The organism is Paenibacillus agaridevorans (assembly GCF_003112455.1).
Lineage (GTDB): Bacteria > Bacillota > Bacilli > Paenibacillales > Paenibacillaceae > Pristimantibacillus > Pristimantibacillus agaridevorans.
This window is the reverse complement of the sequence record NZ_BDQX01000192.1, coordinates 22,006-62,742: the sequence shown is the minus strand read 5'-3', so window position 1 is coordinate 62,742 and position 40,737 is coordinate 22,006. Positions and strand designations below refer to the sequence as shown.

At 52.8% G+C, this 40,737-nt stretch carries 34 protein-coding genes and 2 tRNA genes; 32 read left to right on the top strand and 4 right to left on the bottom strand.

From position 1 onward, the window contains the following. The first annotated feature begins 79 nt into the window (after nt 1-79). Nucleotides 80-163 (top strand) — tRNA-Tyr (locus PAT3040_RS18615). A gap of 12 nt (nt 164-175) precedes the next feature. Continuing rightward, a tRNA-Lys gene (locus tag PAT3040_RS18610) sits at nt 176-251 on the top strand. A 334-nt stretch (nt 252-585) separates the two neighbouring features. Here the strand turns inward: PAT3040_RS18610 and ssuE are convergent. After that, on the bottom strand, nt 586-1,146 hold the full coding sequence (ssuE, locus tag PAT3040_RS18605; RefSeq protein ID WP_108993901.1) for an NADPH-dependent FMN reductase: 561 nt from the start codon (nt 1,144-1,146) through the stop codon (nt 586-588). A 167-nt stretch (nt 1,147-1,313) separates the two neighbouring features. On the opposite strand from ssuE, the gene PAT3040_RS18600 reads away from it, so the two are divergent. The 23 genes from PAT3040_RS18600 (at nt 1,314) to PAT3040_RS18490 (ending at nt 24,913) form a co-directional block, all read left to right on the top strand. Next, nucleotides 1,314-2,459: a PucR family transcriptional regulator gene (locus tag PAT3040_RS18600; protein ID WP_108993900.1), complete on the top strand. Its 1,146-nt coding sequence runs from the start codon at nt 1,314-1,316 to the stop codon at nt 2,457-2,459. Nucleotides 2,460-2,549: 90 nt separating this feature from the next. Next, nucleotides 2,550-3,671, top strand: a complete 1,122-nt coding sequence (locus tag PAT3040_RS18595; protein WP_087571738.1) for an ABC transporter ATP-binding protein — start codon at nt 2,550-2,552, stop codon at nt 3,669-3,671. A gap of 141 nt (nt 3,672-3,812) precedes the next feature. Continuing rightward, the gene (locus tag PAT3040_RS18590; protein WP_108993899.1) at nt 3,813-4,370 is read left to right on the top strand and encodes a sigma-70 family RNA polymerase sigma factor; all 558 of its coding nucleotides are present in this window, start codon (nt 3,813-3,815) and stop codon (nt 4,368-4,370) included. Next, nucleotides 4,345-5,817 (top strand): DUF4179 domain-containing protein, encoded by a 1,473-nt coding sequence (locus PAT3040_RS18585; RefSeq protein ID WP_108993898.1) that lies wholly within the window; start codon nt 4,345-4,347, stop codon nt 5,815-5,817. Before PAT3040_RS18590 ends, PAT3040_RS18585 begins: the two co-directional genes overlap by 26 nt. 122 nt (nt 5,818-5,939) lie before the next feature. Then, nucleotides 5,940-6,878, top strand: coding sequence for an HPr(Ser) kinase/phosphatase (gene hprK, locus PAT3040_RS18580; protein WP_087571741.1), 939 nt, complete (start codon nt 5,940-5,942; stop codon nt 6,876-6,878). A 104-nt stretch (nt 6,879-6,982) separates the two neighbouring features. Further along, on the top strand, nt 6,983-8,074 hold the full coding sequence (gene lgt, locus PAT3040_RS18575; RefSeq protein ID WP_087571742.1) for a prolipoprotein diacylglyceryl transferase: 1,092 nt from the start codon (nt 6,983-6,985) through the stop codon (nt 8,072-8,074). A 24-nt stretch (nt 8,075-8,098) separates the two neighbouring features. Beyond that, nucleotides 8,099-8,776, top strand: a complete 678-nt coding sequence (gene ppaX, locus PAT3040_RS18570; protein WP_108993897.1) for a pyrophosphatase PpaX — start codon at nt 8,099-8,101, stop codon at nt 8,774-8,776. After that, nucleotides 8,763-9,284: an acyltransferase gene (locus PAT3040_RS18565; RefSeq protein ID WP_108993896.1), complete on the top strand. Its 522-nt coding sequence runs from the start codon at nt 8,763-8,765 to the stop codon at nt 9,282-9,284. Before ppaX ends, PAT3040_RS18565 begins: the two co-directional genes overlap by 14 nt. A 254-nt stretch (nt 9,285-9,538) precedes the next feature. Beyond that, a complete protein-coding gene (locus PAT3040_RS18560) occupies nt 9,539-10,798 on the top strand; it encodes an ATP phosphoribosyltransferase regulatory subunit (protein WP_108993895.1) in 1,260 nt (419 codons plus the stop codon). Further along, complete coding sequence (gene hisG / locus PAT3040_RS18555; protein WP_108993894.1) at nt 10,799-11,443, top strand: ATP phosphoribosyltransferase; 645 nt, start codon at nt 10,799-10,801, stop codon at nt 11,441-11,443. A 53-nt stretch (nt 11,444-11,496) separates the two neighbouring features. Next, the gene (hisD, locus tag PAT3040_RS18550) at nt 11,497-12,792 is read left to right on the top strand and encodes a histidinol dehydrogenase (protein WP_108993893.1); all 1,296 of its coding nucleotides are present in this window, start codon (nt 11,497-11,499) and stop codon (nt 12,790-12,792) included. A gap of 509 nt (nt 12,793-13,301) precedes the next feature. Next, the gene (gene hisB, locus PAT3040_RS18545; protein WP_108993892.1) at nt 13,302-13,901 is read left to right on the top strand and encodes an imidazoleglycerol-phosphate dehydratase HisB; all 600 of its coding nucleotides are present in this window, start codon (nt 13,302-13,304) and stop codon (nt 13,899-13,901) included. A gap of 1 nt (nt 13,902) precedes the next feature. After that, nucleotides 13,903-14,535, top strand: a complete 633-nt coding sequence (gene hisH, locus PAT3040_RS18540; protein ID WP_087571749.1) for an imidazole glycerol phosphate synthase subunit HisH — start codon at nt 13,903-13,905, stop codon at nt 14,533-14,535. Nucleotides 14,536-14,956: 421 nt separating this feature from the next. Continuing rightward, nucleotides 14,957-15,715 (top strand): imidazole glycerol phosphate synthase subunit HisF, encoded by a 759-nt coding sequence (hisF, locus tag PAT3040_RS18535; RefSeq protein ID WP_108993891.1) that lies wholly within the window; start codon nt 14,957-14,959, stop codon nt 15,713-15,715. An 11-nt stretch (nt 15,716-15,726) separates the two neighbouring features. Then, the gene (gene hisIE / locus PAT3040_RS18530; protein WP_108993905.1) at nt 15,727-16,410 is read left to right on the top strand and encodes a bifunctional phosphoribosyl-AMP cyclohydrolase/phosphoribosyl-ATP diphosphatase HisIE; all 684 of its coding nucleotides are present in this window, start codon (nt 15,727-15,729) and stop codon (nt 16,408-16,410) included. A gap of 147 nt (nt 16,411-16,557) precedes the next feature. Further along, nucleotides 16,558-17,508 carry a ribose-phosphate diphosphokinase gene (locus tag PAT3040_RS18525; RefSeq protein ID WP_087571751.1) on the top strand — a complete coding sequence of 317 codons (951 nt, stop codon included), beginning with the start codon at nt 16,558-16,560 and terminating at the stop codon, nt 17,506-17,508. A gap of 137 nt (nt 17,509-17,645) precedes the next feature. Then, nucleotides 17,646-19,400 (top strand): tetratricopeptide repeat protein, encoded by a 1,755-nt coding sequence (locus PAT3040_RS18520; protein ID WP_087571752.1) that lies wholly within the window; start codon nt 17,646-17,648, stop codon nt 19,398-19,400. 22 nt (nt 19,401-19,422) lie between these two features. Next, on the top strand, nt 19,423-20,370 hold the full coding sequence (trxB, locus tag PAT3040_RS18515) for a thioredoxin-disulfide reductase (protein ID WP_087571753.1): 948 nt from the start codon (nt 19,423-19,425) through the stop codon (nt 20,368-20,370). 280 nt (nt 20,371-20,650) lie between these two features. Beyond that, entirely contained in the window at nt 20,651-21,601 is a 951-nt protein-coding gene (locus PAT3040_RS18510) for an ROK family glucokinase (RefSeq protein WP_087571792.1), read from the top strand. Nucleotides 21,602-21,612: 11 nt separating this feature from the next. After that, nucleotides 21,613-22,500: an RNase adapter RapZ gene (gene rapZ / locus PAT3040_RS18505; RefSeq protein ID WP_087571754.1), complete on the top strand. Its 888-nt coding sequence runs from the start codon at nt 21,613-21,615 to the stop codon at nt 22,498-22,500. 14 nt (nt 22,501-22,514) lie between these two features. Then, nucleotides 22,515-23,501 carry a gluconeogenesis morphogenetic factor MgfK gene (gene mgfK / locus PAT3040_RS18500; RefSeq protein ID WP_087571793.1) on the top strand — a complete coding sequence of 329 codons (987 nt, stop codon included), beginning with the start codon at nt 22,515-22,517 and terminating at the stop codon, nt 23,499-23,501. 6 nt (nt 23,502-23,507) lie between these two features. After that, the gene (gene whiA / locus PAT3040_RS18495; RefSeq protein ID WP_087571755.1) at nt 23,508-24,449 is read left to right on the top strand and encodes a DNA-binding protein WhiA; all 942 of its coding nucleotides are present in this window, start codon (nt 23,508-23,510) and stop codon (nt 24,447-24,449) included. A gap of 194 nt (nt 24,450-24,643) precedes the next feature. Then, nucleotides 24,644-24,913 (top strand): HPr family phosphocarrier protein, encoded by a 270-nt coding sequence (locus PAT3040_RS18490; protein ID WP_068678916.1) that lies wholly within the window; start codon nt 24,644-24,646, stop codon nt 24,911-24,913. A 222-nt stretch (nt 24,914-25,135) separates the two neighbouring features. On the opposite strand, the gene PAT3040_RS18485 is transcribed toward PAT3040_RS18490, so the two are convergent. The 3 genes from PAT3040_RS18485 to clpP form a co-directional block, all read right to left on the bottom strand. After that, entirely contained in the window at nt 25,136-26,050 is a 915-nt protein-coding gene (locus PAT3040_RS18485) for an L-lactate dehydrogenase (protein WP_108993890.1), read from the bottom strand. A 56-nt stretch (nt 26,051-26,106) separates the two neighbouring features. Further along, nucleotides 26,107-26,883 (bottom strand): formate/nitrite transporter family protein, encoded by a 777-nt coding sequence (locus tag PAT3040_RS18480; RefSeq protein ID WP_108993889.1) that lies wholly within the window; start codon nt 26,881-26,883, stop codon nt 26,107-26,109. A 184-nt stretch (nt 26,884-27,067) separates the two neighbouring features. Next, on the bottom strand, nt 27,068-27,649 hold the full coding sequence (clpP, locus tag PAT3040_RS18475; RefSeq protein ID WP_108993888.1) for an ATP-dependent Clp endopeptidase proteolytic subunit ClpP: 582 nt from the start codon (nt 27,647-27,649) through the stop codon (nt 27,068-27,070). 483 nt (nt 27,650-28,132) lie between these two features. Between clpP and PAT3040_RS18470 the strand changes: the two genes are divergently transcribed. The 7 genes from PAT3040_RS18470 to PAT3040_RS18440 all read left to right on the top strand — a co-directional run. Beyond that, nucleotides 28,133-30,766: a glucosidase family protein gene (locus PAT3040_RS18470; protein ID WP_108993887.1), complete on the top strand. Its 2,634-nt coding sequence runs from the start codon at nt 28,133-28,135 to the stop codon at nt 30,764-30,766. Between the two features lie 22 nt (nt 30,767-30,788). Next, a complete protein-coding gene (locus PAT3040_RS18465; RefSeq protein ID WP_181376708.1) occupies nt 30,789-32,648 on the top strand; it encodes a sensor histidine kinase in 1,860 nt (619 codons plus the stop codon). A gap of 11 nt (nt 32,649-32,659) precedes the next feature. Continuing rightward, a complete protein-coding gene (locus PAT3040_RS18460; protein ID WP_181376707.1) occupies nt 32,660-34,282 on the top strand; it encodes a response regulator in 1,623 nt (540 codons plus the stop codon). 198 nt (nt 34,283-34,480) lie between these two features. Beyond that, nucleotides 34,481-35,386 (top strand): ABC transporter permease, encoded by a 906-nt coding sequence (locus PAT3040_RS18455; RefSeq protein ID WP_179215904.1) that lies wholly within the window; start codon nt 34,481-34,483, stop codon nt 35,384-35,386. Between the two features lie 16 nt (nt 35,387-35,402). Continuing rightward, the gene (locus tag PAT3040_RS18450; protein ID WP_108993884.1) at nt 35,403-36,281 is read left to right on the top strand and encodes a carbohydrate ABC transporter permease; all 879 of its coding nucleotides are present in this window, start codon (nt 35,403-35,405) and stop codon (nt 36,279-36,281) included. A gap of 65 nt (nt 36,282-36,346) precedes the next feature. Beyond that, nucleotides 36,347-38,074 (top strand): type 2 periplasmic-binding domain-containing protein, encoded by a 1,728-nt coding sequence (locus PAT3040_RS18445; protein ID WP_108993883.1) that lies wholly within the window; start codon nt 36,347-36,349, stop codon nt 38,072-38,074. Between the two features lie 98 nt (nt 38,075-38,172). Next, a partial coding sequence (locus PAT3040_RS18440) for a discoidin domain-containing protein (RefSeq protein ID WP_146200459.1) occupies nt 38,173-40,737 on the top strand: 2,565 nt, incomplete at its 3' end.

Genomic DNA, 40,737 nt, shown 5'->3' with positions numbered 1-40,737 from the left:
AGTCGGTAGAGCAGAGGACTGAAAATCCTCGTGTCGGCGGTTCGATTCCGTCCCGAGCCACCATTAGGATTTATAACGTGGAGGATTAGCGAAGTGGCCAAACGCGGGAGACTGTAAATCTCTTCCTTCGGGTTCGGTGGTTCGAATCCATCATCCTCCACCAGTTCCTTAACAGGAGCCATTAGCTCAGTTGGTAGAGCACCTGACTTTTAATCAGGGTGTCGAAGGTTCGAGTCCTTCATGGCTCACCAGTTTTTATTACTAATTAACCAGACAAGAGGCGATGCCTCTTTTTTTTGTTGTATGGAAATGACGCAATATGGCGATTTTCACACGCAGCTTATATGGCTTATAAATATAACGGACATCAACGACGTTATGTGCCCGAGTTACTCACAATGAATGAATCGACAGCCTCAGGAGAAAAGCTATTTGTTCATAATGAAGCTAACTGGCGCCGGGATGATGCCAATAGTGTTTCCTATGTCCGTTAGGCGGTGAGTGACGGATGTCTACACGGATTTTCTTACTTGAAAAGGGCCGACGCATTTCATCATGCGTCGGCCCTTTTATTATTGCCACGTACTATTTATTAAACGCCGCTCTCATACGCAATTCTGCATCGAGCTCCTTTACCGTCTCTTGAAGACGTCCTTGCAGATCGGCGCCGAGCTCGAATTTGGTTTCGACTGAGCCGTCTTGAATGCGTGTCACCAGTTCGTCTGTCGCATAGACGCCGCGAACGAAATGTCTTGCACCCATGGAAGACAGGACCGGTTTTAATGAATAATCGATGCTCAATAAGTGAGCAAGCGTTCCGCCGATGAAGAGAGGGGCAACAAGCTTGCCTTCCAGCCCTTTCTGCGGGAGCAGGTCGATATAAGCTTTCAATACGCCAGTGTAGGAAGCTTTGTATACTGGGCTGGCAATGATGACGGCATCCGCCTCTTCGACGATCCGGTTGGCCTCTACAATAGAGGCGCTGCCGAATCTGGCATGGACAAGATCATCAGCAGGCAGAGATACTACGGTTATCGTATTAGTCGTGTGACCAAGGGATTCTATTTCCTTACGGGCGTAATCGATGATGCCGTTGAGACGGGAAGTTGCATTGGGACTACCGGAAATGATTGCGATTGTGGACATAGAACAGTTCTCCTTCGTGGCTGGGGCATATATTGCCCCCAGGAATCGTTTGGCAGTAGAGTATCATGAATCGGGAGTAGGGTCAAACGGATGCTAATTAATATTCATCGCAGGGTTATGGTACAATGATAAAAAAGCGTCTATTCATGGAGAGTGGAGATTAAGTAATGAGCAAGACAGACTGGTTGATGCCGCTGCAGCACATTCTGAATAGCCCTATTCAATTGAAAACGAGAACGGTCCAGGAATGGGAAACGTTCGTACAAGAAGCCGATGCCAAGTGGCAGCCCGATAAGAGCGAAGCACTTGCCCCCGGTACAAGAATCGAAAAGGCAGAGTCGTCGACCTGGTTTATTGCAGGAAGGCAGAAACAGGAGCTGTCCGTGCTTGAAATCGCGGACACTTCGTTGACGACGAAGGAAAAGGATCTGATCAGTTGGACGCTTTACATGACGGTGCGCAACCCGCCCGCGAAGCCGAATGCTAACATTAGCGATTCGGAACGGTTCGCTGAGCGGTTAAGCGAATGGCTCCAGCAGCAGCTGGACTCCGATGAACCGGCTTATTCCTTGCCCGATCATCTCACAGTGGGCAGCCGATTGTATTACGACATGATTCCTTTCCTTCTAATAACGGAGCAGACAACGACCACGAAGGCGGCGGCTTACACCGAGCTTGAGAAGCTTCTCAAGTCGTTTCTGTCGGAGGATATTCTGCTTATTCCGCTCAAGAGTCAGGAATGGTTGATCTGGGGACCGATGGCATTGCTCAGAGATGAGGATGCCGAACCTTATGATGCGACAGAAGAGGAATCGATGGAGGATAGTCTTGCTTCCATTACATCCGGTCTGCATGAGATGTTGGCAAGCGAGTGGCTGGGCGAGTGTCATCTGGCCGTCGGGCTTCCAGTAACACCGTCCAAAGGAATGGTAGAGGTGACGATGCTGCTGCGCGAAACGATCAATCTCGGACGGAAATTCCATGTGGGGACGAATATTCATCTTCCATGGATGCTGCAGCTCGAAAGGCTGTTGAACACGATTCCGGAGAGCTATCGCGCGAAGTACCTGGAGCAATCGCTGAAGCGTGCCGATCTATTTGTGGAGCCGGAGATGCTGGCTACGCTGGAGACGTTTTTCTCATTGGATTGCAATGTCAGCGAGACGGCGAAGAGGCTTTATATTCACCGGAACACGCTTTTATATCGGCTGGACAAGCTCAAGCAGGAGACGGGGCTTGATGTTCGGCAGTTTAGAGATGCCGTGCTTGTTAAGATCATTTTGCTATTGTACAAAGTTACGAAAAGGAATTAGTTTTTTTGTAAAGTATGTGCATAGTCATCTGCCCATCTGTGGGATAAGATAGATGCATATCGAAATTCTTTTCTTAGGGGGAAATTGATCATGGCAGGCGTACGCTTAGAAGGCATTTACAAAAAATATCCGGGTTCCGATAAAGCATCTGTAACCGACGTAAATCTTGATATCAAGGACAAAGAATTCTTGGTATTGGTAGGACCATCCGGTTGCGGTAAATCGACGACGCTTCGTATGATCGCAGGTCTTGAAGAAATCTCGGAAGGTAAATTGTTCATCGGCGACCGTCTCGTGAACGACGTAGCTCCTAAAGATCGCGACATCGCGATGGTATTCCAATCCTACGCCTTGTACCCGCATATGAACGTGTACCAAAATATGGCGTTCGGTCTGAAACTTCGTAAATTCAAAAAAGCAGACATCGACAAACGCGTTCGTGAAGCTGCTAAAATTCTTGATATCGAGCATTTGCTCGACCGTAAACCAAAAGCTCTCTCCGGCGGTCAACGTCAGCGTGTTGCCTTGGGCCGCGCAATCGTTCGTGAACCGCAAGTATTCTTGATGGATGAGCCGCTCTCCAACTTGGACGCCAAACTTCGTGGCCAAATGCGCGCGGAGATCAGCAAGCTGACTAAACGTCTGGAAACAACAACGATCTACGTAACGCATGACCAGATCGAAGCCATGACAATGGGCGATCGCATCGTCGTTATGAAAGACGGCTTCATTCAACAAACGGCTTCCCCAGAGGAACTGTACAATCATCCGGTTAACATCTTCGTTGCAGGTTTCATCGGAGCTCCTTCCATGAACTTCGTAACGGGCTCGCTGAGCGAGCAAGGCGGCGCAGTTAAGTTCAAAGCTTCCGGCGTTGACGTGGTTGTACCAGAAGGCAAAGCGGCAACGCTTCGTTCCAAAGGCTACATCGGCAAAGAAGTCATCCTCGGCATTCGTCCTGAGGACATCCACGAAGAGCCTGTGTTCCTGGAAGCTTCCCCTGGCACGATCGTAAACGCGAACGTAGAGGTAGCCGAGAACCTTGGTCACGAAATGTATCTGTACCTGAACGGTATCGGCAACGACACGGTAATCGCTCGTGTAGACGGCCGTTCTGCAATCCGTGATGGTGCAAGCGTAAAGCTGGCCCTGGACATGAACAAAGTTCACCTCTTCGACAAAGAGTCCGAACTGAACATCTTCGAAAGCTAATTCTAATCCCCCTTATAATAGAGAACCTTAGGCATAAGCCTGAGGTTCTTTTATTTTTTCGGAGGGGAAAACCGTTTGCTTTCCTAAAGAGTCTAATACTTAACGGGAAAGAGACGAGACAGGTTGTCGAGGAGGGATGTCGTGCAAGAGAATGAGGATTCAACGCATGTCCAAGGGCTGAAGAATTGGAGCCAAGAAACGCTGCTGGCACGAATTCAGTCGGAAAAGGACAAAATGTACGGCATTGCTTTTGCATACTTGCGTAATGAGGATGACGCGCTGGAAGCCATACAGGAAACGGTGTGCCGCGTTTGGAGCAAAAGAAAAAGCTTGAAAGACAGTAGATATTTCACAACTTGGATGATTCGAATTTTAATAAACGTCTGTATGGACGAAAGGAAAAAAAGAAAGCGGGAAATGCCTTCGGATTCGGCACTAAAAGATATTGCAGGCCCTGGTCAAGAATCGATCGAACGTCTCGGTATAGAGGAGCAGTTGGCAAAGCTGCTTCCCCATTACAAAATGGTGATTGTATTAAAGTATTACAGGGACATGACCATTACGCAAATCGCAGAAATGATGGAGAAGCCGGATGGGACAATACGTACGTGGCTTCACAAAGCACTGAAGCAATTAAGAGCGGAAATCGGCGAAAGGGAGGGGGGGATTCGGCATGAGCGATTGGCTGAAGAAGGATAGAGCGTCGGAAGAGGAAGAGTGCCCGGATGATACTGGAATCGATGAAAGGGATATAGAACAAGCAGACGGAGAGGTGGTTGCCGTCTTATTAAAAGATGCGGATCTGGTGAGACAGAGCATCCAATTAAGCGAGGAGTCTTTGTTAACTTCAAAGCTGCATCAAGCATTGGCTGATGGAATGGAAAAAGGGCGCAAGAGAAGTGCACGGCAGCGCGGCAAGCGAATGAGCCTTCAGCTAAGCGCTGCAGTCCTTGCGATGTTGTTTGTATTAACGGCTTTTGTACGAATCTCTCCTGGCTTCGCTGCTATTGTCAAAGATATACCTGGTTTCGCCGGATTTGTGGAGTTGGTAAGCTACGATGGCTCCTTGCAATCGGCGATCGACAACGAATACATTCAGGTCGTGGGCAAGTCCGACGAACGAAATGGTTATACATTTACGGTGAACGGCGTTATAGCGGATGCACAGCGGGTTGTGTTGTTGTATACGGCTGAAGGGCCGGGGATTAGTGAGGAGGATACACCGTCTCTGTCCTATGAGCTCAAAAATGAGAACGGCGGAAATGTGGTGGCCTCAATCGGCTCTGCTCATTATTTTCGGGAAAAGGATAATAAGGACAGTGTTGTACAGGATTATCTGGACATTATGATGGCGCCTGGCGAACCCGTGCCGCACGAAATACAGTTTAAGCTGGAGTTAGGCAGCGAATGGCTGGAGGTGCAGGTTCCGATCGACCATAGCCGATTCGATGAGATGACCGAAGTCATTGACTTGAATCAGACGATCGAGGTTGAGGGGCAGCGGATCGAGATCAAGAAAGCCGTTATAACGCCGCTGCAGGTGTCGATTACGTTTAAAAGTGCATCCGGGAATGAGAAAAGGCTGAACGACTTTATTGATCTGGAGCTTGTGGACGAACGAGGAAGAAGCTACCAGACGAAATCGGGAATGGGGGATCTCGACACGGAGATCGTCCGTCATTTCCAAAGCTCGTACTTCCAGAAGCCGGAGACTTTAACGTTGAAGGCGAAAGGATTGCTGATGTCCGATCGCGGAATGAAGGTTGTAATCGATACGGAGCAAGGGAAGCTGCTAGAGGCGCCTGATGGACGGTTGAAGCTTGGCGAGGCAAGGCAGTCAGGTGAAGCGATAGATCTGTCGTTTGAATTGTCGCAGGCGGATGATCCACAGACGGTTATGAGAGATATTCTTTTATTTGGTTTTAACGGCGTTGTGCGAGATGCCGAAGGAACTGCCTATTCGATCACACGAGGAACAAGCTATGGCACCAACGGTACGACGGTTTCACGGTTCGGAGCAGGTGACAGGCATCGAGTAACCTATTATTATAATATCCCGAACGAAGAGTATGTTCAGCCTTTGACTATCGAGATCGAACAATATCTCGGTCATGCTTTTAAGGAAATTGCGATTCCCATCAAATAAGAAGAAGACGCCACGCGGCGGAAACGTTGCGTTTGGCGTCTTTTTGCATTACGATGAAGACATTGGAAATACACATACATAACGCCCTATCACATAGCTGCTTTAAGAAGGAGGCCGAACCATTGGCTAAGAAAGTGAAAGTATCCGAGCTGGTCCGCCATTTCCAGATGGAAATATTGGCGGGCGAAGACGGTTTGAAGCGCAACATTACAGTGGATGATCTGTATCGACCAGGGCTTGAGATGGCCGGCTACTTCCATTATCATCCCGTGGAGCGCGTGCAGCTGCTTGGCAAGACTGAAATTTCGTTCCTTAGCATGCTCGACAGTGAGGAACGCAAGAACAGAATGATTCGGTTATGTAATGAAGAGACGCCATGTATTATTCTGACCAGGGGATTGGATGCGCCGCAGGAGCTGATTGACCAGTCGAATGAAACGAATATCCCCGTGCTGCGCAGCAATATCGCCACAACGATTCTGACAAGCCGCATTACGGATTTCCTTGAGCGCAAACTTGCTCCGACAGCCACGATTCATGGCGTTTTGGTAGATGTGTATGGCGTAGGCATGCTGATTACTGGCGGCAGCGGAATCGGCAAGAGCGAGACGGCGCTTGAGCTGGTGAAACGCAGTCATCGCCTTGTCGCGGATGATGCGGTCGAGATCCGACAAACTTCGGACGGTCAGCTGCATGGATCAGCGCCTGAGCTCATTAGACATTTGTTAGAGATTCGTGGTCTTGGCATTATTAACGTCATGACGTTGTTTGGAGCGGGTGCCGTTCGTTCGCAGAAGCGGATCGGCCTGGTTATCAAGCTGGAGAACTGGCAACAGGACAAACAATACGATAGGCTGGGGTTGGACGAGGAGACGACACGGATTATCGACACCGACGTAACTCTAGTGACGATACCGGTTCGTCCGGGGCGTAACCTTGCCGTTATTATCGAAGTGGCAGCCATGAACTTCCGACTGAAACGGATGGGCTACAACGCCGCGCTGCAATTCACGAACAAGCTGACAGAGACAATCGCCGACGACATGGACGACTATGATTGATTGAAGGAGGGCGCTGGCGCTTCCCCAACGGGACCGTCAGCGCTTTCGGGAAGGCAAGGCGGCAATTCAATTCACTAAAGGTAGAAAAGGGGAAATTGAAAACGATGAGCATGCTTGCGATTGATCCTGTCGTATTCACACTCGGGCCGCTGTCGGTTCGCTGGTACGGCATTATTTTGGGACTAGCTGCATTGGCGGGGCTTCTGCTCGCGGTGCGCGAGGGCAAACGGTTCGGCATCAAGCCGGATTTCTTTATGGACTTGCTGTTGATTGGCGCTCCGTCGGCTATAATTGCAGCGAGAATTTATTATGTGGCGTTTATGTGGGAAGATTATAAGGATAACCCGCTCGATATTTTCAAAATTTGGGAGGGCGGCATCGCTATTTACGGCGCGATTATCGGCGCCTTTATTTGCGGCATTATTTACTCCAGGTACAAGGGCTACAGCTTCTGGCGCATCGTTGATATTTGCGTACCGGCTCTGTTAATTGGCCAGATGATCGGCCGCTGGGGCAACTTTATGAACCAAGAAGCTTACGGGGGACCGGTCAGCGAGGAATTTCTGCGCAACACGCTGCACATTCCTTCCTTCATCGTAAACCATATGTTCATTGTGGATTCCGCTATTCCGGAAGGCGCATTCCGCCATCCCGCATTTTTGTACGAATCGCTGTGGAGTTTGGTGGGACTGGGTATTCTGTTCATCCTGCGCCGTCAGAAGTTCCTGCGGGCCGGCGAGCTTATGGCCGCTTACTTTATCTGGTATTCCATCGGCCGTTTCTTTATTGAAGCGCTTCGCATAGACAGTCTGGCATTTATCGGACCGAAGTGGGTCGCAGACTTCATTAATGCACTATGGACGCCAATGACTGGAGTGTTCGATCAGGGGTATCTGGATCCGGCTTACGGCAATATTAGAATTTCGCAAATGTTGGCGCTGCTGTTGATCGTCGCTGCGATCGCCTTCATTATTATTAGACGTGCAACGGGCAATGCAACTGTCAGATACCTTGATCCGATCGTCACGACCAAGCCTGAACGCAACGGTCTGATCGAAGGTGCTGGCGCTGATTCCGATAACAACGAAATCGCTGCTAAGAAAGACAAGTCGAGTGTAGTAGCCGAGCAGGCTGACCAGCAAGATGATTCAGAGAGCCCCATTATAACACCGGACGATACCCGCAAAGATAGTTAACAGACAGCAGGAGGTAAACAAAGCATGGAGGTAAGGAACGATATTCGCACGATGCTGTTCGATCTGGACGGTACTATTTTGGATACGAACGAATTGATTATTACTTCGTTTCTGGAGGCGCTCAAGGGATCTGTGCCCGAAGGGTTCTGCCGGGACCATATTATACCGAGCATGGGGGCGCCGCTGGTCGATCAGATGAGGCGTTTCTCCGGACTAGAGGATGTCAATCATCTCGTGGATGCCTATCGCGAAGTTAATCTTAGGCTGCATGACGATTACGTGAAGCCGTTCGAAGCCGTGAAGGAAGTACTCGAGAGGCTTAAAGCGAATGGCGTCAAGCTGGGTGTCGTGACGACAAAGATGAGACTGACAACGGAGCGGGGACTTAAGTTCGTCGGCATCCATTCTTACATGGACGTCGTTATCACGATCGATGATGTTGCGAATGCAAAGCCGCATCCCGAGCCGGTGCTCAAAGCGTTGGAGTTGCTCGGAGCCGATCCGGCGACAGCGTTGATGCTTGGAGACAGCACGGTTGACATGGAGGCGGCTTCGGCGGCCGGTGTTCTTCCGGTTGGTGTGGCATGGTCGATGAAAGGCGGTCAAATTCTGCGCGATGCCGGAGCCGCTTATGTCATCGACGACATGCGGGAGCTGTACGCCTTCGCCGGATTGGAGCGGGAGATCCTTGCGGAACGTTGATCGGCATTCCGTGGACGGCCCTAACGCGCTGTGGCAGGTATATAAAACGGTCAGCCGCGTGAAAGCCGTCCGCAATTTTATCGCGATCCAGTTGGCTCGTTATTGCCCTGAATTATCGTGGAAAAATTGGATTTACCGCAAGGTGCTCGGGATGAAGGTAGGCGATCATACCGCCTTCGCGCTCATGGTGATGGTGGATGTATTCTTTCCCGAACGGATTACAGTCGGACGCAACTCGATTATCGGCTACAACACGACGATATTGACTCATGAATATCTCATCAACGAATACCGGATCGGAGACGTCGTCATTGGCGATCACGTCATGATCGGAGCGAATTGCACCATTTTGCCCGGCGTGAGAATCGGCGATCATGCGATTGTGTCCGCCGGTACGCTCGTACATAAGGACGTACCCGCATCCGCCTTCGTAGGAGGCAATCCGATGCGCCTCATCGAATCAAAACCATCGTCAGCCAGCAACATGGCTGGAGATGGCGAAAGCTAGACGTCCAGCAGGCTGCGCCGATTTCCGTCCGGGAGCGGGAGCAGCCAGATGGGACGTCTATTTTTTGCGCGGTTAGCTTGACGAGAGGCCGATGTGCATGCTAAGATCGATTGAAATTCTTTATTTTATTAGCAAGGTACCATATTAGCGATTTAACGCATTAAAGTGATTAGGATGATTGATTGAGATAAATGCGAGAAAACCTTTAAAGAAGCTCCTCAAAGACAATACAGCAAACCGAAGGAGACCCGGATATGTCTAAGCCAAAAATGTTCGAAAAGCCAATCGGTGTCAAGGATTATTTGCCAGATGCAGTCAAAAAGCTGCGTCATATCGAGCGCGAGGCGCTCGCATGCATGGAGAAGTGGGGCTACGAACAAATCATGACTCCAACGATGGAGTTCTATGATACGGTTGGTGTTGCAAGCTCTACATCCGATCAGAAACTATATAAGTTGCTTAACAATAGAGGCACGACGCTGGTGCTGAGATCCGAGATGACCGCGCCGATCGCCCGCGTTGTATCGTCGCTTCTCAAGGAGTCCAGCTTCCCGCTGCGACTGTCTTATCATTCCAATGTATTCCGTTCCATCGAGGAGGAAGCCGGCAGGGAGGCGGAGTTTTTCCAGACGGGCGTGGAGCTCGTCGGCGATTCGTCGGCGGAGGCGGACGCCGAGGTGGTCGCGCTGGCGATTGCGTCGCTGAAGGCTCAGGGCGTGGAGCGCTTTAAGATTGCAATCGGCCATGTAGGTTTCCTCAATGGCTTGCTCGGCGAAGCGCTGCAAAATCGCAAGGAGGAGCAGGAACTGCTGAAGGCTTGCTTGCTTGGCAGAGATCATGTCGGGTATCGCGAGCAGCTTGGCAAGCTGTCGCTGGAGGAACCGGTTCGACGCGAACTGGAAAGTATTTTGAGATTGCGAGGCGGAGCCGAAATTTGCGAACAGGCGATGCAATTGCATGGAGGAGAGACCGCCAAGGACGCGATCAATCATCTATGCGAGACATGGGAAGTGCTCAAGGCGTACGACGTATGCGATCATGTTCTGATCGATCTGACGATGATCGGCGACTTCTCTTATTATACGGGCATGACGTTCGAGGGTTATGCGGCGGATCTTGGATTCCCTGTCGTTAGCGGAGGGCGCTACGACAATCTGTTATCGCAGTTCGGCCGCCCGGCGCCGGCGACAGGCTTCGCGCTAAAGACTACGCGTATCCTGGAGCTGCTGGGAGCAGAGGATAATGTTGCCGAAGAGCGTACGCTGATCGTTTACAACACGGCAGGACGCAAGGAAGCGTTGGCGGAAGCCCAGCGGCTTCGCGGTCAGGGAGCAGCTGTCGTGACGGAGCGGGCAGAGAGTCTGGATCGCGAGTTGACTGACGTAGTCGCGGTCAAACAAGCCGAGGTTATGGGGGATGCGGACAACGGCACAGGGGCAGCGGCATTTTCGTACAAGGGCTTGCGGTATAGCGAGCTTGGCGTGTTCCTTGGCGTAGAAGGAGGCGGCGTATAGATGAACGGATTGAGTAAGGAAATATTAAAGGTCGCGATGCCTAAGGGGCGGATCTATAAGCAGGCATCCAAGCTGTTTCGAGAAGCGGGTTTGCCGATTCCGAGCGATTTTGACGATACGCGTAAGTTGATCATCGAGCTGCCGGAAGCGAATATGGAGTTCATTATGGCGAAGCCGGTCGATGTGCCGACTTACGTGGAATACGGCGTGGCGGATATCGGCATTGTTGGCAAGGACGTGCTGATGGAGGAGAACAAGGACGTCTACGAGCTGCTGGATCTCGGTATCGCGAAGTGCCGCATGTCCGTCATTGGTCTGCCGGACTGGAAGCCGACGATTCATCCGCGCGTGGCGACGAAGTATCCCAACGTGGCATCGGCGTACTTCCGCGAGCAAGGTCAGCAGGTGGAGGTTATTAAGCTGAACGGCTCCATCGAGCTGGCGCCGCTGATCGGGCTGGCCGACCGAATCGTTGATATGGTGGAGACGGGGCAGACGCTCAAGGAGAACGGCCTTGTCGAGATGGAATCCATCTTCGGCATTACGAGCCGACTGATCGCGAACCGCGTCAGCTACCGGATGAAGAACGACAGCATCCAAAGCTTATGCGACAAGCTTCATGAGGTGATTTCGGCTAAAGTTTAGAGCGGCACAGGCGAGTGGTGGAGACAAAGATAGATGGAGGGAGCGGAAGCGGGATGCGAATAATGCGCGCCGAGCAATTCGGATTGAAACGCGAGGTGGAATACGGAACGCCCGAGCAGAATGCCAGCGCCTTGAAGATCGTCGGAGACGTGAAGGCGGAGGGCGATGCTGCGCTGCTGCGGTACTCCGAGCAGTTCGACGGCGTGAAGATGGTAGCGGAAGAGCTTAGTGTAACGCGAGAGGAAATCGAAGCGGCATACAGCGATGTAGACGAGAGGTTCCTGACGGCGATTCGCGAGGCTGCCGTTAATATTAGGACGTTCCACGAGAAGCAAAAACGAAATTCGTGGATGGACTTATCATCGGACGGTACCATGCTGGGGCAGATTATGCGGCCGCTGAAGCGTGTCGGCGTCTATGTGCCCGGCGGCAAGGCGGCGTACCCTTCGTCCGTGCTGATGAACGTCATTCCGGCGCAGGTGGCAGGCGTGCCGGAGATCGTCATGGTGACGCCTCCTGCAACGGGCGGCAAAGCGGGTATCGACCCGTATATACTCGTCGCTGCCGCTGAGGCGGGCGTGCGGGAGATGTACCGGGTCGGAGGCGCTCAAGCCATCGCTGCGCTTGCGTATGGCACGGAGAGCATCGCTCCGGTCGACAAGATTACGGGACCGGGCAATATTTACGTGGCGCTGGCAAAGCGGGCGGTGTTCGGCGCTGTCGATATCGATAGCATCGCCGGACCAAGCGAGATCGTCGTGCTCGCCGACGAGAATGCCGATGCGGCCTATATCGCGGCGGACCTGTTGTCGCAGGCGGAGCATGACGAGATGGCCTCGGCCGTGCTCGTAACGCCGTCCGAGGCGTTGGGGGAGGCTGTGGCCGCCGAGGTAGAGCGCCAGCTGGCGACGCTGCCGCGCGCGGAGATCGCGCGGGCTTCCATCGACAGCTACGGAGCGGTGCTGCTGGTGGACTCCATCGATGAGGGCATCGCGGTCGTAAATCAGCTCGCGCCAGAGCATCTGGAGGTGCTGACGGCCGATCCCATGAAGCTGCTGGGTCACATCGAAAATGCGGGGGCGATTTTCTTGGGACCGTATAGTTCGGAGCCGGTGGGGGATTATTTTGCGGGTCCGAACCACATTATTCCGACGAACGGTACGGCGAGATTTTCGTCTCCGGTGAACGTAGACGACTTTATGAAGAAGTCGAGCCTGATCTACTATAGCAAGGAAGCGCTGCTCGCGAATGGCGACAAAATTATGACGCTCGCGCGCCACGAAGGGCTGGAAGGCCATGCCCGCGCGATCGAGATCCGTTTGGAGAAGGAAGGCGGATCGGGCGCATAGGTCGGCCCGACTGGCGAGGCAGTTTTGTCGGTGAGACCGACTTAAATGCCTCAAATGGTGCGTACGAAGGGAGTTAAGTCGGTGAGACCGACTTAAATGCCTCAAATGGTGCGTACGAGGGGAGTTAAGTCGTCGAGACCGACTTAAATGCTCAAATGGTGCGTACGAAGGGAGTTAAGTCGTTGAGACCGACTTAAATGCCTCAAATGGTGCGTACGAGGGGAGTTAAGTCGTCGAGACCGACTTAAATGCTCAAATGGTGCGTACGAGGGGAGTTAAGTCGTTGAGACCGACTTAAATGCCTCAAATGGTGCGTACGAGGGGAGTTAAATCGTCGAGACCGACTTAAATGCCCCAAATGGTGCGTACGAGGGGAGTTAAGTCTTCGGGACCGACTTAAATGCCTCAAATGATGCGTACGAAGGGAGTTAAGTCGTTGAGACCGACTTACGACTTCGCCGCACATCAGATAGAGATAAGAGACATATACCAATCAGGAGGAAACGAAGATGACTGATAATAACAAACGTGAAGCGTCGGTAGCGCGCAAAACAAATGAAACGGACATCAAGCTGGCGTTTTCGGTAGACGGTACGGGCGCGGCGAAGCTGGAGACGGATGTACCGTTCCTGAATCATATGCTGGACCTGTTCGCGAAGCACGGACAGTTCGATCTGAGCGTAGAGGCGCAAGGCGACATCGATATCGACGACCACCATACGGTCGAGGATATCGGTATCTGCCTGGGGCAGACGCTGCGCGAAGCGCTGGGCGACAAGCGCGGCATCAAGCGTTACGCGAGCGTGTTCGTGCCAATGGACGAGGCGCTTGCGCAAGTGGTGATCGACGTCAGCAACCGGCCGCACTTCGAATATCGCGCTCAGTATCCATCCGCCCAAGTCGGAAGCTTCTCGACGGAGCTTGTCCACGAGTTTCTGTGGAAGCTGGCGCTTGAGGCGCGGATTACGCTGCACGTTATCGTACACTACGGACAAAATACGCATCACATGATCGAAGCCGTATTCAAGGCGCTGGGACGCGCGCTTGACGAGGCGACCAGCATCGATCCACGCGTGCAAGGAGTGCCTTCGACGAAGGGAGTATTGTAGCATGATCGCAATCATCGATTACGGGATGGGCAACCTGCACAGCGTAAGCAAGGCAGTTGAAAGACTCGGCTACGAGGCTATCGTGACGGCGGATCCCGAGACAATCGTGGAGGCCGAGGGTGCCATTTTGCCAGGCGTCGGCGCGTTCGGAGATGCGGTGCAGAACCTGCGTAATACGAAGCTCGACGACGTGGTGAAGTTTTATGCCGAATCGGGCAAGCCGCTGCTGGGCATTTGTCTCGGCATGCAGCTGCTGTTCGGCGAAAGCGAGGAATACGGCCGCAATGAAGGACTGAACTTGCTGCCTGGCCGAGTCATCCGCTTCAACGGCAGCTACAAAATTCCGCATATGGGCTGGAATAAGCTGCAGTTCCGACAAACCGAATCGCCGTTGCTTCGCGGACTAGAAGAGGGGCATGTCTACTTCGTCCACTCCTTCCACGCGAAGCCGGAGCAAGCTTCCGACTTGCTGGCGACAACAGACTACAATGGCGACGTGACCGCGATAGTAGGTCGGAATAACGTCTACGGCATGCAGTTCCATCCTGAGAAAAGCGGAGAGCTCGGCATGCAGCTGCTGGATAATTTCCTGGCGTTGACGGGCAGCCCCAAAATAGCAGCGAATGTGTCGTAACAACGAAACAACGAAACAACGAAAACGAAACAACGAATCAACCAATGACCGATGCTACGAAGGCCAATGATTTCCGGCTGACGCATCGTTAGCGGGTCCCGATTAAGCGATTAATCCGACAATAAGGAAAACTGTCCTTCTTGGGTAGTTAATTGCCAACGGACAACGGACACATGAGACGCTAAATTGGTCAAATTCAATCAACTGAAATAGTTAACGGACATCAAATACCCTATTGACTTCAACCGGAGAGTGTATCCCCCATTTTGGATGAAATAGCGTCGTTTGTATCCTTTAGATTTACAAAACATACGTTTTTATCGAAATAGCGACTCCTGTGTCCGTTAGCGAAACAATGGTAACTCGGTGAGACGGCCATTGTCACGCATTTCGATGAAAGATGGAAAGGTAGGGATAACCTATGCTGGCGAAACGTATAATACCGTGCTTGGACGTGAAGGACGGGCGAGTGGTGAAAGGCGTTAATTTCGTCAACCTGCGCGATGCAGGCGATCCTGTAGAGCTTGCGGCGACCTACGATCGCGAGGGTGCGGACGAACTCGTGTTTCTCGACATATCGGCGTCGGTGGAAGGACGTGCGACGATGATTGAGGTCGTGAAGCGTACGGCGGGCGAAATTACGATTCCGTTCACCGTTGGCGGCGGCATCTCTCATGTCGACGACATGAAGCGGATTCTGCGAGCAGGAGCGGACAAGATCGGCATCAACACGGCCGCAGTCAAAAATCCAACGCTCGTTTCAGACGGAGCGCGGCACTTCGGATCGCAGTGCATCGTCGTCGCAATCGACGCAAAGTATAATCCCGAGTGGGGCGAGTGGGAAGTTTATACGCATGGCGGAAGGCAGACGACGGGTATTCGGGCCTTGGAATGGGCGCGCGAGGTAGAGCGTCTGGGAGCGGGCGAGATTTTGCTGACCAGCATGGACGCCGACGGTACGAAGGACGGTTTCGACGTGAAGTTGACGGGGGCTGTCTCTCGGAGCGTAGGCATTCCGGTCATTGCTTCCGGCGGTGCCGGCAACATTGCGCATTTCGCGGAAGTATTCCAGGATGCGCAGGCGGACGCCGCTCTTGCGGCTACGATTTTCCATTACAAAGAACTCACGATAGCACAAGTGAAGGACGATCTGCGGAGCAAAGGAGTTGAGGTCAGGTGACGACAAGCAACATGAATGAATTGAAGGCTGCCATCAAGTGGAGCGAGGACGGCCTCGTTCCCGCGATCGTCCAGGATGCGCAAAGCAAGGAAGTGCTCATGCTCGCTTACATGAATGAGGAGTCCTTGGGGCTTTCCGTCTCGACCGGGACGACCTGGTTCTGGAGCCGCTCCCGCAACGAGCTGTGGAATAAAGGCGCGACAAGCGGCCATACGCAGCGCATCGAGTCGATGAGCTACGACTGCGACGGAGATACGCTATTAGTTCGCGTAGCTCAGCAGGGTCCTGCATGCCACACGGGACGGTATAGCTGCTTCTATAACGGCATCGAGCTTGAGTCAGGCGCGCAGCAAGCCGATTCCGCCGTTGACGAAGAAGAGTCCTCCGACCGTTTCGGCATTCTCGGCAAGCTGGAGACCATCATCGCTCAGCGATATGCGGAGCGTCCGGCAGGCGCATATACGACCTACCTGTTCGATAAAGGCGTGGATAAAATTCTCAAGAAGGTCGGAGAAGAATCCGCTGAAGTTATTATCGCAGCGAAGAACCAGGACAACGACGAACTTCGCAGCGAAGCCGGCGATCTGCTTTTCCACTTAATGGTGCTGCTGCGCGAACGAGGGCTGCCTCTCGACGACATTATGAGCGAGCTGAACAACCGTCACGGCAAACCGACGACGAACAAAATGCGATAAAAAGGGCAGTCAAATCGCCCAAATTCATGACTTTGTCGAAAAATAGTGCTTTTACATTTTTGAAATCTTCATAAATCAATGTATAATAGGACAGGTAAGCTTGATTGGAGTAATAAATTATTTGGTCGAAACGCTCAGGAGGGTATCATGTTAAGCGACAAGGTGCGTATTTTTTCAGGTTCGTCAAACCCGGTATTGGCTCAGAAAATTAGCGAAGAGCTTGGTTTGAACCTAGGTTCCATCAAACTGTCCCGTTTCAAGAGCGGTGAGATCTACGTTCACTACGAAGAGACGATTCGGAACTGCGACGTCTTTCTCGTTCAGTCGTTCTCGCATCCCATCAATGAGCACTTTGTCGAATTGTTGGTTATGATCGACGCGGCGAAGCGTGCTTCCGCAAGGACGGTCAACATCATTATGCCGTACTACGGATATGCTCGTCAGGAACGGAAGGCTGCGCCACGAGAGCCGATCTCGGCGAAGATGCTGGCGGATGTACTGACGACGGTCGGAGCGACTCGCGTCATAACGATCGATCTTCATGCTCCGGCGATCCAGGGCTTCTTCAACATTCCTGTGGACCATATGACGGCGCTGGACCTGATCAGCGATTACCTGAAGTCCAAGAACATTAAGAACCCGGTTGTCGTATCTCCGGATGCGGGCCGCGCGTCTACGGCGGAGAAGCTCGCCAACTACCTGGACACCTCGTTCGCCATCATGATCAAGAAGCGCTCCGCGCACAACGAGTCCTCCATTACGCACGTCATCGGCGACGTCGAAGGGCAGACGCCGATCATTATCGAGGACTTGATTGATACGGGCGGTACGATCGTGAACGTAGTCGAAAGCCTTAAGGAACGCGGGGCCGCGGATGTATATGTCTGCGCCACGCATCCGCTGTTCTCCGGCTCGGCCATCGAGCGTTTAGACCATCCATCTATAAAAGAAGTGATCGTGACCGATTCTATCATGCTGCCCGAGGAGACGCCGGAACGATTTAAAATTTTGTCCGTTGCGCCGTTGCTCGCGGAAGCGACTCGGATCATCCTGGACGGCGGCTCTATCAGCACGCTGTTCAAGAACAAAGGCGTATAATCGGAATATTCCAATTGCGAAAATCGCGGGCGGCCAGGAGGCTGTCCGCGATTTTCCCACATATTCTAGCATGTTGGGACATGCCCGGCTATGGTATAATCGTGCTGACGAAGGATAGAAAAGGAGGTGCCTTGCAAATGAACAAAAAAAGAATGGCGGTCGGCGAAGGCGCGAATACGAACATTATCTCTATACAGTGGGACGCTACATTCTTCTTCGAGCGCGCGGTACGCTCGCTGGACCGATTCCATTATGACAAGGCACTCAAATATTTCCGGAGAGCCGTAGAATACGAACCGGACAATCCCGTGAATCATTGCAATATGGCGGGTATTCTGTCGGAGATGGGCAACTATAAGGAGTCCAACGAGATTTTGGGCCGAATTATGGACGATCTCGACCCTATGATGACGGAATGCCACTTCTATATGGCCAATAACTTCGCCAACATGGAGTTGTATGAGGCCGCCGAGCAATCGCTCGTTAAATACCTGCAAGAGGATCCCGAGGGACAATACCTGGATGAAGCCGAAGAGATGATGGATCTGCTTCAATTCGAGCTGGAGCGGCCGATGGAGCTTAAGAGCATTAAGGCTCGCGAAGGCATGGTAGAGCACGACCAGGCACGCGCGCTGCTGGAGGAAGGCAAGTTTACCGAGGCCGTACGCATTCTGGAGGATATCGTAGAGGGGCAGCCCGAATTTCTTGCGGCTCGCAATAATCTTGCGCTGGCTTATTATTATATGGGATTGTTCGACAAAGCGAAGGAAGCCATTCGGAGTGTGCTAGCCCAGGATTCTGGCAATTTGCACGCGCTTTGCAATCTAGCGATTTTTTATCAGCACGAAGGAGACAAGGACAATCTCGCGGAGCTGGTGGATTTGCTGACCAAGACAGTGCCGTTTCATCAGGAGCATGTGTTCAAGCTCGCGACGACGATGGGCATATTGGGCGAACATGAGATTGCCTACAGGCATTTCATCCGTCTCGCCAAGGACTCTGAGGTACAGCAAGATCCGTGCCTGTTCCATTACGCCGCGGTAGCGGCATGCAACATAGGCAGACTTAACGACGCCGAGCGGCTGTGGAAGACGACGATGAAGCTCGACCCGAGCTCCGATGTTCCTCATTATTACATGCAGCAGCTCGAACAGCTCCGTCAGGGACGCGCCGCAGCGCCTATCAGCTATCATTACCATCTGCCCTTCGAGGAGCAGTTCAAGCTATGGGAGAAGTCGACGGACGGCATTCCCGATCATCTAAAGAGCGATCCGCTTGTCCGTTCCTCATTCTTCTGGGCGCTGCGGCATGGGGACCAGCATACGAAGCTGCAGGTCATTCAGGCGTTCGGCATGATTGCAGATAACGAAGTGAAGGACGTATTGCGCGCATTCCTGCTGGAGTCGGACGAAGACGATTATTTAAAAAAGATCGCGATTTTCGTCTTGCGCACGATCGGCGTGCAGGAGCCGCTAAAAGTCGTGCTGGAAGGCAAGGAGACGACCATCGAACCGAACCGCGTGCCGTCGAGGCTGCCGGAATGGCATGACAAGTGGGAGGAAGTGGCCCAAACCGCGCTGAGCCGGATGAGCAAGCATTATGATCTCGTCCAGCAGCATGATATGATGACATTATGGGTGGAGTTTTTGTCGCGCGTCTATCCCGACGTTCCCAAGCTGACGAAATCGGAAGGCTGGGCGGCGGCTCTCGAATACTTAACGGCCAAGATGCATCGTCGTGCGATCTCTTACCACGAGGTGTCCGTTCGTTATGGAACATCGATCGCGACGGTAAGCAAACACGTAAAGCTGATCGACAGCGCATGCGGCATCAAGGAGAAAATGAAGAGCATCAGCTCGTTTTTCTCCTCGCACGAACCCAACGAAGACTAAATTTGGCATGAGGTGAGAATCAATGTACAAATCCATTATTATCGGCACGGGACCAGCCGGACTGACGGCTGCCATCTACCTGGCGCGCGCCAACATGAACCCGCTCATTATCGAGGGACCGGAGCCGGGCGGACAGTTGACGACGACGACGGAGGTCGAGAACTTCCCGGGCTTCCCCGAAGGTATTATGGGCCCTGAGCTCATGGACAATATGCGTAAGCAAGCGGAGCGCTTCGGCGCGAAATTCCTGACGGGATGGGTCAACTCCATCGACCTGTCGCAGCGTCCGTTCAAGTTGCAAGTGGAAGGCCAGGGCGAGATCGTCGGAGAGAGCGTCATTATTTCCACGGGGGCGTCGGCTAAGTATCTCGGCATTCCGGGCGAGAAGGACAACGTGGGCAAAGGCGTTAGTACTTGCGCGACATGCGACGGCTTCTTCTTCCGGGGCAAAAAGATTATCGTGGTCGGCGGCGGCGACTCCGCCATGGAGGAAGCAAACTTCCTGACGCGTTTCGCCACGAACGTTGAGCTGGTCAACCGCCGCGACGAGCTGCGCGCTTCCAAGATCATGCAGGAGCGCGCCCGCGAGAACGAGAAGATCAGTTGGAGCCTTAACCGCACGCCAGTGGAAGTCGTGGCTAACGGCATGGGAGTAACGGGCCTCAAGGTGCGCGACAATGCAACTGGGGAAGAAGAGGTTATCGAAACGAACGGCATCTTCATCGCGATCGGCCATACGCCGAACACGAAGTTCCTCGGCGGGCAGATTGACACGGACGAATATGGTTACATTCAGGTCAAGCCAGGCTCCTCGGAGACGAATGTTCCGGGCGTATTCGCCTGCGGCGACGTGCAGGACAGCAAGTATCGTCAAGCCATCACGGCAGCGGGCAGCGGCTGTATGGCCGCGCTCGACTGCGAACGGTTCCTGGAAGGATCCATTACGCATGACTGGAGCCAGTCGCTGTAATCGACCATGCGGCGGCGGGAACGACGAGGAACGTTAAAGCGTGACCTGCGCGACGCTCGTCTGGGCACAACAGGCAGCTTGGGCTGTCCTCGCCGCGACCGCATAGATGGACTGCACCTGAGAAGTCGGCAATTATCAGGCGGCGGTCCTCTTCATTTTCGCGAATGAAACGCGTTGCACGCCATAGGATGAGGAAAGCCGTTTCACCTTGACCGACGCGGAAACAACGCTTATAGTTGGAACAGAGAATGTTAATTATGTAAACGAGGTGGCTATTGTCATGTCTGAGAAGATTTACGTGGGCGTCGATGTCGGCGGCACAACCATTAAGGTAGGCCTGTGCGACGCAGAAGGGCAACTCCTTCATACCTATGAAGGGGCGACGGAAACGGATAAAGGTACGGACGCTATTCTTCATAATATCGCGAGGTACGCGCGCAACATTGTAGAACAGTCTAATTACGGCTGGGAGCAAGTGGACGGCGTAGGCGTCGGTATCGCGGGTTTCTTGGACATCTCGAAGGGCTACGTGAAATATTCGGCAAACCTGTACATCGAGAATACGGATTTAAAGGGTTTCCTTGAGCGGGAACTTGGCAAAACCATTAAAGTGAACAACGACGCGAACGTTGCGGCGCTGGGCGAAGCATGGGCAGGCGCAGGCAGAGGCGTAGCGCATTGCGTATGTTATACGCTCGGCACTGGTGTCGGCGGCGGCATTATTATAGACGGCAAGATCGTAGAGGGCTTCAACAGCATGGCGGGCGAGCTCGGCCATATCGCGATCGTTCCGGATTTGGAAGCAATCCAGTGCGGCTGCGGCAAGATGGGCTGTCTGGAGACCGTATCGTCCGCGACAGGCATCATTCGTATGGCGAAGGACGCCGTGGCTCGCGGCGACCGGACGACCCTTGCGCAGGTGGAGAACATTATGGCGAAGGACGTTGTCGACGCGGCGAAAGCCGGCGACGAGGTGGCTGCGCGCATCGTGAGCCGCGCCGCTTATTATCTCGGCAAATCGATGGCGATGCTCTCCATCGTTTTGAACCCGCAATATTTTATTATTGGCGGCGGCGTATCGAAGGCCGGCGACTTCTTATTTAACCAGATTCGCGAAGTGTTCGAGAAATATACACAGGACCAAGCCAAGGAAGGCGTCAAGATCGTACCGGCTACGCTGGGCAACGATGCGGGCGTCGTAGGCGCTGCAGGACTCATTCTTAGAGGATAGTAGGTGTACGCATGGAAACGACGGCAACGCTTGCTAAGCTAGTGATCATTACCGGCATGTCGGGCGCGGGCAAGACCATTGCGGTGCAAAGCCTGGAGGATCTTGGATTCTTCTGTGTCGACAACCTTCCGCCGGTGCTCATTCCCAAGTTCGCGGAGCTCATCGAGCAGTCAAACGGCAAGATCGGCAAAGTTGCCCTCGTTATCGACCTGCGGGGACGCGAATTTTTCACGGCGCTGTCGGAATCATTGGCGTATATCAAAGATCATCATACAATAAGCTGCGAAATCCTGTTCCTGGACGCTACGGACGAAGTGCTCGTCCAGCGCTACAAGGAGAGCAGGCGCCGGCATCCGCTGGCGCCTCAGGGGCTTCCGCTGGAAGGCATCCATAACGAGCGCCGCTTGCTGGAGGATCTCAAAGGCTCGGCTTCCCAGGTTATCGATACGACCAGCCTGAAACCTTTGCAGCTCAAGGAACGTATCATTACCCATTTCACGAATGTGGAGCAAAGCAACCTCTCCGTTAATGTAACCTCGTTCGGTTTCAAGTACGGCATTCCGATCGATGCCGACTTGATCTATGACGTTCGATTTTTGCCCAATCCGCATTACGTCGAGCATCTGCGTCCCAACACGGGCCAGAATCCCGATGTCTACGAGTACGTGATGAAGTGGCCGGAGACGCATCAGTTCCTCGCGAAGCTGATCGATATGCTGCAGTTCCTCATCCCGTTATACCGCAAGGAAGGCAAGAGCCAGGTTGTGATAGGCATCGGCTGCACAGGCGGCAAACATCGATCCGTAGCCATTGCGGAGTATTTGGGCAAGGTGCTCGGCAGCAGCGACACGGAGCGGGTACGCGTAAGCCATCGGGATTCGGAGCGTGATAAGCATTGATTCGGGGGGAGAACATGCAGACGATCCAAAAGATTGTTCGTCGTCCCAAGATCGTCGTCATCGGCGGCGGCACGGGTCTCTCCGTCATGCTGCGAGGATTGAAGGAGAAGCCGCTCGACATAACGGCGATCGTTACGGTCGCCGATGATGGCGGCAGCTCCGGCATATTAAGAAATGAGCTGCAGATTCCGCCGCCGGGCGACATCCGCAACGTACTGATGGCGCTCGCCGACGTGGAGCCGCTGCTTGCCGACATGCTGAAGTATCGCTTCAAAAATGGCAACGGACTTGCGGGACACAGCCTCGGCAACCTGATGCTGGCCGCCATGACGGATCTATCCGGAGACTTCGTGACGGGCATTCGTCAGCTTAGCCAAGTGCTGGCCGTACGCGGGCGTGTGCTGCCGGCGGCAAATCGTGCAATCGTGCTTAAGGCGGAGCTTGAAGACGGAACTATCGTGACGGGGGAATCGCAAATCCCCAAAGCGGGGAAGGCGATAAAGCGCGTGTTCCTGGAGCCTGCCGATGTCGTGCCGCTCGCGGAAGCTGTGGAAGCCATCGAACAGGCCGACGCCATTCTGATCGGCCCTGGCAGTCTGTACACGAGCATCATGCCGAACTTGATCGTTCCCAAGCTGGCTCAGGCAATCGTGGAGTCGGAGGCAGTCAAGCTGTTCGTCTGCAACGTGATGACGCAGCCGGGCGAGACGGATAATTATACGGTCAGCAATCATCTGGACGCCATTCACGCCCATATCGGCCATCATTTATTCGATTATGTCATCGTAAACGACGGCGAGATTCCGCCGCAGGTGGAGAGCAAGTACGCCGAGCTTGGGGCCAAGGCTGTCCAGTTGGACATTGACGAGGTCACCCGCAGAGGGTACAAGGTTATCGCCGACAAGCTTGTGTTGTTCCGTACGTTCCTGCGTCACGACGCGGAGCGGTTAAGCCATCATATCTACAAGCTGGTGGAGAATTGGATGTTACGAAAGAGGTGAGGCAGAATGTCTTTTGCGGCCCAAACAAAAAAAGAGCTGACGATGGTAGAAGCGGACAGCTGCTGTGAGCGCGCCGAATTATCGGCCCTTATACGGATGAACGGTTCGGTCAGCTTATCCAGCCGCAAGGTCGTTCTTGACATCTCGACGGAGAATGCCGCGATCGCGCGCCGAATATATTCACTGATCAAGAAGCACTTCGACCTGCATGTAGAGCTGCTCGTACGCAAGAAGATGAGGCTTAAGAAAAATAACGTCTATATCGTACGTCTTCCCGCCAAGGTGCAGGAGACGCTGGCCGAACTTCGAATCGTCTCCGAAGGCTTTATGTTCAATGATGGCATCGACAAAGAGATCGTGCGCAAGCCTTGCTGCAAACGCTCCTACTTGCGCGGCGCTTTCCTTGCCGGAGGCTCTGTTAACAATCCGGAGGGTTCGTCCTACCATCTGGAGATTGCTTCGATGTACGAAGAGCATTGCGGCGCTCTCGTCGATCTGGCGAACAAATTCGATTTGAACGCGAGATGCATCGAGCGAAAGAAAGGTTTTATTTTTTATATCAAGGAAGGCGAGAAGATCATCGAACTTTTGAACATCATCGGCGCACACCAAGCGTTGTTCAAGTTCGAGGACGTTCGGATTATGCGCGACATGCGAAATTCCGTCAATCGGATCGTCAATTGCGAAACCGCCAATTTGAATAAAACGATCGGCGCTGCCGTTCGGCAGATCGATAACATAAAGCTGCTGGAGAAGGAGATCGGACTCGACAGCCTGCCTGACAAGCTGCGCGAGGTCGCGGTCATTCGGATGCAGCATCCCGACCTTAACCTCACGGAAGTAGGCGAGATGCTGAAAGGGCAAGTCAGCAAGTCCGGCGTCAATCACCGACTTCGCAAAATTGACGAAATGGCCGAAAAAATACGGTCCGGTTCAACTTTTGCCTAGTGCTACAGCCTGTAAAATGATATAATAAGTTGTAATTGGCTTTTCTGACGGTATATGTTCAATTCTAAGCTGTCACTAAGCGCACGGCGCTTATGTTAGCCTCAGAATTCAACGCGGAACGACGTCCCCCGCATAAAGGGCTTCGACAAGCGTTTCCGCTAGATGATTCAGTAAAATATAGGGGGTATGTTTCCATGACAAGGCTTCCGGTTGTCGTTCGGTTGAAGACTGGGCTTCATGCTAGGCCTGCAGCGCTATTCGTTCAAGAAGCGAACAAATTCTCCTCCGAGGTATTCGTAGAGAAGGACGATAAGAAAGTAAACGCTAAATCCATTATGGGCATTATGAGCCTTGCGATCAGCTCTGGTACTGAAATTTCAATAAGTGCGGAAGGATCGGATGCGGAGCAGGCTGTAAACGCTTTAGTCGCATTGGTCAGCAAGGAAGAGCTCGAGAACCAATAAGGGCAAGCTCGGATGGGATTTCCGTCCTTTCATGAGCAAAGCAAGGGAGTCTTTTGTGCGACGCAGAGGGTCGCATAGAGGGCTCTTATTTGCGTGCGCAGGGGTTGCGTTGGGAGGGCTCTAAGACACCCTGGCAGCTGGAAACAATAAAAAAGCAATGGCGGTGAACGGGTAGTAACATAACCCGAGCACCGCCATTGCTGCGTATATGAGGGGATGTCCTTAAATCTGTAACGTAGAAATTAGTCCCTTGAGCTTATCCGCCGACTTGTGCAAAAGTTCCCGCTCCTGCTCCGTGATCGTAATGTCCATCACTTGTCTGACGCCGCTGCGGTCGACGATACAAGGTACGCCCAGGTAAACGTCGGATACGCCGTGATAGTCGTTCAGCAAGGTCGAGACGTTGAGTACGGCGCCCTCATCACTCAGAATCGCTGTGCAGATGCGGTCGAGCGCCAGCGCGATGGCATAATAGGTCGCGCCTTTGGCTTCGATGATCTGGTAGGCGGCATCGCGAGTATTGACGAACACGTCTTCGCGGTCTTCCTCGGACAAAGTCAGCTTCGATCCGGCTATGTTGGCCAAGCTCCAGAGCGGCAGCTCGGAGTCGCCATGCTCGCCGACGATATGCGCATGCACGCTGCGAGGGTCGATATCCAGCTTTTGACCGATCAGGTAGCGGAAACGCGCACTGTCGAGAAGGGTGCCGGAGCCGATGACGCGATGTATCGGCAGCCCTGCTTTCTTATACGCCATATAGCTCATAATGTCGACAGGGTTGGAAGCGATCAGCAGGATGGCGTCTCCATTATACGGAAGCACTTGCTCGATAATGCTGTCGAAGATGGCGACGTTGCGCTTCAGCAGCTCGGTGCGAGGCTCGCCCGGCTTCTGGGCGGCGCCAGCCGTAATGATGATGATGTCGGCGCCTGCACAGTCCTCATAAGTGCCGGCCCAGACGGAGGCTTGACCGAGGAACGGCATGCCGTGATTCATGTCGAGCGCGTCTCCGGCGGCTTTGTTATGGTTGGCGTCGATGAGCACCAGCTCGTCCACGCGATTGCGAAGCAGCAGCGTATATGCAGTAGTCGAGCCGACGGCTCCGGTGCCGATAATAACGATTTTGGATTTTTTCATGGAATGGAATCGCTCCTTGTACTGGAATTCACGGCGATCGCCGTATGATACTGCGTTTAATCCTCGTAGAACGGCTTGTTGACGTAGTGGTACATCCATCCCATCAGGATGCCGCCGCCGATCAGATTGCCCAGCGTGACGGGGATGATGTTGTGGAAGCCTCCCGAATAAGAGAAGTTTCCGGGATCCAACACGAATGCGATGGCGAAGGTGCATAGGTTGGCAATGCTGTGCTCGTAGCCCGAGATAAAGAAGCAGAAGACGAACAACATCATGGCGAACATCTTGGCTCCGTCGCTCTTCATCGACATAGGAACGAAGAAGGCAAGGCAGACCAGCCAGTTACAAAGAATGGCCCGGAAGAACAGCTCCGAAGTCGGCGCGGTCATCTTTTTGTGCACAACCTCGAGCAAGAAAGCATTAACGTCGGGGCTTGAGAACAAGCCGGTCGTCCAAATCAGCAAGGCGAACGCGGCGGCGCCCAGGATGTTGCCTAAGTAACTAAGTACCCACAACCTGACGGTATCCAACCACCTCATGCGCTTGCGCAAAGCTGCGTATGTATAGTAGAAGGTATTACCCGTAAACAGGTCGCCTCCGCCGTAACTGATCAGAATGATGGCTGCGCCAAACGTGATTGCGGCCATGGGATAGGTCAGCGGCGAATTCTCCAAATAGAAGAAGCTGCCCGTCTTAAAGGCGACGATAACGCCGAACCCGATGAACATACTGGCCAGCATGGAGCGAGACAGGTAACGCCAGACGCTATTTTTGTATATGCGCAGCTTCTTTAGGGCGAGCTGCTCGACCTTGCTTAACGCTTCTACTTCCATGAGTAACACCTCTTGATGCATAATGGGCTGGTTGCGGGCTGCAGGCGATGGAACATCCTGCTAAAACCATAATAGCTTGCCGCACGATCGTGGGGAGTGATCTTTGTCACAGATGCGGCGTACAGACGAAAAAAAAGAGAAGCAGACCAATGGCTCATCTGCTTCTTCTAGGTGATGCCTTGCATTAGATCCTCTCGATAACCTTATCGACGAGTCCGTATGCTTGCGCTTCGGCAGCGCTCATGAAGTAGTCGCGGTCGGTATCCTGTTCGATACGGCTAAGCGGCTGGCCGGAACGATCCGCCAGAATGTTGTTAAGCTTGTCGCGCATCTTTAGAATGCGGCGGGCGCGGATCTCGATATCGCTCGCTTGGCCTTCGGCTCCGCCCAGCGGCTGGTGGATCATGACTTCGCTGTTCGGCAGCGCGTAACGTTTGCCCTTCGCGCCGGCAGTCAGCAGGAAGGCACCCATGGAAGCGGCCATGCCGACGCAGATCGTGGACACGTCCGGCTTAATATATTGCATCGTATCGTAAATGGCCATGCCAGCTGTTATGGAACCGCCAGGGCTGTTAATGTAAAGGGAAATGTCCTTCTCCGGATCTTCCGCGGCAAGGAACAGCATTTGCGCGATGATGGAGTTGGCGACTACGTCATTCACGCCGGAGCCAAGGAAGATAATGCGGTCCTTCAGCAGGCGGGAGTAGATGTCGTACGAGCGTTCCCCTCTGTTGCTTTGCTCAATTACCATAGGCACAAAATTCATTCTTAACCAATCCTCCTTAAGTGTTTGCGCAGCAAACGCATCTTCGTAAGCATAAACTCATCATGAAACGATAAGTAGAAATTTCGTATTCCTATCATAACGGATTGTTTTCAAAAAGTCAAAGAAGGTCAAATGAAAAAATACTTCGCCCGAACGGCTGATTGATCTGATCATGCAGGTCAAAAAAGTCCAAAAGAAATGATAAGATTTGTGCTATCCGATACGTCCTTCGCGGCCTATAGTAGAGGTATTGGTGTTAGCGCTTTCTTGGGATTATGGCATAAAATGCGAGTTCAAAAAGTTCGGTTCTCAGTACCGAGAAGATTGGATGAAGCTAGAACCTGAGGAGCGGAGCGTAGTGGAAGCTACGTGAGCACCGGAAGGTTCGGCTGAATTCAATATTCGATGTCGAGTCAGCTACTAGGATTACTTCGTAATGGGAAGCGGACTTTTTGAACAACCTCATAAAGGGGACTGGAAAAGATGAATGCGAAATTCGCGATAGAATGGAAGAAAGCGCCGATCGAGGGGGCCGTTACGGCGACCGTCGGCACGGTCGTTACGGCAATCGTACGGGGGAGCGGTAGGTCCGAAGAGGCTATCTTCTCCACGGACGGCGGTCCGGCGCGGCTGGAAGTAACCATTGAAACGGAAGACGAAACCGGCTTGCAGGGGATTCTGGTGAAAATCGATACGCCCGACCATCCTTTCAGTTTTTTCCTGAGGGACGTTAACAAAGCTTATCCGATCTACATCCCTGCTTACGGAGTCGCCGTTACGCAAGCCGAAGACGATCGGACATACGGGCAAATCGAACGCGACGTCAAGGCGTTGAACCTGGTTACCGAACTGCAAAGGATCGAGGACGAACCGGAAGAAACCTACGAGAACGCCGCCGAACATACCCGGGAGCTCGCTTCGCAGACCTGGCTCGGGTTGTCCCGCGATATGCGGATTTTCGGCGTCGGGTTTCGCGGGGTCGGCGGAGAGGAAAGGCTGTGGGATTGGGTGCAGCCGAGATTTCACGGCTTCGAAGCGAAGCTGCCGGAGAACGAAGACAAACCCGTCTGCTATCGGTATATGCTTGGCCGAGGCGTCGGCTGCGTGGACGGCGTCTCCCGCAGGCTCGAGGACGGATCGCTCCCTATTCTGCACGCCTCGATCGTGGATAACGACGTTGTCTACGACACGGTATCCTTCGCCTCTTACGAAAGCAGCCCTTTGAAAGCCGATACGTTAAGGGGCACCCATTATTTGGCCGCCGACGGCTTCGGCCACTTTCATATGCTGACGGAAGAGCAGACGGCGCTGCGGGAACGGCTCCTTCCGGAGGAGATGAACCAGGAAGAGGAGACGGTGCTTTACTTCCGGGCGGTGGCCACGAATAAAGCTCAGGTGCCCAGATACGCCTGGTTCAAGAACGTTGTTCCCAACGCTTTCGTCTTAAACGACGATAAGCAATACGAGTTCGACGGAGGCAACGGGTTCGTCCGCTACTCGGAGAATCGGGTTTGCTGCGTATCCAAGCTGGGCGGACAACCGCTTGGAACGGAAGAGACGGCCGTTCTCCTGGCTCCGGGAGAGTCGATCGCTTTCGAATTCTACTTGCCCCACCGCCCGATCTCCGGGGAACGCGCCGAAAGGTTGCGGCGGCAATCTTTCGAAGAGAGATGGACGGAGTGCCGCGCTTTCTGGCGGGAGAAGCTTTCCCGAGCGGCGACGATCAAGCTTCCCGAGCAGCGGATCGAAGAGATGGTCAAGGCCGGTTTGCTCCATCTCGATCTCGTCTCTTACGGCCTGGAGCCCGGCGGGACGATCGTTCCGACGATCGGCGTGTATACGGCGATCGGCTCGGAGAGCTCGCCGATTATCCAATTCATGGAGTCCATGGGATGGAACGGCGTTGCGGAGAGGGCGCTGCGGTTCTTCTTGGATAAGCAGCACGAGGACGGCCTGATGCAAAACTACGGCGGATATATGCTGGAAACGGGAGCCGCGTTATGGAGCCTCGGAGAGCATTACCGTTATACCCGGGACGAAGCTTGGCTTCTGGAGATCAAGGACCGTCTGCTAAAGGCGTTCGATTATCTGGCCAATTGGAGAGACCGCAATAAGACGAAGGAACTTCGGGGCAAAGGTTACGGCATGCTGGAAGGGAAGACGGCGGATCCGGAGGACCCGTTCCGCTCCTTCATGTTAAACGGGTATGCGTATATGGGGATGAGTCGGCTGGCGGAAATGTTCGCGAACGTCGATCCCGACCGTTCCGCGCGAATCGAGGAAGAAGCGCAGGCTATGAAAGAGGATATCCGTCAAGCTTTGTTCGTCGCGATGGGGAACTCGCCGGTCGTCCCTCTGGCCGACGGAAGCTGGGTGCCGACCGTTCCTCCTTGGGTAGAGCACAGAGGACCGCTTTCCGTTAACGGAGAAGGCGGCAAATGGCTGACGCACGGTTCGGTCGCCACTCGGGATTCCCTTCTCGGCCCGCTATACCTCGTCTTTCAAGAGGTCGTTACTCCGGATGAAGCCGCGGCGGATTTCATGTTGCATTACCATCAGGAATTGATGTGTACGCGCAACGTCGCTTTAAGCCAGCCTTACTACAGCATTCATCCGTGGGTGCATCTAAAACGCGGCGAGGTTAAAGCGTTCCTGAAAGCCTACTATAACGGCTTCTCCGGATTGGCAGACCGGGAGACGTATACGTTCTGGGAGCACTTCTGGCACGCCAGCCCGCATAAGACGCACGAGGAAGGCTGGTTCCTCATGCAGACCCGTTGGATGCTTTACATGGAAGACGGGGAGGAGCGGTTGAACTTGTTGCCGGGAATTCCGAGCAAATGGCTGGAGCATGGCAATATCATCGAGTTGGACGGAATCGCGACTTATTTCGGAGCCGTCACGCTAAGCGTCGAATCGAATTTGGAGCAACATGAGATCGTGGCGAAAGTCGTCTGCCGGTCGGACAGAAAACCGAACACCGTGAGCATCCGGCTCCCGCATCCGGAAGGCGCGATTCCCTCTCGGACCGTCGGCGGAACCTACTGCCCTACCGGGCAAAACGTCTTGATCGAACGATTCGACGGAAATGCCGAAATCGTGCTGCGATTCGATTAACGATGGCAAAAACGATGATATAATGACAGAAAAGGACGCTGCTTACGTCTCTCTGAGCATGCAAGAAGAGATGTACGTTTGTTTTCCGGGAGGTTATCGTATAAAAGCGAATAGCGTCGACACGATTAAAAAGAGGATGAAACTCCTCTTTTTTGGCTTACGCAATAAATTCATCCTGTTTAACACGGTCATCGGCATCGTGTTTATTACCGTTTTAAGCGCTCTCTTATCGCATTTTATGGAAAAGTACGCGAAGGAAAACATCAATCAGTACGTTACGAGCCTGAACGTGCAGATCAGCAATAGCATCGACCGCTACGTCGACGATATGCAGAAGGTGCTGATGATCCTCTCCGAGGACGCGAACCTCCCCGTGATCGCGGACAAGAAATTCGTCGGAACCTTCGAGGGGTATACGGCTTACAATCGTTTTTACGATAACATCCGATCCCTGATTTTTTTCAAAGGGTACAAATCGTTATCGGTCATCCTCTTCGACAGGCAGGAAATTCTGACGACGGATTTAAACGACGGCGAGGATTTCAAGTATATTCGCAATGCCCTGAATACGAACATGTACCGCGAGATCACCGATTCCGAGCAATCGATGGTGCTGCTGCCGGGCTTCTCCCTGTTGCCGGGCAAGGACAACAATACGTTATTCTCCCAGGCCATCAAGTTATGGGGCAACCTGCCCGGAGAAAAAGACTTCATGGTGCTGAGCGCGGACAAAGACCTGTTCTCGCAATTTCTCAACGGGGTCAACAACCAGGCATTCGACGATATTTTGATTACGACGGAGGACGGGAAGGTCATTTTCAGCCTGAATTCCGATGTCTCGGCATACGACGAATTCAGCAACAAGGACATCGGCCGGTTAGCCGAATTCGACACGCTTCGTCTCCATGGGTCAAGCTATTACGCCAACGTTAAAAATTCCGCGACGACGGGCTGGTACGTCGTTTCTTTGATTAACCAAAACAAGATCGACAAACAAATCAACGATTCGAAAATCATCATCATGCTGACGGGAATCATCGTGATGGCCATCCTGATTGTCGCCGTTCATCTATTCGTGACGAGGAGCACGCGGGATCTCAAAAGGTTATCCAAGACGATGAAAAACATAGAGAAATCGAACTACCAGATCCGAAGCGACATTAACCGGAACGACGAGATCGGCGATTTAAGCCGAAGCTTTAATGCGATGATCAAGAACGTGCTCGAGAACCAAGTGCTGCGCAACGAGGCCGAGATCAAGAGTTTGCAGGACCAGATCAATCCGCATTTCCTGTACAACACGCTCGACGCGATCAGCTCGCTGGCCATTAAACGGGATCACGTCCGAATCAACGGAATGGTGGAAAAGCTGGCCGATTTTTACCGCTACAACATGAACATCGCCAGCAACAACGTTGTGGAAATCGGAACCGAAATCCAGCACGTAAAAAACTATCTTGAAATTATCCAAGTTCGCTACGGCAGCCGTTTAAGCGTGAACTATGAGATCGACGAAGGGATGTCGGAATACCGGACGATTCGGTTCACGCTTCAACCCGTCGTGGAGAACGCGATCAAACATGCGTTTAACGAAATGTCCATGGCCTGCGTCATTGGGATCAAAGCCTACGAAACGGAGGATACGATCGTTCTGGAAGTGACGGACAACGGAATCGGAATCGAGGAGTCCAAGCTGCGCAAGATCATGCAAGATATCGATGGAGAAGCCTTTTTGTCTCATTCCGAGACTCGCGGGGGCGTGGGACTGAAAAACGTGAACATGCGGTACAAGCTGTTATTCGGCGGCGATTACGGAATCTCGATCGAAAGCGCCAAGGGGAACGGGACAAAGGTCGTCATTACCGGTCGCAAAATGAAATGAGGTGCATCCAGATGAAGGTCATGGTTGTAGACGATGAAGAATTGAGCAAGGACAAAATCGTTTATTTTCTGCACGGCAGCTCCGTTTCGTTCGAAAGCGTTTTAACGGCGGGCAACGGCAGGGAAGCGCTGGATTTGATCAAAGGCGGCGTAATTCCGGACCTGATCCTGACCGATATCCGGATGCCCGTCATGAACGGGTTGGAATTGATCGAGGCCGTAAAGGAAGAATATCCGGACATCCGGTTTATCGTGACCAGCGGGTATGCCGATTTCGACTACGCCGTCAAAGCGATGAAGCACGGGGTGACGGATTACGTGCTCAAGCCGGTCAAGGCCCAAGACCTCATTTCCGTGGTGGAGGCGATGCGGGACGCGATCGCGGCAGCCGGTCAGGCGAAAGAAGAGAGCATTCGGATCGAAACGGTCAGCCGGGAAAATCGCCGCATGGCGATGGAGAAGGAAATCTATCATCTGTTGACCGACAGACGGGACGATGAGATCGAGAAGAAGGATGCGGAACGGGAAAACGCCATTCTCAGACACGGCTCCTATCTCATTGCCTCGGTTAAGCTCCATGCCGGAGAACGACCGGTCGATGGTGAAGTTTACCGGGAATTGCGCAATCGATTCGACGATGAAACGGGACACGGCTGGATGATGGAAAATTACTTCGGCAAGGCTACGTTCATTCTGATATTCGGCGGCGAGGACGAAAATCAGCTCGCCGACGCGGCGTCCAAGGAAGCGCATCGGCTTCGCGCGTCGCTCGGCGACCGGCACGGCTTGGCGGTTACGATAGGCATAAGCCGACCTTGCGGCGATCCGAGGACGGCTTACCGGCAAGCCGCCATGGCGCTGAAAAACCGCTTTTGTTTCGGAACGGACCGTATCTTCCCGTATGCCGCGAACGAGGCTCGCAGCAATAGCGCTTCGCAATCGCTCGCGCTTAAATTCAAGCTGGCCGAACAAAGTCTGGAAAACAAAAGTCTTGCGAAAGCGATCGACCTTCTCCGCCATACCGCGGAGGATGTATTCGTACATTCGTTAGCCGAATGCCGGGAAGAGATTTCGATCGACTACCTGTTTAACGAGTACGTTAATCTGGTCATCCGGTTCTGTTTGAAAAACGGCTACGATTTCGTCGATCGGATCGATCCGGACGTTCTATCGGGGAGAGCCCTGGACGAACTCGAGGATCGCGGAGCGATCGTGAAGTCGATCGAGACGATGATCGAAAGAGTGTTTCGTTCCGCTCCGGGATCGGAAGGAGGAACCCTTCGGAATGCCGCTCTCCATTCGTCGGTCATCGATCAAATCATCGGTTACGTGTCCAGAAATATCGAGGAAGAGATCAACCTGCAGACGGTATCCGATAAATTCTCCATTAATCCTTCGTACCTTTCGCGCGTCTTTAAAGCAGCCACGAGTCAGAGCTTCGTCAAATACGTGACCGGGCTCAAGATCGACAAGGCGAAAGAACTGCTCGGGAACGGGGCGCTGGAAATCGCGGACATCGCCCACGGACTCGGATTTTCCGACCAACAGTATTTCAATCGGGTGTTCAAAAAAACGACGGGAACGACGCCGAGCGAATGGCGGAACAAGAGTAAAAAAAGTCCAAAAAACGCGTAAGATTCGTGCAAGATAAGCGGTTGTCCGATGCGTTAAAGTAGAAGTATAAGCAAGGCGCAATCGGCGAGAAGTCGAGTCCGTCACAAGTATCGCTTTAGAAGAGCCAAGGCGATGCGAGGAACGGCGGATTCTTCTCAGTTCATTGAGAAAGCGCTTACATTTTGGTTGAACTATTCTTTAAGTAAGCAGGTGAAAGGTATGAACAAGCTTTATCGTCAAAAATGGTTGATCGCGTTCGCGTTGCCCGGATTTCTGTTTTTTCTCGTGTTTTCCTATTTTCCGATGTACGGCATCGTCATTTCTTTCCAGGACTTCGACGTCTTCAAAGGCGTATTTCGAAGCGACTTCGTCGGATTCGATAATTTCAAAACGTTATTCGATATGCCCGATTTTAATAACGCGCTTCGAAACACGATCCTGATCAGCGCATTGAAATTAATCCTGCTCTTCCCGGCGACGGTCGTTTTTGCTCTCCTGATCAATGAAATTAGCACGGGATGGTTCCGGAAATTCGTTCAGACGACCTCCTATTTGCCGTATTTCGTCTCTTGGGTCATCGCGGCGGGAATCTGGTACAAACTCTTGTCCATCGACGGCGGAGTGGTGAACGACCTGCTCGTCTCCCTTGGGATCCTGAAAGAGCCATTTCATTTCATGGCCGATAAAGACGCATTTTATCCGATCATTTTATTTACAGAGGCATGGAAAAACATGGGGTTTAGCGCGATTATCTTTATCGCGTCGCTGTCCGCGATCGACGTCCAGCAGTACGAGGCGGCCAAGATGGACGGAGCCAACCGGTTCAGGCAAATCTGGCACATCTCTCTTCCCGGCATCAAAAACACGATCGTGCTCATGTTCATTCTCAATGCTTCGAACCTGTTAAGGGCGGGTCAGGATCAAATGTGGACGATGTCGAACGTAACCGTTCAGCAGCAGGCCGAAATTCTGGATACGCTCGTTCTCCGTTACTTGAAGGATATGGGCTTAATGGGGTATTCGATCGGAACGGCCATGGGCATCTTCCAAGCCTTTATCGGCCTGGTCTTGTTCATCGTGTGCAATTATTTGGCGAAAGCCGCCAAAAGCGATTCCATCCTATGATAACGGAGGCAAGGCTATGAACAAACGAAAACCAGACCTGTTCGCCGTGGTCAACGGCCTGGTCATGCTGCTCTTCACGCTGGCCTGCATCTATCCATTCTACTACGTCTTGATCGTTTCCCTTAACGATCCGCTGGACGCGCAGCGCGGAGGGCTCTATCTGTGGGTAAGGTCTTTCTCCTTCGAAAATTATAAAGCGATTTTCCAAACGTCGGAGCTGTTGAACGCCTATCAAATTACGTTGTTCCGGGTCATCGTCGGGTCCGTCCTGCATTTGCTCCTGACCGCGATGTTCGCCTTTGCGTTAACGAAGAAGCATTTCGTATTCCGCAGATTCCTGACTTGGTGGATGCTGATTCCGATGTATTTCTCTGGCGGTCTTATCCCGACTTACGTCGTTATGGATATGCTGGGTTTGGTCAACAACGTTATGGTTTACGTGTTGCCCCATTTGCTCGCGACCTTTCATATTTTGATTTTGCGAACCTTTTTGAACGAACTTCCGGCCGCATTGGAAGAATCCGCGGTTATCGACGGAGCGAGCGATTTTTCCCTTTTCTGGCGAATCGTCGTTCCGCTGAGCACGCCGGTGCTGGCGACGGTTGCGCTGTTTATCGGGGTATTCCACTGGAACGATTGGTTTTCCGGATTTACCTATATGACCAGCGAAGACCTTTGGACCGCCCAGAACGTGCTGCTGAAAATCATTCAGACCAACGAAGCGTCCAACATCGCGTCTATTTCCAAGATGGATGCGGGCTTCAAAGCGACCGTGACGGCAGAGTCGGTCAAAATGGCCATGCTGGTCATCACGACGGTTCCGGTTATCGTCGTCTATCCTTTTCTACAGAAGTACTTCGTCAAAGGCATGATGTTAGGTTCGGTCAAAGGTTAATCGGACAGGCGATATGAGTACCTAACGGTATTTATATATAATGAAATCAAAAGGGAGAGGTTAGCATGACGATGAAAAAGAAAATGTTGGTTTCGCTGGCTACGCTGGCGTTGGCGACTTCCAGCGTTCTGGCCGGCTGCGCCAAAACGAACGATGCGCCCAAAGCGTCCAGCCCCGAGGAGTCTTCGTCCGGACAACAGGCGACCGCTTCGGCCGCGCCCCCGGAGGAAGCGCTTCCGTCGGAGCTTACCGTTTCCATGTTCAACTGGGGATGGCCGACCGTCGAAGAATCGAAGGACAGAATCGGACCCGTGCTCGCGAAAGAACTAGGCTTCAACGTGAAGCTAAACGTATTCAAAGTAGGAAGCTCCGACGAAGCGGACAAGAAGCTTCAGTTGTGGGCGGCCACGAAAGCGGCTGACATGCCGGACATCTTAATGACGACAAGCTCCACGTTGGCGGCGCAAACGATTGATGCGTTAGGAAGAAACGACATTCTGTTGGACTGGAACGAGATCTTGGACCGGATGCCGACGTATAAAGCCCAAGTTAGCCAACTGCTGCCGTTAAACAAAGATGTGGAGACCGGGAAGCTGTTCCGCGTGCCCCAGGGGTATGAATCGCCGAAGGGGACCAAGCCGGCTACCGCGCCGCTCATTCGGAAAGATTGGCTCGATGAGCTTGGCCTGCCCGTACCAAAGACAACGGACGAATTGCGGGATACGTTGATCGCGTTCAGGGATAACATCAAGCTGCCCGACGGGCAGAAGGTCATTCCTTCGATCGATTTCGGAGAGATGTTCTGGAACAATAAGTACATGTTCGATAATCCGGAATACTCGTATGCGGGCTCTGGCAACATTACGGTTGGTCTAAACGATTGGTTTACGGATAAAACAGACGGTAAAGTCAAACGGCATGACATGGTTTTTTCGGATAATCTGTTCGAGTTTCTGGCCTATTACAACTCGCTTTTTAAAGAGGGCTTGATCGACAAGGAAAGTTTGACGATGAAGTACGGACAATACATCGAGAAAGCGTCCAGCGGCCGAGTGGGATTGTTCGGAACATGGGGCACGCACGTCATGACGGTCAACGATAGCTTGGCGAGCGTGGATCCGGACGGTTTGTTCGTCGGAACGACCGTGTTCAGCAGCAAGACGAACCCATCGCTAGACCCGACGTTTATTAAGAAAGCCCTGTTGGGAGTCAACTCGTACTGGATTATTAAAAAGAGCATCAGCGATGAAGATCTGAATGCGTTTATCAAGTTTATGGAGTATACGATGGGAGAAGAGGGTTGGAAGTTGACCACCTTCGGAGAAGAAGGAAAGGATTGGGAGTACGATGCAAACAATAAAATCGTAGATACCCAGGCCAGCATCGAAAAGTTCAACGGAAGCCTCGTCGCTAAAATTCCGGAAGGGATCTACTATTACAGCCCTTCTCCTAACTTTGATCTTCAGGTCAAATACTATGCTCCGACCGCGTATGACGAAAGGCCGGACGTCGTAGAAACGTTAAAAAATATGGGTTATGTCGAAGGCGAACCTGTCTATAGCTATATAACCGATAAAGCCCCGTACGTCCTCCCGGGACCGATCGAACTGAAGAAGGGCGCAGGTTACGCAACCCGTTGGAAAGACATGGTCGTGGCCGGCGTGCTTGCGAAATCCGAGGATGAAATCCGGGACATTATCGCGAAGTGGCAAGAAACGGAAGTAAAACTGGGGTACGAAGAGATTTCGGAGGAAAGAACGAACAATTTGAAAACGGTTCCTGATTTGGAATAAGTTTATGATTCAGATGCGGAGTTTCTCCATGCGCAGAACTCCGCATCTCTTTCCGCAATAAATGAAAGCGCTATTATAACATAAAGGAGGAATTATTAATGAGAAAAGCCTTATCTTTTAGTGTTAGGAAGAGGATTTCTATTTGGTGCGCGGCGTTGGCCGTTTGCGTACTCGCGACGGGAATTGGCGGGCCCCCTGCCCATGCGGTTGCGCCCAATGTCGATCCGTTTCCCATAGGCATATTCTGGTCTCCGGATGCCGCGAACACCACGAGCGCGAAATATCAAGAGATCAAGGATATGAACGCGACTTACGTGCTTCTGTCTAACGGAATTTACGGTTATGAACTGACCGACGCGGCATTAACGCAGTGCGCGGCGGCCGGGCTGAAATGCGTCATTCAAGATAATCGATTAGGCTCGCATAAATTCTATGAGGAACAAACATTGGGCAACGACGGAAAGTTCGTATCGAACACTCAGTCGTTAGGGCAAACGTTTACGACTCCGGCACATCCGGATACGGCGCTCGATACCGTTCAACTCCATATCGATAAAACGCAGTGGACGGCCGGAAAAACACTTACATTAAGTCTTTACGATTCTCCGGGCAAGACGAATCTAATCGGCAGCGCCTCCATTACGGGGCCCGTATCCGATGATTATCCCGTTTTCGGTCTTTACAAATGGTTGAGCCCCAATACTTCGTATTATATGGAGCTTACGAGCAACGACTCCGCTAACATCGGTTTGGTGGCCGGAAGTATAACGGACGTGTATAGCGGGGGGATGGCTTATCAGGGCGGCTCGCCGATCAGTACTTATGATTTCTGGTTCAAGCTGCATTACGGCCAGAAGATGTATAGCGGCGGGTCGGAGCCTTCGGCGGCGGAAATTCAGGAAATCGCCGATCATTACAAAACGAATTCGGCGCTTCTCGGATATAATCTCATGGACGAACCCTCGGCCGAAGCGATGACGGGTCTGCAACGAACGGCAGAGCTCTTCAGGCAGGCAGATCCCAGTCATTTGACGTACGTGAACTTGCTTCCTACCTATGCGGGCAACCTCGGTTTCGGCGGACGGACGGGCGTATTCGTAAATCCGGCCCAATCGGTAGGACAGTCTTTCAAGACCAATTCGAAGACGACCGAGATATCCACGATTCAATTGAATATCGACAAGAGCCAATGGGGGGCGAACGAGCCTTTGACTCTGAAGCTGTGGAATTCGCCCGCCAAAACGGCGTTGATCGCGCAGCAGACGCTGTCGGGGGCAAGCACGGATTATCCGCTGTTTACTTTAAATGCATCCGTCAGCCCGCATACGTCCTATTACTGGGAGCTTACCCATGGAGGCGGCGGGGACAATTCGGTCGGTTGGGTCGTGAAGTCGGCGAGCGGAACGGAATGGGAGAAAGACGGCACGGCTTACGTGGCGGGAAGCTCCGCGGACGGCGACTTCTGGTTTACGCTGAATCAAAACCTGACGGCTTTCTCCTACGAAGATTACGTTTACCGCTGGGCTAGCAAAGACCCCGATTTCATGATGTACGATCATTATCCGTTCAGCTTAGGCGGCGGGATCAGCGCCGATTATTATTCCAATATGGAAATCATCCGCAGGCAGTCCTTGGCGGCATCGATCGACTTTTGGACCTATATTCAATCGGTCGGCATCACCGGGGCGCTTCGGGCGCCTACGGAAGGAGAAATGAGGTACCAGGTATATACGAGCCTAGCCTATGGGGCTAAAGGGATCAATTACTTTACCTACGAGACCCCCTCCGGACAAGGAGAATCTTTCCATGACGGCATTTTGTTGCCGGACGGGTCCAAAAACGCTTCGTATACGCATGTCCAAAATATGAACGCGGAGGTATTGAAACTTGGACCTAAGCTACTGTCGCTGACCTCCCGGGCCGTTTATCATACCGGAACGCTGCCCGCGGGCACGACCGCGCTGCCTTCGGGCTTTGTCCTTCAGCCGTCCAATCCTTCGGATCCGTTAGTAATCGGATACTCGACGGACGCCGACGGACGCCGATATGTCATGGTGGCTAACCGGGATACGGTCAATTCGAGAACCGTGTCGTTCACGCTTTCTTCCAAACCGGGCACGGTCACGGAAATCTCCAAAACGACTGGAGGCGAAGCAGCCACGAATTACAATCCGGCCACGGGTACAATGTCGTCTGCTTTTGCTCCGGGAGAAGGCAGATTGTACGCTTTGCCGATAGCCCCTTCGAACCTGGCTCTTCATGCCGCGGTCACGGTAAGCAGCGAATATTCGGGCTGGCCGAAGAGCAGGCTTACGGACGGAAACAGAATGACGAATTTTTCGACGCAGACGGGAATAACGAGCGACCATGCCGAATGGATCGAAATCGATATGGGGCTTCCGGTCTCCTTTAACAAGGTTGTTCTTGTCGGGCGTACCGAGCCTTACGGCTACCCGAAAGACTTTAAGATTCAAGTGTGGGATGGAGTCAATTGGCAGGATCGGGTAACCCGAACCAACGAAGCTCAGCCTGTCTCGGGAGCGGCGCTTGCCTATACGTGGGGGTACGCCGACACGACGAATAAAATCCGAATATCCGCATCGGGGCTGCGCCCGGACAATAACGGGCATTATGTTCTTCAGCTGGGAGAGATCGAAGTTTAT

Bases quoted from the DNA above. Each gene is read 5' to 3' on its own strand.
- PAT3040_RS18525 (WP_087571751.1), top strand. From the start codon at position 16,558: ATGTTAAGCGACAAGGTGCGTATTTTTTCAGGTTCGTCAAACCCGGTA.
- whiA (WP_087571755.1), top strand. From the start codon at position 23,508: ATGTCTTTTGCGGCCCAAACAAAAAAAGAGCTGACGATGGTAGAAGCG.
- PAT3040_RS18585 (WP_108993898.1), top strand. From the start codon at position 4,345: ATGAGCGATTGGCTGAAGAAGGATAGAGCGTCGGAAGAGGAAGAGTGC.
- hisD (WP_108993893.1), top strand. From the start codon at position 11,497: ATGCGAATAATGCGCGCCGAGCAATTCGGATTGAAACGCGAGGTGGAA.
- PAT3040_RS18520 (WP_087571752.1), top strand. From the start codon at position 17,646: ATGAACAAAAAAAGAATGGCGGTCGGCGAAGGCGCGAATACGAACATT.
- hisH (WP_087571749.1), top strand. From the start codon at position 13,903: ATGATCGCAATCATCGATTACGGGATGGGCAACCTGCACAGCGTAAGC.
- hisB (WP_108993892.1), top strand. From the start codon at position 13,302: ATGACTGATAATAACAAACGTGAAGCGTCGGTAGCGCGCAAAACAAAT.
- hisG (WP_108993894.1), top strand. From the start codon at position 10,799: ATGAACGGATTGAGTAAGGAAATATTAAAGGTCGCGATGCCTAAGGGG.
- PAT3040_RS18455 (WP_179215904.1), top strand. From the start codon at position 34,481: ATGAACAAGCTTTATCGTCAAAAATGGTTGATCGCGTTCGCGTTGCCC.
- hisIE (WP_108993905.1), top strand. From the start codon at position 15,727: ATGAATGAATTGAAGGCTGCCATCAAGTGGAGCGAGGACGGCCTCGTT.
- PAT3040_RS18490 (WP_068678916.1), top strand. From the start codon at position 24,644: ATGACAAGGCTTCCGGTTGTCGTTCGGTTGAAGACTGGGCTTCATGCT.
- PAT3040_RS18470 (WP_108993887.1), top strand. From the start codon at position 28,133: ATGAATGCGAAATTCGCGATAGAATGGAAGAAAGCGCCGATCGAGGGG.
- lgt (WP_087571742.1), top strand. From the start codon at position 6,983: ATGAGCATGCTTGCGATTGATCCTGTCGTATTCACACTCGGGCCGCTG.
- PAT3040_RS18445 (WP_108993883.1), top strand. From the start codon at position 36,347: ATGACGATGAAAAAGAAAATGTTGGTTTCGCTGGCTACGCTGGCGTTG.
- trxB (WP_087571753.1), top strand. From the start codon at position 19,423: ATGTACAAATCCATTATTATCGGCACGGGACCAGCCGGACTGACGGCT.
- hisF (WP_108993891.1), top strand. From the start codon at position 14,957: ATGCTGGCGAAACGTATAATACCGTGCTTGGACGTGAAGGACGGGCGA.
- PAT3040_RS18460 (WP_181376707.1), top strand. From the start codon at position 32,660: ATGAAGGTCATGGTTGTAGACGATGAAGAATTGAGCAAGGACAAAATC.
- mgfK (WP_087571793.1), top strand. From the start codon at position 22,515: ATGCAGACGATCCAAAAGATTGTTCGTCGTCCCAAGATCGTCGTCATC.
- PAT3040_RS18600 (WP_108993900.1), top strand. From the start codon at position 1,314: ATGAGCAAGACAGACTGGTTGATGCCGCTGCAGCACATTCTGAATAGC.
- ssuE (WP_108993901.1), bottom strand. From the start codon at position 1,146: ATGTCCACAATCGCAATCATTTCCGGTAGTCCCAATGCAACTTCCCGT.
- clpP (WP_108993888.1), bottom strand. From the start codon at position 27,649: ATGAATTTTGTGCCTATGGTAATTGAGCAAAGCAACAGAGGGGAACGC.
- PAT3040_RS18465 (WP_181376708.1), top strand. From the start codon at position 30,789: ATGACAGAAAAGGACGCTGCTTACGTCTCTCTGAGCATGCAAGAAGAG.
- PAT3040_RS18510 (WP_087571792.1), top strand. From the start codon at position 20,651: ATGTCTGAGAAGATTTACGTGGGCGTCGATGTCGGCGGCACAACCATT.
- PAT3040_RS18450 (WP_108993884.1), top strand. From the start codon at position 35,403: ATGAACAAACGAAAACCAGACCTGTTCGCCGTGGTCAACGGCCTGGTC.
- PAT3040_RS18595 (WP_087571738.1), top strand. From the start codon at position 2,550: ATGGCAGGCGTACGCTTAGAAGGCATTTACAAAAAATATCCGGGTTCC.
- rapZ (WP_087571754.1), top strand. From the start codon at position 21,613: ATGGAAACGACGGCAACGCTTGCTAAGCTAGTGATCATTACCGGCATG.
- PAT3040_RS18560 (WP_108993895.1), top strand. From the start codon at position 9,539: ATGTCTAAGCCAAAAATGTTCGAAAAGCCAATCGGTGTCAAGGATTAT.
- PAT3040_RS18485 (WP_108993890.1), bottom strand. From the start codon at position 26,050: ATGAAAAAATCCAAAATCGTTATTATCGGCACCGGAGCCGTCGGCTCG.
- ppaX (WP_108993897.1), top strand. From the start codon at position 8,099: ATGGAGGTAAGGAACGATATTCGCACGATGCTGTTCGATCTGGACGGT.
- PAT3040_RS18480 (WP_108993889.1), bottom strand. From the start codon at position 26,883: ATGGAAGTAGAAGCGTTAAGCAAGGTCGAGCAGCTCGCCCTAAAGAAG.